This is a genomic window from Streptomyces hokutonensis (assembly GCF_000376565.1).
Classification (GTDB): domain Bacteria; phylum Actinomycetota; class Actinomycetes; order Streptomycetales; family Streptomycetaceae; genus Streptomyces; species Streptomyces hokutonensis.
In genome coordinates this window covers 1-56368 of record NZ_BARG01000006.1, presented here as the reverse complement: position 1 = coordinate 56368, position 56368 = coordinate 1, and the positions used below count along the sequence as shown (strand labels likewise).

At 70.6% G+C, this 56368-nt stretch carries 53 protein-coding genes and 3 tRNA genes (1 of these 56 cut by a window edge); 25 read left to right on the top strand and 31 right to left on the bottom strand.

What is annotated here, in order from left to right; genetic code table 11:
* A protein-coding gene (locus tag SSP08S_RS01820) for an acyltransferase family protein (RefSeq protein WP_019065864.1) crosses the window boundary here: on the top strand, positions 1–612 show its end. Its footprint begins 1497 nt before the window's first position; 612 of the gene's 2109 nt are visible here — the last part of the coding sequence; the start codon falls outside the window, past its left edge; it ends in the stop codon at positions 610–612.
* Positions 613–619: 7 nt separating this feature from the next.
* On the opposite strand, the gene SSP08S_RS01815 is transcribed toward SSP08S_RS01820, so the two are convergent.
* From SSP08S_RS01815 to SSP08S_RS01805, 3 genes are all read right to left on the bottom strand, one after another.
* On the bottom strand, positions 620–1486 hold the full coding sequence (locus tag SSP08S_RS01815; protein WP_019065863.1) for an LLM class F420-dependent oxidoreductase: 867 nt from the start codon (positions 1484–1486) through the stop codon (positions 620–622).
* 69 nt (positions 1487–1555) lie between these two features.
* A complete protein-coding gene (locus SSP08S_RS01810) occupies positions 1556–2086 on the bottom strand; it encodes a heme-degrading domain-containing protein (protein WP_019065862.1) in 531 nt (176 codons plus the stop codon).
* Entirely contained in the window at positions 2083–3168 is a 1086-nt protein-coding gene (locus tag SSP08S_RS01805) for a Gfo/Idh/MocA family oxidoreductase (protein WP_019065861.1), read from the bottom strand. The genes SSP08S_RS01810 and SSP08S_RS01805 overlap by 4 nt, the downstream gene beginning before the upstream one ends.
* A 56-nt stretch (positions 3169–3224) precedes the next feature.
* Between SSP08S_RS01805 and SSP08S_RS01800 the strand changes: the two genes are divergently transcribed.
* The 9 genes from SSP08S_RS01800 (at position 3225) to SSP08S_RS01760 (ending at position 11824) form a co-directional block, all read left to right on the top strand.
* The gene (locus tag SSP08S_RS01800) at positions 3225–4430 is read left to right on the top strand and encodes an ROK family transcriptional regulator (protein WP_043259225.1); all 1206 of its coding nucleotides are present in this window, start codon (positions 3225–3227) and stop codon (positions 4428–4430) included.
* A gap of 154 nt (positions 4431–4584) precedes the next feature.
* Complete coding sequence (locus tag SSP08S_RS01795; protein WP_019065859.1) at positions 4585–5355, top strand: hypothetical protein; 771 nt, start codon at positions 4585–4587, stop codon at positions 5353–5355.
* 32 nt (positions 5356–5387) lie between these two features.
* Positions 5388–6143, top strand: coding sequence for a GntR family transcriptional regulator (locus tag SSP08S_RS01790; protein ID WP_019065858.1), 756 nt, complete (start codon positions 5388–5390; stop codon positions 6141–6143).
* 132 nt (positions 6144–6275) lie between these two features.
* Positions 6276–7400 (top strand): TIGR03364 family FAD-dependent oxidoreductase, encoded by a 1125-nt coding sequence (locus tag SSP08S_RS01785; protein WP_026178097.1) that lies wholly within the window; start codon positions 6276–6278, stop codon positions 7398–7400.
* Between the two features lie 7 nt (positions 7401–7407).
* A complete protein-coding gene (locus SSP08S_RS01780; RefSeq protein WP_019065856.1) occupies positions 7408–8073 on the top strand; it encodes a phosphonatase-like hydrolase in 666 nt (221 codons plus the stop codon).
* On the top strand, positions 8070–9113 hold the full coding sequence (locus SSP08S_RS01775) for an ABC transporter ATP-binding protein (protein WP_019065855.1): 1044 nt from the start codon (positions 8070–8072) through the stop codon (positions 9111–9113). The genes SSP08S_RS01780 and SSP08S_RS01775 overlap by 4 nt, the downstream gene beginning before the upstream one ends.
* Positions 9106–9948, top strand: a complete 843-nt coding sequence (locus SSP08S_RS01770; RefSeq protein ID WP_019065854.1) for a 2-aminoethylphosphonate ABC transporter permease subunit — start codon at positions 9106–9108, stop codon at positions 9946–9948. The genes SSP08S_RS01775 and SSP08S_RS01770 overlap by 8 nt, the downstream gene beginning before the upstream one ends.
* Positions 9935–10732, top strand: a complete 798-nt coding sequence (locus SSP08S_RS01765; RefSeq protein ID WP_019065853.1) for an ABC transporter permease — start codon at positions 9935–9937, stop codon at positions 10730–10732. The genes SSP08S_RS01770 and SSP08S_RS01765 overlap by 14 nt, the downstream gene beginning before the upstream one ends.
* A 39-nt stretch (positions 10733–10771) precedes the next feature.
* The gene (locus SSP08S_RS01760) at positions 10772–11824 is read left to right on the top strand and encodes a 2-aminoethylphosphonate ABC transporter substrate-binding protein (protein WP_019065852.1); all 1053 of its coding nucleotides are present in this window, start codon (positions 10772–10774) and stop codon (positions 11822–11824) included.
* Positions 11825–11827: 3 nt separating this feature from the next.
* On the opposite strand, the gene SSP08S_RS01755 is transcribed toward SSP08S_RS01760, so the two are convergent.
* On the bottom strand, positions 11828–12607 hold the full coding sequence (locus SSP08S_RS01755; RefSeq protein WP_026178095.1) for an HAD-IIA family hydrolase: 780 nt from the start codon (positions 12605–12607) through the stop codon (positions 11828–11830).
* A gap of 114 nt (positions 12608–12721) precedes the next feature.
* Here SSP08S_RS01755 and SSP08S_RS01750 point away from each other — a divergent pair, with 114 nt between their 5' ends.
* Entirely contained in the window at positions 12722–13267 is a 546-nt protein-coding gene (locus SSP08S_RS01750; protein WP_019065850.1) for a hypothetical protein, read from the top strand.
* Positions 13268–13273: 6 nt separating this feature from the next.
* Complete coding sequence (locus SSP08S_RS01745; RefSeq protein WP_019065849.1) at positions 13274–13957, top strand: class F sortase; 684 nt, start codon at positions 13274–13276, stop codon at positions 13955–13957.
* A 264-nt stretch (positions 13958–14221) separates the two neighbouring features.
* On the opposite strand, the gene SSP08S_RS01740 is transcribed toward SSP08S_RS01745, so the two are convergent.
* Positions 14222–14971, bottom strand: a complete 750-nt coding sequence (locus SSP08S_RS01740; RefSeq protein ID WP_019065848.1) for a GAF and ANTAR domain-containing protein — start codon at positions 14969–14971, stop codon at positions 14222–14224.
* 154 nt (positions 14972–15125) lie between these two features.
* Here SSP08S_RS01740 and SSP08S_RS01735 point away from each other — a divergent pair, with 154 nt between their 5' ends.
* Complete coding sequence (locus tag SSP08S_RS01735) at positions 15126–16154, top strand: glycoside hydrolase family 6 protein (protein ID WP_019065847.1); 1029 nt, start codon at positions 15126–15128, stop codon at positions 16152–16154.
* Between the two features lie 81 nt (positions 16155–16235).
* Here SSP08S_RS01735 and glxA read toward each other — a convergent pair whose 3' ends face one another.
* The 10 genes from glxA to SSP08S_RS01680 all read right to left on the bottom strand — a co-directional run bounded on the left by glxA (position 16236) and on the right by SSP08S_RS01680 (position 28448).
* Positions 16236–18170 carry a radical copper oxidase GlxA gene (gene glxA, locus SSP08S_RS01730; RefSeq protein ID WP_019065846.1) on the bottom strand — a complete coding sequence of 645 codons (1935 nt, stop codon included), beginning with the start codon at positions 18168–18170 and terminating at the stop codon, positions 16236–16238.
* The gene (locus SSP08S_RS01725) at positions 18167–20113 is read right to left on the bottom strand and encodes a glycosyltransferase family 2 protein (RefSeq protein WP_019065845.1); all 1947 of its coding nucleotides are present in this window, start codon (positions 20111–20113) and stop codon (positions 18167–18169) included. Before SSP08S_RS01725 ends, glxA begins: the two co-directional genes overlap by 4 nt.
* Positions 20114–20428: 315 nt before the next feature.
* Positions 20429–21142, bottom strand: a complete 714-nt coding sequence (locus SSP08S_RS01720) for a FadR/GntR family transcriptional regulator (protein WP_019065844.1) — start codon at positions 21140–21142, stop codon at positions 20429–20431.
* A gap of 62 nt (positions 21143–21204) precedes the next feature.
* A complete protein-coding gene (locus SSP08S_RS54685; protein ID WP_019065843.1) occupies positions 21205–21825 on the bottom strand; it encodes an LmbU family transcriptional regulator in 621 nt (206 codons plus the stop codon).
* 103 nt (positions 21826–21928) lie between these two features.
* Complete coding sequence (locus SSP08S_RS01710) at positions 21929–23248, bottom strand: ATP-grasp domain-containing protein (RefSeq protein ID WP_019065842.1); 1320 nt, start codon at positions 23246–23248, stop codon at positions 21929–21931.
* Positions 23249–23257: 9 nt separating this feature from the next.
* Positions 23258–24556 (bottom strand): MFS transporter, encoded by a 1299-nt coding sequence (locus SSP08S_RS01705; protein WP_019065841.1) that lies wholly within the window; start codon positions 24554–24556, stop codon positions 23258–23260.
* Positions 24553–25722: a GNAT family N-acetyltransferase gene (locus SSP08S_RS01700; protein WP_019065840.1), complete on the bottom strand. Its 1170-nt coding sequence runs from the start codon at positions 25720–25722 to the stop codon at positions 24553–24555. Before SSP08S_RS01700 ends, SSP08S_RS01705 begins: the two co-directional genes overlap by 4 nt.
* Positions 25723–25825: 103 nt before the next feature.
* Positions 25826–27154: a diaminopimelate decarboxylase gene (locus tag SSP08S_RS01690; protein ID WP_019065838.1), complete on the bottom strand. Its 1329-nt coding sequence runs from the start codon at positions 27152–27154 to the stop codon at positions 25826–25828.
* Positions 27155–27184: 30 nt separating this feature from the next.
* On the bottom strand, positions 27185–28177 hold the full coding sequence (locus SSP08S_RS01685) for a fatty acid desaturase family protein (RefSeq protein WP_019065837.1): 993 nt from the start codon (positions 28175–28177) through the stop codon (positions 27185–27187).
* A 197-nt stretch (positions 28178–28374) separates the two neighbouring features.
* Positions 28375–28448 (bottom strand) — tRNA-Lys (locus SSP08S_RS01680).
* Positions 28449–28625: 177 nt separating this feature from the next.
* Between SSP08S_RS01680 and SSP08S_RS01675 the strand changes: the two genes are divergently transcribed.
* The 6 genes from SSP08S_RS01675 (at position 28626) to SSP08S_RS01650 (ending at position 35212) form a co-directional block, all read left to right on the top strand.
* Positions 28626–29981 (top strand): peptidoglycan-binding protein, encoded by a 1356-nt coding sequence (locus tag SSP08S_RS01675; protein ID WP_026178093.1) that lies wholly within the window; start codon positions 28626–28628, stop codon positions 29979–29981.
* 52 nt (positions 29982–30033) lie between these two features.
* A complete protein-coding gene (locus tag SSP08S_RS01670; protein WP_019065835.1) occupies positions 30034–31173 on the top strand; it encodes an SPFH domain-containing protein in 1140 nt (379 codons plus the stop codon).
* A gap of 133 nt (positions 31174–31306) precedes the next feature.
* Positions 31307–31912, top strand: coding sequence for a lytic polysaccharide monooxygenase auxiliary activity family 9 protein (locus SSP08S_RS01665; RefSeq protein ID WP_019065834.1), 606 nt, complete (start codon positions 31307–31309; stop codon positions 31910–31912).
* Positions 31913–31990: 78 nt separating this feature from the next.
* On the top strand, positions 31991–32455 hold the full coding sequence (locus SSP08S_RS01660) for a DUF3592 domain-containing protein (protein WP_019065833.1): 465 nt from the start codon (positions 31991–31993) through the stop codon (positions 32453–32455).
* Between the two features lie 49 nt (positions 32456–32504).
* On the top strand, positions 32505–34160 hold the full coding sequence (locus SSP08S_RS01655) for a long-chain-fatty-acid--CoA ligase (protein WP_019065832.1): 1656 nt from the start codon (positions 32505–32507) through the stop codon (positions 34158–34160).
* 164 nt (positions 34161–34324) lie between these two features.
* The gene (locus tag SSP08S_RS01650; protein ID WP_158697120.1) at positions 34325–35212 is read left to right on the top strand and encodes a hypothetical protein; all 888 of its coding nucleotides are present in this window, start codon (positions 34325–34327) and stop codon (positions 35210–35212) included.
* Between the two features lie 55 nt (positions 35213–35267).
* Here the strand turns inward: SSP08S_RS01650 and SSP08S_RS01645 are convergent.
* The 6 genes from SSP08S_RS01645 to ehuB form a co-directional block, all read right to left on the bottom strand.
* Positions 35268–35341: transfer RNA gene (locus SSP08S_RS01645), tRNA-Lys, on the bottom strand.
* A 98-nt stretch (positions 35342–35439) separates the two neighbouring features.
* Entirely contained in the window at positions 35440–36198 is a 759-nt protein-coding gene (locus SSP08S_RS01640) for an IclR family transcriptional regulator (protein ID WP_019065830.1), read from the bottom strand.
* 220 nt (positions 36199–36418) lie between these two features.
* The gene (gene ehuA, locus SSP08S_RS01635; RefSeq protein ID WP_019065829.1) at positions 36419–37195 is read right to left on the bottom strand and encodes an ectoine/hydroxyectoine ABC transporter ATP-binding protein EhuA; all 777 of its coding nucleotides are present in this window, start codon (positions 37193–37195) and stop codon (positions 36419–36421) included.
* A 10-nt stretch (positions 37196–37205) separates the two neighbouring features.
* Entirely contained in the window at positions 37206–37856 is a 651-nt protein-coding gene (ehuD, locus tag SSP08S_RS01630; RefSeq protein WP_019065828.1) for an ectoine/hydroxyectoine ABC transporter permease subunit EhuD, read from the bottom strand.
* Complete coding sequence (ehuC, locus tag SSP08S_RS01625; protein WP_019065827.1) at positions 37853–38572, bottom strand: ectoine/hydroxyectoine ABC transporter permease subunit EhuC; 720 nt, start codon at positions 38570–38572, stop codon at positions 37853–37855. The genes ehuD and ehuC overlap by 4 nt, the downstream gene beginning before the upstream one ends.
* Positions 38569–39486: an ectoine/hydroxyectoine ABC transporter substrate-binding protein EhuB gene (ehuB, locus tag SSP08S_RS01620; RefSeq protein WP_026178092.1), complete on the bottom strand. Its 918-nt coding sequence runs from the start codon at positions 39484–39486 to the stop codon at positions 38569–38571. The genes ehuC and ehuB overlap by 4 nt, the downstream gene beginning before the upstream one ends.
* Before the next feature lie 47 nt (positions 39487–39533).
* Here ehuB and SSP08S_RS01615 point away from each other — a divergent pair, with 47 nt between their 5' ends.
* Complete coding sequence (locus tag SSP08S_RS01615; protein ID WP_019065825.1) at positions 39534–40028, top strand: DUF3830 family protein; 495 nt, start codon at positions 39534–39536, stop codon at positions 40026–40028.
* Here the strand turns inward: SSP08S_RS01615 and SSP08S_RS01610 are convergent.
* Entirely contained in the window at positions 40015–41403 is a 1389-nt protein-coding gene (locus SSP08S_RS01610; RefSeq protein WP_019065824.1) for an amidase, read from the bottom strand. The genes SSP08S_RS01615 and SSP08S_RS01610 overlap by 14 nt on opposite strands.
* Positions 41404–41425: 22 nt before the next feature.
* The gene (locus tag SSP08S_RS01605) at positions 41426–42388 is read right to left on the bottom strand and encodes a D-2-hydroxyacid dehydrogenase (RefSeq protein ID WP_019065823.1); all 963 of its coding nucleotides are present in this window, start codon (positions 42386–42388) and stop codon (positions 41426–41428) included.
* A 148-nt stretch (positions 42389–42536) separates the two neighbouring features.
* Between SSP08S_RS01605 and SSP08S_RS01600 the strand changes: the two genes are divergently transcribed.
* The 3 genes from SSP08S_RS01600 to SSP08S_RS01590 all read left to right on the top strand — a co-directional run bounded on the left by SSP08S_RS01600 (position 42537) and on the right by SSP08S_RS01590 (position 45245).
* Complete coding sequence (locus tag SSP08S_RS01600) at positions 42537–43322, top strand: maleate cis-trans isomerase family protein (protein WP_026178091.1); 786 nt, start codon at positions 42537–42539, stop codon at positions 43320–43322.
* Complete coding sequence (locus SSP08S_RS01595; protein WP_019065821.1) at positions 43319–44053, top strand: maleate cis-trans isomerase family protein; 735 nt, start codon at positions 43319–43321, stop codon at positions 44051–44053. Before SSP08S_RS01600 ends, SSP08S_RS01595 begins: the two co-directional genes overlap by 4 nt.
* A 91-nt stretch (positions 44054–44144) precedes the next feature.
* Positions 44145–45245 carry an LLM class flavin-dependent oxidoreductase gene (locus tag SSP08S_RS01590; RefSeq protein ID WP_019065820.1) on the top strand — a complete coding sequence of 367 codons (1101 nt, stop codon included), beginning with the start codon at positions 44145–44147 and terminating at the stop codon, positions 45243–45245.
* Here SSP08S_RS01590 and SSP08S_RS01585 read toward each other — a convergent pair.
* Entirely contained in the window at positions 45233–47062 is a 1830-nt protein-coding gene (locus SSP08S_RS01585; protein ID WP_043259224.1) for a putative bifunctional diguanylate cyclase/phosphodiesterase, read from the bottom strand. The genes SSP08S_RS01590 and SSP08S_RS01585 overlap by 13 nt on opposite strands.
* A gap of 375 nt (positions 47063–47437) precedes the next feature.
* Between SSP08S_RS01585 and SSP08S_RS01580 the strand changes: the two genes are divergently transcribed.
* A complete protein-coding gene (locus tag SSP08S_RS01580) occupies positions 47438–48754 on the top strand; it encodes a M6 family metalloprotease domain-containing protein (protein ID WP_019065818.1) in 1317 nt (438 codons plus the stop codon).
* Between the two features lie 51 nt (positions 48755–48805).
* Here SSP08S_RS01580 and SSP08S_RS01575 read toward each other — a convergent pair.
* The 7 genes from SSP08S_RS01575 to SSP08S_RS01545 form a co-directional block, all read right to left on the bottom strand.
* Positions 48806–48879 (bottom strand) — tRNA-Lys (locus SSP08S_RS01575).
* Complete coding sequence (locus SSP08S_RS58675) at positions 48870–49484, bottom strand: bifunctional DNA primase/polymerase (protein WP_026178089.1); 615 nt, start codon at positions 49482–49484, stop codon at positions 48870–48872. The genes SSP08S_RS01575 and SSP08S_RS58675 overlap by 10 nt, the downstream gene beginning before the upstream one ends.
* A gap of 148 nt (positions 49485–49632) precedes the next feature.
* The gene (locus SSP08S_RS01565) at positions 49633–50004 is read right to left on the bottom strand and encodes a DUF8844 domain-containing protein (protein ID WP_019065817.1); all 372 of its coding nucleotides are present in this window, start codon (positions 50002–50004) and stop codon (positions 49633–49635) included.
* Positions 50005–50350: 346 nt separating this feature from the next.
* Positions 50351–51691 carry an AAA domain-containing protein gene (locus tag SSP08S_RS01560; protein ID WP_019065816.1) on the bottom strand — a complete coding sequence of 447 codons (1341 nt, stop codon included), beginning with the start codon at positions 51689–51691 and terminating at the stop codon, positions 50351–50353.
* Positions 51688–53286 carry a hypothetical protein gene (locus SSP08S_RS01555; protein ID WP_019065815.1) on the bottom strand — a complete coding sequence of 533 codons (1599 nt, stop codon included), beginning with the start codon at positions 53284–53286 and terminating at the stop codon, positions 51688–51690. Before SSP08S_RS01555 ends, SSP08S_RS01560 begins: the two co-directional genes overlap by 4 nt.
* Positions 53277–54620 (bottom strand): hypothetical protein, encoded by a 1344-nt coding sequence (locus SSP08S_RS60630; RefSeq protein ID WP_019065814.1) that lies wholly within the window; start codon positions 54618–54620, stop codon positions 53277–53279. The genes SSP08S_RS01555 and SSP08S_RS60630 overlap by 10 nt, the downstream gene beginning before the upstream one ends.
* Positions 54571–55536: a phosphatase PAP2 family protein gene (locus SSP08S_RS01545; protein WP_019065813.1), complete on the bottom strand. Its 966-nt coding sequence runs from the start codon at positions 55534–55536 to the stop codon at positions 54571–54573. Before SSP08S_RS01545 ends, SSP08S_RS60630 begins: the two co-directional genes overlap by 50 nt.
* Before the next feature lie 209 nt (positions 55537–55745).
* On the opposite strand from SSP08S_RS01545, the gene SSP08S_RS01540 reads away from it, so the two are divergent.
* Positions 55746–56342, top strand: a complete 597-nt coding sequence (locus tag SSP08S_RS01540) for a histidine phosphatase family protein (protein ID WP_019065812.1) — start codon at positions 55746–55748, stop codon at positions 56340–56342.
* Positions 56343–56368: the final 26 nt, after the last annotated feature.

The window sequence follows — 56368 nt, the reverse complement described above, 5'->3', positions numbered from 1 at the left end:
GAGAAGCTGAGCCGCGAATACGGCTGGAAACTCGTGTCGTTGACGAAGTCGTCCTGCAAGACGGCCGACATCACGATCATCAACAACCACGGCCCGTACACCTCCTGCGACACCTGGCGGAAGGACGCGCTGGACCGGATCGCCGACCTGCACCCGATGCTCGTCGTGGCCTCCTCCTCCGAGGTGGCCGCGCCGTACAAGCCGATGCAGGACCCGTCGGCCGAGTGGACGGCGGGCTACGCGCGCGTCTACGACCGCCTGACCCGCGCCGCGGACCACGTGGCCGTCGTGCTCGACACCCCCTGGCCGCAGGGCGACCCCGTCGAATGCGCGTCGACCCACCCCCTGCGGCTGGAGAAGTGCGAGCAGGACCGGCGCGACGCGACCAAGAACCGCACCCTCCGCGAGGCCAACCGTCAGGGCGCCCTCCGGTCCGGCGCCACGGTGATCGACCCGAAGCCCTGGCTGTGCCCCATGTCGGGCCGCTGCCCCGTGGCCGTCGGCGACACCTTCGTCTACCGGGACGAGAGCCACATGGCGGAGACCTACGCCGAGGCGCTGACACCGGTGCTGGGACAGGAGTTGGGGAAGCTGGGGGTCGTCGGAGGGTGACCCCGGTTCAGGCCAGCAGAGAAGCGAGGGTGCGCCATGCCTCGCGGGGGAGGGACTCGCGTGAGGCGCCGTCCACCACCTGTAGTGCCACGTGGTCCGCGCCCGCCGCGAGGAACTCGTCGATCCGGGACCGGATCCGGGTCTCCTCGCCCCACGCGAACACCGCGTCGACCAGGCGGTCGCTGCCGCCGTCCGTGATGTCGTTGTCGGTGAAGCCGTTGCGCAGGAAGTTGCCGGTGTAGTTCGGGAGCGCGAGGTAGGGGGCGAGCGCTTCGCGGGCCAGGGTGCGGGCGCGGGTGGGATCCGTCTCCAGGACGACCTTCAACTCCGGTGCCAGCAGCGGTGTTTCGCCCAGGATCTCGCGGGAGCGCGCCGTGTGCTCCGGGGTGACCAGGTAGGGGATCGAGCCGGCCGCGTGGTCCCGGGCCAGTTCGATCGTCCTCGGGCCCAGCGCGGCGAGGAGACGGCGGTCCGCGGGTACGCCGGCCGTGTCCAGGGCGTCCAGGTATTCGACCAGGGCCGAGTACGGGCGGCGGTACCCGGCCGTGTTCCTGGCGTGGGCCACTCCGAGGCCGAGCAGGAAGCGGCCGGGGTGGGCCCGCTCCAGTTCGGCGAAGCTCGCCGCGCTCTCGGCCGCCGGGTACTGCCAGATGCTCTGGATGCTGGTCCCGAAGACGATCCGTGACGTCGCCTCGATGAGCGGTACGGCGTTGCGGGCGGCGCTGCTGCCGCCCAACCACACCGCGCCGTACCCGAGTTGCTCCAGCTCGGCCGTGGCCTCGGCCAACTCGCCCTGCCGGGACGGATCTTCGGAGCGCAGAGCCACGCTCCAGATGCCGTACCGGCCGACTGTCTCCTTCAGGGCACTGCTCATCGGTCCCGTTCCCTCCGGTGTCGGATGCGCTGAACGTGCTGGACAGTCCCAACCGGAGGGCGCCCGGGGTTAATTCCGGTCCTCGTCCTTCGTGTCGTCGTCCAGGAACTGTTCCAACGCCGCCACCACGAACCGGTGGTCCTCCAGTTGCGGCAGGCCGCTCACCGTCACCGTGCCGATGACGCCGACGCCGTCGACCCTGATCGGGAACGAGCCGCCGTGGGCCGCGTACTCGTCGGGGTCGAGGCGGGAGGAGTCCTCGAAGGTGGTGCCCTTGGCGCGGAAGCGGGTGCCGACCAGGTAGGAGGCGGCGCCGAAGCGCTCGACGACCCTGCGCTTGCGGTCGATCCAGGCGTCGTTGTCGGGGCTTGAGCCCGGCAGCGCGGCGTGGAAGAGCTGCTGGCCGGCGCGGCGGATGTCGACGGCGACCGGGGCCTGGCTCTCACGGGCCAGTTCCACGAGGAGGGAACCCAGCTCCCACGCGTCGTCGAAGGTGAAGTGCTGGAACACCAACCGGCGTTCCTGTGCTTCGAGTTCCTCCACCGTCGGGGTGATCTCGGGGGCGATCCGCTGGGTGATCGCGGGCTTGTGCTGGGTCACAGGGTCACCGTCACTCCGTCTCGGGCGCTGCGGCGCGCGGCTTCCAGAACGTCGAGGGCGGCGGCCGCCTCCAGGGCGGTCACCGGGTTGGGGGCGCCGTCGCGGAGGGCGGCGGCGACGGCCGCGTAGTACGCGGGGTAGTCACCGGGGAGGGTGGGTTCGGGGCGGCCACCGCCGGTGAGGGGAGACTCGCCGGAGCCGACCCGGCCGTAGAGCGACTCGGGCTCCTCGCCCCAGCTGGGCGTCGTGCCCGGGCGCTTGCCGTCCCGCAGGTCCGCCTCCTGGGGGTCGAGGCCGTACTTGACGTAGCCCGCCTTGGAGCCCAGCACCCGGAAACGCGGGCCGAGTTGGGCGGTGGTCGCGGAGACGTACAGGTGTGAGCGGACGCCGTTCGCGTGGGTCAGCGCGATGAACGTGTCGTCGTCCGTCTCCGCGCCCGGGCGGCGGATGTCCGACTCGGCGTACACGGAGGTCACCGGCCCGAAGAGGGTCAGCGCCTGGTCGACGACATGGCTGCCGAGGTCGTAGAGGAGACCTCCGATCTCTGCCGGGTCGCCGGACTCGCGCCAGCCGCCCTTGGGCTGCGGGCGCCAGCGCTCGAAACGGGACTCGAAGCGCCATACGTCACCCAGCTCGCCCTCGGCCAGCAGCTTGCGCAGGGTCAGGAAGTCGTTGTCCCAGCGGCGGTTCTGGAAGACGGAGAGGAGGAGCGAGTGCTGCTCGGCGAGGGCCGCCAGCTCGCGGGCCTCGGCCGCCGTGCCGGCGATCGGCTTGTCCACGACGACCGGCAGACCGGCCTTCAGGGCGCTCGTCGCGAGCGCGACATGCGTCTTGTTCGGCGACGCGATGACGATCAGGTCCAACTCGGCGGCGCGGTCCAGGAGTTCGTCCGGGGACGCGGCGATGCGGACGTCCGGGAACTCGGCGCGGGCCTGGTCCTGGCGCTCCGGGTTCGAGGTGACGACCGTGTCGAGGGCGAGGCCCTCGGTGGCGGCGATCAGCGGGGCGTGGAAGACGGAGCCCGCGAGGCCGTAGCCGACGAGGCCGACGCGGAGGGGTGTGCGAGTGGTGCGTCCAGTCATGCCCTCCACTTTCGCAACGCTGTTGCCAAAGTGCAAGTGGTGGGGAGAATGGGGGAGTGAACAGTGCGCGGAGCGGGAGTGGAGCCGGATCGACGGCGGGTGCGGGGGCCGGTGCGGTGGGGGCGAATCTGCTCGCCGTGCGCAGTCACAACACCGCGCTGGTGCTCGATCTGCTGCGGACCGCTGGTCCCGACGGGATCAGCCGGCTCGAACTCGCCGACCGCACCGGGCTCACCCCTCAGGCCGTCAGCAAGATCACGGCCCGGCTGCGGGAACCCGGCCTCGTCACGGAGGCGGGCCGCCGCGCCTCCACCGGCGGCAAACCGCGCACGGTACTGCGCCTGGTCCCGGAGGCCGGTCACGCGGTCGGCGTGCATCTGGACCGGGACGAGCTGCGGGTCGTCCTTGTCGATCTCACCGGGACGGTGGTCGGGGAGCGGAGCGCCCCGCTGGATCTGGGGGCGGGCGCCGCGGTGGTCGTGGAGGGAGTGGCCCGGGAGGTCGAGGCGCTGGTGGGGGAGGCGGGGGACGGCGACCCCGCGCGTCCCACGTCCGCCCCGCTCGCACGCCTCGCGCCCGCCCCGCTCGCCGCCCGCGGTCACCTGCTCGGCGTCGGAGTCGCCCTGCCCGGGCCCCTCGACCACATCCACGGTGTGCTGCATCGCGTCACCGGATTCCCCGAGTGGGACGGGTTTCCACTGCGGGACGCGCTCTCGCGGCGGCTCGGGGTGCCGGTGGTCGTCGACAAGGACACGAACGCCGCCGCGCTCGGGCTGGCCGTCGGCGGGGAGGGCGGGGCCTTCGCCTATCTGCATCTCGGTACGGGACTCGGCGCCGGGCTGGTGATCGGCGGGGGCGTGCACCGGGGCGCGCGGACCGGGGCCGGGGAGTTCGGGCACCAGGTCATCCAGCTGGACGGGCCGCCCTGCGGCTGCGGAAACCGGGGCTGTATCGAGGCCCTGTGCCTGGCCGCCGTAGCGCGCGGGGAGCTGGACGAGGCGGCGCGGGTGCTCGGTGCGGGCGCCGCGAACCTCGTGGGCCTGCTCGACATCGACCTCGTGCTGCTGGGCGGCCGTACCGTCGCAGCCGACCCGGAGCCCTTCGTCCGCGGAGTCGCCGCCGTCCTCGGCGAACGCGCCCGGCGCGAGGGCGCGGGCGAGGCCGCCGTACCGGTGCGGGTCGCCTCCGGCGGGGGGCGGGGCGTGGCGGAGGGGGCGGCGCAGCTGCTGCTCGGACCGCTGTTCGGGCGGGCGGACGGGTAGGCCGTCCGGCGGGGGGAAAGCGGCAGGAAGGGTGCCGCGCCCGTTCGAGGCACAGATCCGCGCCCGTTCGAGGCACAAATCCGCGCCCGTTCGAGGCACACCTACGGCCGCGTCACCCTCCAGCGGCCCCCGTCTCCGGCACGCTCATGTGCTTATGCGACTGCCCCTGAGACCGCGCACCCCACTGCGCACAGCCCTGTCCCTCTGCCTCGCCGCAGCCGCCCCCCTCCTCGTCACCGCCCCACCGGCCCACGCCGCCGACACCACCCCCGGCTGCGCCGCCCCCGGCGCCCGCACCTTCCCGCTCACCACCCGCATCCACGACGGCCCCGACACCTACGAGGCCGGCGGCGACTACGGCATCTGGTACCTCGACCTCACCAACACCACCGCCCGCCGCTGCACCGCGATCCACCCGGTCGTCGTCCTCGTCGACCAGCAGCGCGCCCTGAAGCCCGCCCAGCCCAGACTCGACTTCTACGACGGCACCGGCGCGCGCCCGCACCCCGTCCGCTTCGCCACGACCGACGAGGCCGAACTCGTCGGCGCCTTCGACGACGGCTTCCCGGGCTTCACCGTCGACCCCGGCAAGACCCTCACGGTCAAGGTGCGCCTCGCCCTCGCCCCCGACACCGGACCGAACGAGATCACCGCCAACGCGGCCGTCGTACAACGCCACGCCGACGACGGCGACTGGGTCGGCCAGTCGAACGACTACCGCTTCGACGTCGAGGCGGCGGCCCCGGAAGCCGGCACACCCACCGCCCCCACCACGACCCCCGCCGCGACCGCGCCCGCCGAGGACCTCTCCTTCACCGACGAACTCGCCCGCACCGGAATCGGCACCGCCCACCTCGTCCTCGCCGCCACCTCCGTCCTTCTCGTCACCACCGGCGCCCTGCTGCTGGCCCGGAGGCGCCGATAAACGCGGGACGTCGTTTCTGCGACCATCTCCGCGTGGACTACCCGAACGACCAGGCCCCCGGCGCCCCCGTCCGCTCCGGCATCCCGGAGCACGGCCGCATCCCCAAGTACTACGCGGTGAAGGCCCAAATCGCCGCGCTCGTCGACGAGTTGGGGGAGGGCGCGCTGATCCCCACCGAGCGCGACCTCACCGAGCGGTACGAGGTGGCCCGCGAGACCGTCCGCCAGGCGCTGCGCGAACTCGTCCTGGAGGGCAGGCTGCGCCGGCAGGGCCGGGGCACGGTCGTCGCGGGACCCAAGATGGAGCAGCCGCTGTCCCTGGCCAGCTACACCGAGGGCGTACGACGACAGGGGCGCACCCCGGGCCGCAGCCTCGTCACCCTCGACCGCTTCCCCTGCCCCGCCGCGCTCGCCGCCGAGACCGGACTGACCCGCGGCGAACCCGTCTGGCACCTGGAGCGCGTCCTGCTCGCCGACGAGGAGCGGGTCGGCCTCGAAAGCATCTACGTCTCCGTCGCCCGACTCCCGCACCTGGACACCGACTTCGACCCCGACTCCTCCTTCTACGGCTACCTGGGCGCCCGTGGCATCCGCTTCGGCGACGCCGACGAACGCATCGAGACCGTGCTCGCCACCCCGCGCGAGGCCCTGCTCATCGGCACCCCGCCCGCCCTCCCGATGCTGCTGATCCACCGCGTGTCGAGGGACACGGACGGCCAGCCGCTGGAACGGGTGCGTGGCCTCTACCGGGGCGACCGCTTCTCCTTCACCACCCACCACACGGGCTGAACAACACGCACGCCACCCACTCCACATCGATCACGAATAGATAACGGGTCTAGCCCAAATGTGATGGCTCGTTCACGCTCTCGTTGGGAGCCGGACCTTTCCGGTTCCCGGATCCCGAGGAGCGTGGCCGTCGTGAGAGTGACAGTCGTCGGAGGCGGTGTGGTCGGCACCATGCACGCCTGGCAAGCGGTGGAACGCGGCCATGAGGTCGTCCAGATCGAGCGCGAGACGGAGGCTCGCGGCGCGTCCCTGCGCAACTTCGGGCAGATCTGGGTCAGCGGCCGCGCGGGCGGCGAGGAACTCGAAACCGCCCTGCGGGCACGGGAGTTGTGGGAGGAGATCGGCGCCCGCGTCCCCGGGCTCGGCTTCCGCGCCAACGGCTCGCTGATCCCGGTCCGCGGCGAGCGCGAACTCGCCGTCGCCGAGGCCGCCGTGGCCCGCGAGGACTCGGCCGCCCGCGGCTACAAGCTCCTCACCCCGGCCGAGGCCCGCGCCCTCAACCCCGCCCTGCGCGGCGACTTCACCGCCGCCCTGTACTGCGAACGGGACGCGGCCGTCGAACCCCGCACCGCCCAACTCGCCCTGCGCGCAGAGCTGTCGAAGTCCCGGAACTACACCTTCCTGCCCGGGCGTGAGGTCCGCGAGGTCGTCGGCGAACACGTCGTACGCGACGACCACGGGGACGTGCACCCCGCCGACGCCGTGATCCTGTGCACGGGCGCCTGGCTCGGCGGACTCGTCCGCGAACTCGCCGGACCCCAACTCCCCGTCCGCCGGGTCCGCCTGCAGATGATGCAGACCGACCCACTCGGCGAACCACTCCCCACCTCGGTCGCCGACGCGGACAGCTTGCGCTACTACCCCGCCTACCGGGGCCCCGCTCTCGACCAACTCGCCGCGCATCAGCCGCAGTTGCCGACCGCGGCCGCGCACGCCATGCAACTCCTCATGGTGCAGCGCGCCGACGGCGGCCTGACCATCGGCGACACCCACGAGTACGAGCACCCCTTCGCCTTCGACACCGTCGAGGACCCCTACGACCACCTCACCGAGGTCGTCGAGTCACTGCTCGGCCGCCCCCTCCCGAAGATCCGCCGCCGCTGGGCCGGCGTGTACGCGCAGTGCACCGACCCCGCCCGGGTCGTCCACCGCCAACAGGTGCGCGACGGCGTGTGGTTGGTCACCGGCCCCGGCGGACGCGGCATGACCTGCTCCCCGGCGATCGCCGAAACCACCGCGAACGAACTGGACTGGTGAGCCACCCATGAATCCGGATATCCGTCTCGTCGTCCTCGACATGGCCGGCACCACCGTCGCCGACGGCGGCCTCGTCGAGGAGGCGTTCGCCGCCGCGGCCCGGCACCTGGGCGCGGAACCCGCCGACATGCTCGACTACGTCCGCGCCACCATGGGCGAGTCCAAGATCTCCGTCTTCCGCCATCTGTTCGGGACGGAAGCGCAGGCCCAGGAAGCCAACAAGGCCTTCGAGGCGGCGTACGCGGACCTCGTCGACGCCGGCCGGGTCACGGCCCTGCCCGACGCCCGCGAGACCATCGAGACCCTCAAGTCACAAGGCCGCACAGTGGTGTTGACGACCGGCTTCGCCCGCCCCACCCAGGACGCGATCCTGGCCGCCCTCGGCTGGCAGGACCTCGCGGACCTCACCCTCTGCCCCGCCGACGCCGGGGGCCGGGGGCGCCCGTACCCGGACATGGTCCTCACCGCGTTCCTGCGGACGGGCGCCGCCGACGCCGTAGAACAGATGGCCGTCGTCGGCGACACCTCGTACGATATGCTCAGCGGGGTCCGCGCCGGAGCGGGCGTGGTCGCCGGTGTCCTCACCGGAGCGCACGACACCCACGCGCTGCGGACCGCCGGAGCGACCCAAGTGCTGGACGGCGTAGGCCAGTTGCCGGGAGTCCTCGGATGACCGGCGGCATCCGCTTCGACTCGGTCACCGTCGCCTACGACGGCACCGTCGTCCTCGACGCCCTCGACCTCGCCGTCGAACCCGGCGAGGTCATGGCGCTGCTCGGACCGTCCGGCTCCGGCAAGACCACCGCGCTGCGGGCGGTCGCCGGCTTCGTACGGCCGGTGTCCGGGCGGGTGTTCCTCGGCGGACGCGACGTGACGGACCTGCCGCCGTACCGGCGCGGCGTCGGGATGGTGGTGCAGCAGTACGCCCTCTTCCCGCACCTGCGGGTCGAGGACAACGTGGCCTTCGGACTCAAGGCCCAGAAGGTCGCCAGGGGCGAGATCCGGCCCCGGGTCGCCGAGGCCCTGGAGCTGACCGGGATGGCGGAGTACGGGCGCCGCTATCCCCGCGAGTTGTCCGGCGGCCAGCAGCAACGCGTCGCGATCGCCCGCGCGTTGGCGATCCGGCCCGGCGTCCTCCTCCTCGACGAACCCCTCTCCGCGCTCGACGCGCGGCTCCGCTCCGGCATGCTCGCCGAACTCGCCCGGCTGCACCGGGAGTTGCCCGAGGTCTCGATCCTCTACGTCACCCACGACCAGGTCGAGGCCCTCACCCTGGCCGACCGCATCGCCGTCATGGACCGGGCCCGCCTCCAGGAGTGCGGGACGCCGCGCGAGCTGTACCGGGCGCCGAAGAGCGAGTTCACGGCGGGCTTTGTCGGGAGCGCGAACCTGTTGCCGGTGACGGTGGGGGAGCGGGGGGTGTTCTTCGGGGAGCAGCGGATCGAGGTGCGCGGGGTCGTGCCGGGAGCGGCGACCTTGTGCGTACGGCCGCATCTGGTCGGCCTGGGGGCCGGGCCCAATCAGCTGTCCGGGACGGTGAGCGAAGTGCAGTGGCGGGGGGCTACGCATCGGCTGTACGTCGGGGTGAATGGGCATCGGGTTGTGGCTGACGTACCGGAGTTGAAGAAGCCGCCTGTCCATGGGGATGCGGTGACGTTGCATTTCGCGCCGGAGGATGCGGTGTTGCTGGCCGTTGGAGTTGGCGATGAGTGAAGTGGTTCGTCGGGTGCGGGCCGGTGGGGGCTGGTCGCGCCCACGCGGCGGTAGCCGCAAATCGAATACGGCCCCGCGCCCCTGGGGGGTTGCCCTGGCGCCGGTTCTCATCCTGACCCTCTTCTTCCTTTACCCCCTCGCCCTCATTGTTCGGCAGTCCTTTCAGCCGGTCTCCGCCTACGCCGACGTCTTCTCCTCGGAGTTGTTCCGCACCGCCCTCTGGACCACCGTCTGGATCGCCGTCGCCTCCACCGTCGGGTGTCTGGTCCTCGGGTTCGTGCTCGCGCTGGTCATCGCCTTCGTGCCGTTCCCCGGCGCGAGGACCGTCTCGCGGTTCATCGACGTCTACCTCTCCTTCCCCTCCTTCCTGATCACGCTCGCGCTGCTCTTCATCTACGGCACGACCGGCATCGTCGGCTCGTTCCAGTTCCTCGCCACGCCCTGGGGGGTGCTGCTCGCGGAGGTCACGTACTTCACGCCGTTCGTGATGCGGCCGCTGCTCGCGGCGTTCTCGCAACTGGACACCGCGCAGTTGGAGGCGGCATCGAGTCTCGGGGCGCGGGCGCCGAGGATCGTGCGGCAGGTGATCCTGCCGGAGGCGCTGCCCGCGCTCGCCGCCGGCGGGAGTCTCGTACTCGTCCTGTGTCTCAACGAGTTCGGGATCGTGCTGTTCACCGGCGCGAAAGGCGTCACGACTCTCCCGATGCTCGTCTACAGCAAGGCGATCCTGGAGTCGGACTATTCGGGCGCGTGTGTGGTCGCCGTCGTCAACGTCCTTATATCCGTGGGGCTTTACGGCCTCTACCGGGTGGTGAGCCGTCGTGCTGGTGCATAGCCGCAAGGCGAAGTGGGCCGTGTGGCTGGTCTTCCTCGTTCTCTTCCTGCCGCTGTTCGCGCTGCCGCTGCTCGTCGTGCTCGGTGCCTCCTTCGCCACCAACTGGTCGGGCGTGCTGCCCTCCGGCTTCACCACCGCCCACTACACCGCAGCCACCCGCGGCGAGTCCCTCCAGGCGCTCACCACCAGCCTGGTCACCGCCCTCACCGCGAGCCTGCTCGCGCTCGCGCTCGGCACCTGGGCGGCGCTCGCCGCCGCCGGGCTCAAGAAACGTCAACGCAGGCTGCTGGACGCCCTGTTCGTGCTGCCGGTCGCCGTGCCGTCCGTCGTGGTCGGACTCGCGATCCTGGTCGCGTTCTCCAAGCCGCCGCTGCTGCTCAACGGCACCCGGTGGATCGTGATCGTCGCCCACACCGTGCTCGTGACCGCCTTCGCCTACCAGTCCGTGTCCGCGGCGCTCGTCCGCCTCGACCCGGCCTACGAACAGGCCGCCGCCTCCCTCGGCGCCCGGCCCGTGTACGTCCTGTGGCGCATCCGGCTGCCGCTGCTGCTGCCCTCGCTCACCGCCGCCGCGGGCCTCTGCTTCGCCCTGTCCATGGGCGAGTTGAGCGCCACGATGATGCTCTATCCGCCCGACTGGACCACGCTTCCGGTCCTGATCTACTCGGCCACCGACCGCGGCGCCCTCTTCGCCGGGTCCGCGCTCGCCGTGGTCCTGATGACGGCGACCCTGCTCGTCCTGCTCGTCGTCTCCCGCGTCCGTACCAGAGCCTCGTACCGCTGACCCTCAAACACCTCTGAAACGCCAGGAGTTGGCCTCGCCATGCCCAGAAACAGCCTCACCGCCGCCATAGCCCTCTGTCTGCTGGCCGCACCCCTCACCGCCTGCGGCGGAACCTCCGCCGCCGCCGACGCCAAGGTCGTCACCGTCTACAGCGCCGACGGCCTCAAGGGCGAGAACGGCGACGGCTGGTACGACGAGATCTTCAAGGACTTCCAGAAGCAGACCGGCATCAAGGTCGAGTACGTCGAGGGCGGCTCCGGCGAGATGGTGCAGCGCGCCGTCCGCGAGAAGACCAACCCGCAGGCCGACGTCCTGGTCACCCTCCCGCCGTTCATCCAACAGGCCGACAGCAAGGGGCTGTTGCAGAAGTACGCCCCGGCGGGCGCCGACCAGGTGAGCACCGCCGACAAGGCCGGTGACGGCACCTGGACCTCCGTCGTCAACAACTACTTCGGGTTCGTCTACAACAAGAAGCAGCTCACCCAGGCGCCCACCACCTGGGAGGAACTGCTCGACGGCAAGTACAAGAACAAGCTCCAGTACTCCACACCCGGAGTCGCCGGCGACGGAACCGCCGTACTGATCAAGGCGATCCACGACTTCGGCGGCAAGGACCGGGCCCTCGCCTATCTGAAGAAGCTCCAGTCCAACAACGTCGGCCCCTCCGCCTCCACCGGCAAGCTCGCGCCCAAGGTCGACAAGGGCGAACTGCTCGTCGCCAACGGCGATGTGCAGATGAACTACGCCCAGTCCAAGACCATGCCGAACCTCGCCATCTGGTTCCCGGCGAAGCAGGGCGGAAAGCCCACCACCTTCGCCCTCCCGTACGCGGCCGGTCTCGTCACCAAGGCACCGCACAGCGCCAACGGAAAGAAGCTCCTCGACTACATGCTGAGCCGCACCGCCCAGCAGCAGGTCAGCTCGATCGGCGGCGGCTTCAGCGCCCGCCGGGACGTCAAGGTCACCGACGCCAACGCGACGGCCCTGACCAAGCTGATGGACGGCGTCGAGATCTTCCGGCCGGACTGGACCGAGATCGACAAGAACCTGACCTCGTACGTCGAGTCGTGGCAGGAGGCCACCGGAAGCTGACCGTCAGACGAGGTCGACGATGTCCGCGATGGACTCCACGACCTTCGTCGGGCGGTAAGGGTAACGGTCGAGGTCGGCCCTGGTCGTCAGACCGGTCAGCACCAGGAAGGTCGTCATACCGGCCTCGAGACCGGCCAGCACATCGGTGTCCATCCGGTCGCCGATCATGGCGCTGGTCTCCGAGTGCGCACCGATGGTGTTCAGCGCGCTGCGCATCATCAGGGGGTTCGGCTTGCCGACGAAGTACGGCTCCTTGCCGGTGGCCTTGGTGATCAGCGCGGCGACCGAGCCGGTCGCGGGGAGCGCGCCCTCGGGGGAGGGACCGGTGTTGTCGGGGTTGGTGGCGATGAACCGGGCCCCGTCGTTGATCAGCCGGATCGCCTTGGTCAGCGCCTCGAAGGAGTACGTCCGGGTCTCGCCGAGGATCACGAAGTCGGGATCCGAGTCGGTCAGCACGTACCCGGCATCGTGCAGCGCCGTCGTCAACCCGGCCTCGCCGATGACGTAGGCGGTGCCGCCGGGGTGCTGGTTGTCCAGGAAGGCGGCGGTGGCCAGGGCCGAGGTCCAGATGTTCTCCACCGGCACCTCGAGGCCGATCCGGTTCAGCCGGGCGTGCAGATCGCGCGCCGTGTAGATCGAGTTGTTGGTGAGGACCAGGAACGGACGCCCGGTCTCCCGCAGCTTCTTGATGAACGCGTCCGCGCCGGGCACCGGGATGCCCTCGTGCATCAGCACCCCGTCCATGTCGGTGAGCCACGATTCGATGGGCTTGCGCTCTGTCATGGCGACCATGCTATGCACTCCGGATGTCACCTCCCCCATACGGAGCAATCGGGCCCCGCCAGGGATGCGCGACCAGGTGACCAGGAGGAGTCTCCAGATATCTGGAGGTTCACGATGGGCTCACTGAAAGTCACTCTCTGTGCAGGTGTCGCGGTCCTGGCGGCGCTCACCCCGACGGCGTACGCGGCGGACGGAGGCACTGTCTCGGTGACCCCCGCGTCCCCCGCCCCCGGCGCCGACGTGGCGCTCAGGATCAGCGGCTGCTCCGGTACGACGGGCTCGGCGGCGTCGGACGCGTTCGTCGCCGACGCGAAACTCGTCGGCACGGCCGGCACCCTCGCCGGCGAGACCCGGGTCCGCTCCTCGCTGGAACCGGGCAGCTACGACGTGAAGATCACCTGCGGGAGCGTGACGGTGAAGGGCGCGATCAAGGTCGTGGCGAACGAATCCGGATCGCCCTCCGCGCAGCCGCCCGCCTCGCCCGTCGCCCCCGTCCACGCGGGCGGTGGCGGCACCGCGCACCTCGCCGCCGTGGACGCCCGCGCGGCCGGTCCCGGTACCGCGCACGCGGTGGTCGGGCTGCTGCTGGCCGGTGTCGCCGCGACGGCCGTGGCGCTGCGCAGCGTCCGCCGGAGCCGTAGGCCCAGCCGGACGGACTGACCGGCCATGTTCGATCACGACCGGCCCGCCGAGCACGAGCGCTCCACCGGCACCGGACGGCTGCTGACCGGCGTGGCCTGGGCCGTGCTGCTGCTCGGCCTGTGGCTGTGGGGCCAGGACCTGACCGACATACGGCAGGGCATATCCGCGCCGACCACCGGCGACGTGGCCGCCGTCGGCCGTCCCGCCGAGGCCGAACTCCCGCCCGCGGCAAAGCCGTTGGGCGACGCCCTGCCGCAGCGCGTCGACATCCCCGACCTCGCCGTGCAGGCGCCGGTCGTGAACCGCGGCCTCGACGCGCAGGGCGCGATCGACCCACCGCCGTTCGACCAGGCCGGAGTCGTCGGCTGGTACGGCGGCGGGGTGCGGCCGGGGGCAGCCGGCACCGCGCTGATGGTCGGGCACGTCGACACCGAGACCCGGCCCGCCGTCTTCTACAAGCTCAGCACGCTGCGCCCGGGCCGCGTCATCCGTGTCGTCCGCGACGACGGCAAGGTCGCCGACTTCACCGTCGACGACGTACGCGTACTGACCCGCGCCCACTTCGACGCCCAACAGGCCTACGGCACAAGGCAGTCGGGCCGCGCCGAACTGCGCCTCATCACCTGCGGCGGCACCTTCGACCGCGCCGACCGCAGCTACACGGCGAACGTGATCGTGTCCGCCTACCTCACCGGAACCGGTTCCTGAACCGCACCTGGCCCGGCCGACGACCCGCTCCCCCCGAAGCCGCCGACCGGGCTGGTCCTCGACCGCGCGCGCCCGGGCTGCGGGAGTAACCCGGCGAACTGCGCGGGAGGCATGGGAAAACACCGTGGTGGAGGGTACGAACCGGCCGGGGGCTGGGGCCGTTCGAGTCGACTGTAGAACGAATGAGCGCCCGGGCCTAGAGGGCGAATGACGCCATGTCCCTACGTGGTAGCTCCCTGTCATATGCACAGGTGATTCAGGGTTCTACGGACCCCTCAACTCGGCATCGTCCACGCTCCGTTCGATCACCGACCGGGCCACCCGGTCCAGCGGCAGCCGACGTCGCCGCGCGTACTGGCGCAGCTCCATGAACGCCTCGTCGGTACCGACCTGCCAGCGCTCCGCGAGCATCCCCTTGGCCTGCTCGATCCGTACCCGGCTCGACAGCGCGTCCTGCAACTGCCCGGCCAGGGACCGGTATTGGGCGTACGTGCGATGGTTCTGCAGCCCCAGTCCCGCCGCGTCGGCCAGTGCCTGCGCCACCGCCAACTCCCAACGACCGCCGTCCGGGCCGCCGTTGGGCAGCGTCGGCACGAACACATTGAGCGCGCCGAGCAGCGTGTCCCGCCGCCGCACCGGCACCGCGAAGGTAGCCACGATCCCGTGCCGCAGCGCCCGCTCGGTGAACTCCGGCCAGCGGGCGGCCGCATGGGCCACCCCGATCGACACCGGCGCCACGGCCCGCCCGGAGCCGTAGCTCTCCAGACAGGGTCCGCCAGCGTGCTGGGCCGCCAGCAGATCGAGCGCCACCGCCTCCCGGTGACTGCTCCCGGCCAGCGACACGGCCTGACCGCCGTCGATCAGCATCACCCCGGCCGTCCACGCCGACAGCAGTTCCACGCAGTGGTCGGACAGCCGGCGCAGATAGTCCCCGGTGTCGAAGGTCTCGGTCAGCGTGTCGGCCGCCTCCACCAGCGCCGCGGCCAGCCGCCCCTCCCCGTTCGTACGGTGCATGACGGCCACCTTCCCCCTGCGCCCTAGGGCCGGGCGCCTACCCAACGCGGCCGTGCTGTAACAACCGGCCGACAACATCCCGGGCGTTCTCGTGGGCGGCACGCCACGTATGTCACGATTGAGCCTTGGATCGGTACAGCCAAGGGGGAGTTGGATGTACGGCAGCCAGGGGACCCCGGTCCCCTTCGGCACACGGGCGTCGGCACTGGTCCTGGGGGCGGCACTGCTCCTCGCGGGATGCTCGTCGGGGGGCGGGGACAAGAAGCCCGACGCGGGGGCGAAGATCAGCCAACAGCCCGGCGGCACCGACCCGATCTGGGTCAACCCGGACACCAACGCGGCCCGGCAGGTCGCCGCCTACGCCAAGGCCGGCAAGACCGCCGACGCCGAACAGATCAGGAAGATCGCCGAACAGCCCACCGGCGAGTGGATCGGCCCGGAGAACCCCAAGGCGGAGGCGCAGGGCTTCACCGAGGCCGCCGACAAGGCCGGCCGCACCGCCCTCCTCGTCCTCTACAACATCCCGCACCGCGACTGCGGTCAGTACTCCCAGGGCGGCGCGGGCGACGGCGACTCCTACCGCGCCTGGATCGACGCCGTGGCCCAGGGCATCGCCGACCGCTCCGCCACGCTGATCCTCGAACCGGACGCCCTGCTCCACCTGGTCGACGGCTGCACCCCCGCCCAGTTCCAGGACGAGCGCTACGACCTCCTGAACTACGCCATCACCAAGCTCAAGTCCCTCCAGCACACGAAGGTCTACCTCGACGCCGGAAACGCCGGCTGGGGCCACCCCGACGAGATCTACCAGCCCCTCCAACGAGCAGGCATCGCCAAGGCCGACGGCTTCGCCGTGAACGTCTCCAACTTCTACTCCACGCAAGACTCCATCGCGTACGGCAAACAACTCTCGGCCAAGACCGACAACAAACACTTCGTCATCGACACCAGCCGAAACGGCAACGGACCGTATACGGCAGGAGACGAGGACGAGAACTGGTGCAACCCGCCGGGCCGTTCCCTGGGCGAAACCCCGACGACAAAGACGGCAGACCCGTTGGTGGACGCCTACTTGTGGATCAAACGCCCGGGAGAGTCGGACGGCGAGTGCAAGGGCGGCCCGAAGGCGGGCGAGTGGTGGGCAAGTTATGCCTTGAAGCTGGCGCAAGCATCAAGGTCTTAGGGGCGCGGGGCTGTATCGATTTGCGGCTCCGCCGCGCGGGCGCGACCAGCCCCCACGCACCCGCACCCAACCGACAACCTTCTACGGCACCTTGACCCACACAGCCTTGCTCGGCGTCCCCTGATCATCATCCACGAACAGCATGTACCACCCCGACTGCACCAAGTTCTTGTCCTTGGGCACGGTCACCGTGATCTTGTTCCCGGCCGTCTTGAAGTCCAACGCGATAGACCGCTGATCCACATCCGTGACATGCGTGGACGCACTGGGCCGGATCAGCCGCACCTTCTTGATCGACGACGCGTGCTGCGAGGTGAACGTCCCGGACGAGCCGCGCGCAATGCTCTCCGGCCCCCCGGAAATATCCGGCCGAGAATCCCGGTACAGATACGGCGGCGTATAGATCTCGATCCGCTGCTCGAAAACCCCCGGCTTCGTGTTCGCCTTGTCCGCGTACAAGGAGTTGGACCCGAAGAACATCACCCGCCCGTCCGGCAGCAGGATCGACCCGGAGTGGTAGTTCCGCCCCACCAGCGGATCGGCGACCTTCTCGAAGGTGTTCGTGTCCGGGTGGTACAGCCGCGCCTGAAGGATGTCGGAGTCGCTCCGCCCCCGATAGTCCTCCGACCCGCCCGACACCAGCACGGTGTCGTCCGGCAGGATCGACGTCTGCGCGTACCGCGTGCCCTTCTCCAGCGTGGGCCCGTCCACGAACTTGGGGTTGGCGTCCTTGAGATCGACGAGCCGCGTCTTGTTCGTCGACAGCTTCGACTCACCGACACCCCCGCCCCCGATCACCATGTACTTCTCGTCCTGCGCCGGAGCGAGCAGCACGGTCGCCGAGGTCTCCATCATGTTCGGATCACTCAGCCCGGGAATCTTCGTGAACTGATTGGTGTCGACGTCCCAAATGCCGGGATCGCGGCCCACGTTGTCGGGTCCGTACCCCGCGTTCGACCCCGAGTAGAACAGCTTTCCGTTCTCCATCAGGAACAGCGCGGGATACGTCGGGAACTGCCGCTTGGTCTTCGTGTACGTCCACTTCTTCGTCGCCGGATCGAAGATCTCGTTCTTCCCCGGCACCAACTGCCCGATGTCGTCGAGCCCGGAGACGCTGAGCACCTTCCCGTCCGACAGCGTCGTCAGCGTCGGATACCAGCGCGCCTCGTTCATCGGATCGACCTTGATGTACTTCTCGGCGACCGGATCGAACTCGTAGGCGTTCTTGATCCCCTCGAAGTCCCGCTTGTCGAGCCCGAACTTGTTCCCGATGCCGTACGTGTTGCGCTCGTCGGCGCCGGTCAGCCCCTGGATCCGGTAGTTGTCCTGGGTGCCGGTCTCGTACTGGGTGCCCTCCTTGGGCGCCTCGACGACGACCCGGGCGTAACCGGGGTTGTTCCGCAGGAACCTGCCGGTCTTCTTGTCGAACACCTTGGTCGCGCGCGGAATCAGCGCCGAGTCCGTGGACACGAAGGTCTTGCCGTTCGCCTTGCCGGTGAACTTCGTGCCCTGGGGCAGTGTCATCGGCTTGTCGGGGTTCTCGTTGTAAAGGATCATGACGCCGCCGGCCTTCTTGACGTCACCCTTCAGCTTCTCGTACTTCTTTGTGCCGCCCGCGATGAGGATGTTGCCGTTGGCGAGCTGGGTGTGCCCGGTGCAGAACAGGTCGGCCGGGGTGGGCACCTTCTTGATGGTGCCCTTGACCGGGTCCCAGATCCGGGTGTCGAACCTCTTCGCGTTGAAGTTGTCCTGGTTGTTGCCCGACCCGGCGATGAGCAGCACCTTGCCGGTGCGCAGCAGCGCCGCGTGGATGGTGTCCTGCCGGTACTTCTTCGGGAACTGGATGATGTCCCAGTGCCCGTTGTCGGCCTTGTACTCGGGTTTGTTGATGACGTACTGGTGGTATCTCTCGGTGCCGAATCTGTACAGCCAGGGCCCGTTCATCCCGGCCAGGGCGATGACGACCACCGTGCTGATCGCGAGTCGACGGGCACGGCGCCGGCCGGCTTCCTTCATTCCTTACGTCCCCCCGGTCCGCCGAGCGCGATCTGCATGGTCTGCTCGCTGTTGGTGGCCGAGGCCGCCCAACTGGGCTTCTGCTGCGGCACATGCGCGGCCGGCACCGGCTGCGGCGGGACGGCGTCCCGGGGTTCGGCCGGGAGGGCGGGCGGCTGCTTCTTCTCCTGGCGCAGCATGTACCGCCAGGCCAGGATCGGCGACGCGGTGATCAGCAGGGCGAACGTGGCCCACGTGATCATCGCGGGGTGGGAGTGCCCGTTCTCGAACCCGGCCATCAGCGAGCCGCCGAAGATCAGGATGAAGAACCAGTGCACCCGGAACGTCCCGAACAGCGTGTCGGGGCTGGCCGAGTCACCCTTGGGCGTCACGACGAACTTGCTCTTCCTGCGCAGTACGGCGTCGAAGAGCGAGCGCGCGTAGATCGGCGCCGACAGCGCGGACATCACCATGCCGGCGACCCCGCCCGACCCCTCCGGCTCGTGCGGGGAGACGTTGTGGCGGCGGTTCCAGATGTAGAGGCCGATCTGCAGCGCGGACGCGTTGCCGTAGAGCATCAGCCACATCGTCGGGTCGATGTTCACACCCGAGGCGCCCAGCCCCAGGAACAGGGCGCAACTCAGCGCCGCCAGTATCCAGTTGAGGGCCGACATCGGATAGAAGATGATCATCATCGTGTAGTTGAAGAGCTTGCCCGGAGGCATCGAGAAGAAGCCCTTCCAGTACTGCTTGAGGATCGTCTCGTACGTCCCGCGCGACCACCGGAGCTGCTGGGTGAAGAAGTCCGTCCAGGCGCTGGGCCCTTCGCCGACCGCGAGGACGTCCGGTGTGTAGACCGACTTCCACTTCTTGCCGGTGGCCGGGTTCTTGGCCCGGTGCATCTCGAAGCCGGTGGCCATGTCCTCGGTGATCGAGTCGTACAGCCCGCCGATCTGCTGAAGTGCCTTGATCCGTACGGCGTTCGACGTGCCGACGAACATCGGCGAGCCGTAGCGGTTGCCGGCCCGCTGGATCAGGGCGTGGAAGAGGAACTGCTGCGACTCGGCGGCCTTGGTGACCGGGGTGTCGTAATTGCCGTACACCTGGGGGCCGATGACGAAGCCGACGTCCGGGTCGCGGAAGAAACCGAGCATCCGCTCCAGGTAGTTGGGCAGCGGCACGTGGTCGGTGTCGACGGAGGCGAAGTAGTCGTACTCGTCGCCGTGCGCCTCCAGCCAGGCGTTGTAGTTGCCGTGCTTGGTCTTCGCGCGGTTGGGTCCCTTGGGCCGGTTCCACTTCTCGACTCCCTTGCGGGAGAAGTGGTGTACGCCGAGCCGCCCGCAGACGGCCTTGACCTCGGGATCGTCGCCCTCGTCGAGGAGCCACACGTGCAGAAGCCCCCGGTGGCGCAGCCGTACGGCCGCCTCCAAGGTCTTGGTGACCATCTCCAGGGGCTCCTTGCCGGGCACGAACGTCGTGATGAACGCGACTCTCGTGCCGGTCTCGGGCACCACCGGGATCGGGTCGCGGGCGACCAGCGTGGCGTGCGCGTTGGACAGCACGTTCATGCAGCGGAAGAACTCGATCAGCCCGATCGCGACCAGCATCACGATGTCCAGCGCGGGCAGGAAGTCGTAGGCGGGATAGTCGCGTTGGGTCCAGTGCTTGGGCTGCAGCAGCCAGCCCAGCAGGATCAGGGACAGCAGCGGCGCCGCACCCAGCATGAGCGCGGCGCGGACGCGGTGCGTCTCCTGCGACAGCAGCGACCGGTACTGGACCTTGTACGGCCGGTCCGGGGCGGGCTGGGTGAGGGGTCCCGCAAGGCGGCTGTAGTGCTCGTAGTCGTATCTCGGAAGTGTCTTCTTGATCCGGCGGAAGCTGCCGGTCCGGTGTCCCGGGACTCTGAGTTCGGTGGTTTGTGACGGGTCGAAGCCCTGTCGGGCGCCCGTCGGCGTCGACGTCATGAGTCATCCCCCCACACGCAAAAACGCGCGTGTTTGTTTGTCGCGGCCGCCCGTCAGGGTCCCCCTCGACCCTCGACGGGCGTGTCAGTGGTGGCCACAGTCACCACACAGTCCACTCACAAAGACATGCGACTGCGACCGTCCGGTTGCGCGATGCCCCCTCAGACATCTGTTCCCGGGCGGGGCCCCTCCTCCCCGCGAAACCGCGCAACCGGTTCCGTACCCCCTCAACTGCCGTGTACCGACAGCATCTTCAAAACCAGGGTTCTACGGTGTTCATCTTGATCGCAAGACACGAAACGCGCTGTTTACCGGTCATACGCGTTCATTGGGGCGCGTGTGAGGATCAGGTGGAGTCGTTGTGGACAACCTTGTGCGCACGTTGTCGAAGTGTTCCCTTATGGCCTTCTCGGCGCGTTTCGCATCCCCGGACCGGACCGCGTCGAGGATCTCCCGGTGCTGACGACAGGTGACTTCGGGGTCCTGCGGGCCGGTGGCGAGATCGGCGCGGACGCGGTGGAAGGCGTCCCAGAAGGCTTCCAGGACCTCGCTCAGCAGCGCGTTGTCCAGCCCCCGGTAGAGAGTGGCGTGAAAGGCGCGGTCGGTGGCCGCGAGCCCGACTCCCTCGGCGGCCTCCCGCTCCATCTGCCGTACCAGCGCGTCGAGTTCGACGAGATCCCGGTCCGGCAGCCGCCCCGCGAGCCTCGCGACGAGCCCCGACTCCACCGCCTCCCGCAGTTCGAGCAGCTGCAGCAGACTGTCCTCGCCCCGGTAGTGCCCGACGACGGTGCGGAACGCGAGGCCCTCGACCATCGGCGCGAGCGACATCGGCCCGACGTACGTCCCGAACCCGTGCCGGATCTCGACGATCCCCATCGCCTGCAGGGCCTTGAGCGCCTCGCGCACCGAGTTCCGGCTCGCGCCGAGGAACACCATCAGCTCGGGCTCGGTCGGCAGCGGCGCCCCCGAGGGCAGCCGACGGTCGAGGATGAGCTTCTTGATCCGCTCCTGGAGGTCACGGGCTGCCATGGCGAGAGGGTAACCGGCCAAACAAGGAACAGGCCCCTCGTCGGTACGAGGAGCCTGGTCGATCAATGGCCCTGAAGGCCGGGCGCGGTCTCACGGGCGGCGGCCCGGTCGAGGCAGATGATGACCCACTCGGCCAGGTTGCGGCCGTGGCGCTCGGCGGCCTGCACCCACTTTCGCTCCTGCTCGCTGCTGACGCTCACCTGGAGGCGTACCTCCTGCGCCCGTTTGTCGTCCGGAACGGTCAGGGTCTGGCGCACCTGCTGGCGCAGCGTGTTCCGCGACCAGCCCTCCCGCGCGGCGCGCTCCAGCCACCGCCCGCGCTCGGCGGGCTGCAGCGAGGCCACTTCCGCATGGTGCTGGAAACTGAGCCTCGCATGCCGTTCCAGGACGGAGAACCTCTTCGATATCCAGGCGTAGTTCCGCAATGTTTTGTAGTTGAGTCCTGTTTCGCCGATTGCCTGGCGATAGCGGCCCGGGTATTTGTTCTCGCCGTATACGAGCCAGTCGCCGAGCCACCAGCAGGAGGAGTCCGACATCAGGAAGAGATGCCTGCCGAACCGTTTCCAGCCCGCCAGTGAGAAGTCGGGCGGAAGGAGGAGCGCGGTGCGGCGAGTGAGTTCCGGATCAATGGGAGAAAGAGCAGGGATCTTGCGTATGTCGGCCGTGTCGGCGTAGTTCCCCATGCGGTCACTTCCCTCGACAGAGGACTGGCAGACGGTCTGCTGAGGAAAGTGTGGAGAATCTGTAACGGGTTTGTCCCGCGCTGTGCCGTTGAGCGGACCGGCGTCAGCGGGAGGCCGTGCGGTAGCCGACGCGCACGGCCGACACCCACTCCCGGCCCAGGGCGTCCAGGTCGGCGCTCAGCGGCGCGTCGCCGACGACGGAGACCGAGCGGGCACCGGAGTCCACCTGGGCACCGAGGAAGTCACCGGACTCGCGGGCCACCAGTACCGCGGTGCACCGGGGCGGTGCGTCGGCGTCCGCCACCTCGGTGGCGGGCCACAGACCGTCGCGTTTGATCCACGAGACCCCGGTGCCCTCCAGCGTGCTGTGGACCTCGCCCAACACACCGCTCTCGTGGTCCGCATACCGCTGTGCGGCCCGCCGGGTCGGCTGCGGGTACCGGGTCTTGACCCCCAGCGCCAGGTCGATGATCGCCGGTTCCATGGGGGCCCCGGTCGCCAGGTGCCACAGCGCGGTGATCGCGTCGCCGGGCAGCCGCGCGGCCACCTCCATCAGTACGGCGGTGCCCCGCGACAGCCGGAACTCGGCGTGCGTGATCCCGTCGCGCAGGCCGATCTTCGTCAGCACCCCGGCGTTCGCCGAGGTCAGCGCGGCCTCCTCGGCCGCCGTGAGACCGGGCGCCGGGCAGATGTGCCCCATCTCGGTGAAGAAACGCCCGCCGTCCTCGTTGGTGCGCTTGGCGGTGATGCCCGACCACAGCACGTCGCCGTCGTGGACCAGCGCCTCGACGGAGAACTCGGGGCCCTCCACCAGCTCTTCGAGCAGTACGGACTCCTCGGGGCCGAACTGGCCGAGGGCCGCCCGCAGTTGCCCGGCGTCGTCGACCCTGCACACGCCCGAGCTGTACATGCGGCCGGCGGGTTTGACGACCGCCGGGTAGCAGGGCGGTTCGGCCCGGGAACGCTCGGCCGGGGCGACGGCACGCCAGCGCGGACCGAACGCGTTCAGCGCCGTACGCTGCATGACCTTGTCCCGGCAGACGCGGGACGCCCAGCCGCCGGGGCCGGGCAGCCGCAGCAGCTCGCCGAGTGCGCCGGCCGGGTCCACGAAGACCTCGCCGCAGCAGACGGACCCCTTCACCTCGTACTCCCGCACCCAGTCCTGTACCGCGCAGAGCACGGTGTCCACCGCGGCGTCCGGTACCCGGATCACCTCGGTCAGGAGCGACAGCGGATGCGCGGGGTCGGCCATGTGGACGCGCAGCCGGTCCATGGGCGTGTCCGGTCCGACCAGGACCAGCGGGACCAGGTTCCGGGAGACGATCTCCTCGATCAGCCGGGTCTGCCGTGCCAGGACGACCAGGTCGCTCATCACGACGACCGCGGGCCTGCGGGACACCGGGGGCGGTTCGGTGGCGGGCATGGAATCACCTCACAGAGGATGGGCGGGAGAGACCGGGGCTCCGCCCGGCTCGGTGACGGGTGGAGCGGGTATCGCCACCGCGACCGCGGCGCGCATGCGCAGCACGAACACGGTGAAGACGGCGAACGCCAGGGCGAGCAGCGCGACGAAGAGGGTGATGGACACCCGCAGGCCCAGGACACCCCCGGCCCAGCCGCCGAGCAGGGCACCCAGCCCGATCGGCCCGAAGGCGAGCAGGCGGTAGGCGGCCGAGACACTGCCCAACCGCTGCGGCGGGGTGAGGAGTTGGCGCAGTGAGACGGCGTGCACGTTGTACAGCGTCATGCCGTATCCGTAGACCAGGAAGGCGATGCTCGCCGTCGTCATCAGTACGGGGCGGGAACCCCGGGCGAAGACCAGCAGCACGGGCGTGAGCGAGGCCAGCCCCATGCCGACCACCAGGGCCCGCACGGTGGACATCCGGCCGCCCCGGCCGCCGGCCGCCACCGCTCCTACGACGGTGCCGACGCCGCCCACCGTGATCGTCAGGCCGACGGCGCCGGGGGACAGCCCCCAGACCCGGACGGCGAGCAGCAGATAGATCGTCAGGACCGCCTGCTCCAGGCCGTTGAAGACGGCGGCCTGGACGGTCGTCACCCGCAGGACGGGGTGGCGCAGCAGAAAACCCACGCCGGACAGCGTCGCGGCGCGGACCCGGGGCTGCCGCCCGGAGTCCGGGACCGGGCGGCGGGGAATCCGCAGCCCCAGGCTCAGCAGGCCGGCGGCGAGACAGAGCGCGCTGATCACCAGAGGTCCGGGGCCCGCGCCGAACCGGTCGTAGAGCAGACCGGCGGCGCCTGGGGCACCCACCTGGCACAGGCAGTACACGAACTCCAGCCGGCCGTTCGCCGCGACGAGCCGGTTCGGCGGCACCAGGTCCGGTGGCACGGTCTGCGCGCACAAGTCGGCGAAGGCCACCAGACAGCCCATGACGGTACAGACGCCCACCAGCACCAGCACGCGATGCCGGCCGTCGCCGTAGAGCGGAACCAGCAGCAGCGTGACGCTGTTGCCCAGAAAGGCGGCGGCGAAGCAGGTGCGACGGTCCCAGCGGTCGAAGGCGCCGCCGAACAGCAGCGCCACCACCACGACCGGGAAGTACTGGAGCGCGCCGAGGAAGCCCAGCACGGCGGGGCTGACGCCGTAGCCGCTGATCGCGAGCAGGGGCAGGAAGAGCAGTGCCACCTTGGCGCCGACCTGTGCGCAGACCTGGATCAGCCAGAACCGGAGGAAGGGGCCGGTCAGGACCCGTCCGGCGGCGCCGCTCACAGCAGTTCCGCCAGGGCCGCGCCCTCGATGGCCTCGGCGACGGTCCTGGAACTGCCGACGAGTGCCCGCAGAGTGCCGGAGTTGGCCGCGGCCACCTGCTCGTCGAGTCCCTCCAGGACACTGCGCTCACCGAGGTCCAGCATCCACAGCCCGTGCAGCCGCCCGCCCCGCAGGGCCTTGGCCTCGGCCGCCTCGATGCCCGCGTGGATACGGCGCACACCGCGCCCGGAGGCCTCCTCCAGCGGAAGGTAGTAGACGAGGTTGAAGTACTCCCCGGCTCCGGCCACGGCCTCGTAGTCGAATCCGGCGGCCCGCAGGAAGAGGGCGTCGCCGAACACGTAGTACAGACAGAAGCCGATCGGTCTGCCGTCGGACGCGCGGGCGAGGAAGACCTCGCCGCGTCCCGACATCGCGCGGGCCTGCGCCTCGAAGGACTCGGCGAGTTCCTTGGCGTCGGCCGGATGTCCGTAGCGGCGCTGGGTGCAGGCCAGCAGATGTCCGGCCTCCTCGCAGCACTCCGCCAGGGGCAGGTGCTCCACCCGGTATCCGGCCTCCTGGAACCGGCGGCGCTCCCGGCGCACCCGGACGGAGCGCTTGTACCCGAGGTGCTCCAGATAGCCCGCCCAGCCGCCGTCGGGGACGGGGATCCAGGCCTCCAGCTGGAGCAGGACCGGCGGCGCGGTCACCCCGGCCCGCCGGAAGGCCCCGACGGTACGGTCGTCCAGGTACATCGCGAGGCACGGCACCGGGTCCCGCGGCGGGGTTCCGGTGAGTTCCCGGGTCCCGGTGTCGGCGGCCAACCGGCGCAGTTCGGGGAGCAGTTCGGCGGCGGCCCGGTCGTGGGACAGGTCCGGGGAGTGCAGCAGCTGCGTGTGGTAGCCGCGGTGCTGACCCGCCATCAGGCCCGTCGGGCCGGGGCTCGGCAGACCGAGCCCGGTCAGTTTCTCGTGCCACTGGTAGAAGGAGTTGTCCATGCTCCGTACGGCCGTGACCGGGACCGCCGACCGGGGCCGGTCCACGCCTCCGGTGAACACGGCGCCGACACGGCCCGGATCGTCCCCGTGGCAGAACGCGAGCCAGCCGGACGACGCGTACAGATGGGGACCGGCCAGGCGGTCCCAGCCACCGGGAGCGATGCCCCCGGTGGCCGTGGCGAAGGCGTTCATCCCTGCCTCGCGCGGTGGTCGGTCCCCTGGGCCCTGCGGTGGTGGAGGGCCCCGCCGGCGCGGGCGCCCCGGCGCCGGCCGGCGAGCCGCTCGGCCGTGGCCGTCACACCGGCTCCTTCCGCAGGTCGTCGGGGACGATCTCGTTCGCCGTCAGCTGGTCGACGGTCTGCCGGGCCCGGATGAGCGCGAAGGAACCGTCCGGGCGGCGCAGCACCTCGGGCGCCTCCGGGTAGGAGTTGAAGTTCTTCATCGCCATGCCGGCGCAGTAGCCGCCGGACCGTTCCACGACGAGGTAGTCGCCGGGCTCCACGGCACCGAGCCGGACCGGGCTGAGCTCCTCGACGGAGCCGGGGCGGGTGGTCAGCACGTCACCGGCGATGCAGCAGTGGCCGGCCACATCGCTGAGCGGGCCCTCCGGAGGCAGTTCGCCCTGCCGGTCCACGGCCACCAGGGGGTGCGGCGAGCCGTAGTAGGAGGGGCGCAGGATCTCGGTGAGCCCGGCGTTGATCTTCACGAACCTCCGGCCCTCGTCGCCGGTGGTCACCACGTCGATGACCTTGGCCACGATCGACCCGGCGTTCGCGACGAGGAAGGTGCCGGGCTCCATCTCCATGTGCAGCGCGCGGCCCGTCGCCTCGGCGAACAGGCGCAGGTCGGAGGCGAGTTCCCCGGCCCACTCGGAGTGGTCGTACTCGGGATCGTCCGCCATCACGCTGATGCGGTAGCCGCCCCCGAGGTCCACGGCACGGACGTCGGCGAAGTCCTGGGCGATCTCCAGCAGCCGGCGCGCGGCCGGCAGGAGGACGTCGGCGTGGTGGCCGGAGCCGATATGCACATGGAGCCGGGTCACCGTGAGGGAGTGGCGCTCGGCGACGGCCTTCACCTCGGCCACCTGCTCGTGCCAGATGCCGAAGCTGGAGTCCGGGCCGCCCGAGGTCAGCCGGCGGACCAGGCCCGAGCCGAAGCCGGGGTTGATGCGCACGGACACCGTGGTGCCGGGGAAGGACTCGCCGTACTCGGTGAGCTGCTGGAGCGACCCGGCGTCGAACTGCAGCCCCCGGCGTATCAGTGCGGGCAGCTCGGCCGAGCCGAAGTCCGCCTCCTGGGCGGTCAGCAGGATCTTCTCCGGTGCCACGCCGGCCCGGACGGCCCGGACGACCTCCCATACGGAGCTGGCGTCGAAGTGGACGCCCAGGTCGTCGAAGACACGGATCACCGCGGCGCTGGGCGATGCCTTGAGGGAGTAGCGGACGGTGTGCCCGAAGGCGCTGGGGAGCTGCTGGAGCAGGGCGACCCCGTCGCGGACGCGCTGTTCGTCGTAGACGAATACGGGGGTGCCGAACGTCTCGGCGACCTGGCGTACTTCGCTCGGCGAGAGGAATTTGAGCCGTTCCAACGGGCGGTTGTCCGGGGAGTCGGTCGATGCGGGCATCAGGGATTCTCCGTTCGTGTGGGCCTGTCGTCAGCGGGTCATGCAGTTCTCGGAGTTGTCCTGGTAGGTGATCCGGCCGGTGAAGACGTCCCGGTAGAAGGACCAGTAGGACGGCGCCACGGTCTCCACGCGGTCCTCGATCACCCGGTGCAGGGCACGCACGTTGACCATCGGGACGCCCTGGTGGAAGTGGTGCGCGGTGTGCACGTCGTTGCCGTTGGTGAACCACTTCGCGAAGCGGCCGGCCTCGATGGTGCGGGTGTTGGACAGGACGTCGGGGTCCGTCTGGGTGTTGAGGCCGTAGTGCTCCGGCATCTCGATGAGGAAGTGGGTCGGCTCCGCCACCAGCAGGGTGGGCAGCACCCAGACCCAGACCAGATAGAGGTCCCGGGCCGCCACCGAGTAGACGACCGCGGCGGCGAACAGGACGGCGAAGAGCTGGTACTCCGTGCGGATCTTCTTCGCCGCCAGCGTCTTGGTGATCCCCGGGTCGGTACGGCCCAGCAGGGACCGGCCGGTGTCCCTGGCGACGTCGTTGTACCGGCCCAGGTGGTACGCCCCGCGCAGGAAGCCGGGTAACGATCCCAGGCCCTGGAAGCGGTAGTTGAAGAACTCCTGGTTCTGCGGGGTGCCGAGATACGCGTGGTGGCGCAGGTGGTCGTGCTTGTAGTGCCAGTACGAGGTCAGCATCGGCACACCGGCGAGGAATCCCATGAGGCGGTTCAGCGAACGCCGGTTGTACGCGTGCTCGTGCAGGCACTCGTGCTGGAGCTCCACCAGGTGCGCGTACATGAGCCCGTTGACGACCACGGTGACCGCGATCACCCACCACACCGGCTCGAGGGCCACGGCGGTCCAGGCGGCGGCGACCGCCACCACGGCGACGACGAATTTCGCGGTGAAGACGGACGGTCGTTTGACGAACATTGACTTCGGGAGTTTGCGGCGCTCGTCCGTGCCGCGGACCGGGGCGAGTAGGACGTTGGTGGTTCCGTCGAGATCAGGTTCGACTGTCTGGCTCAATTTGCTTTCCTCCTTGTCAAAGATGCCGGGAATCCTTGCGTGGCGACTTGAAATACGGCAAGGAACGGCTGAGGAGGTGCCTGGAACTCCGCTTCGCTATTCAGCGGTCGCATGTCCCGCCGGCGAGACGCGGGGAAGGCGCGCAAACGACCGAAGGGCACCCTCCGCTGAGGAGGATGCCCTTCGGTCGCTGTCTGTGCGCCGCCAGGGACTCGAACCCCGGACCCGCTGATTAAGAGTCAGCTGCTCTAACCAACTGAGCTAGCGGCGCCTGCTGACCCGGACAACTCTACCGGACGCGGAGGGGTGCTCCTGACCACCCCCGCGGGCTCCCGCCGGGCCCTTGTACATCATTCGGACCGTCAACATGCGAGTCCGGAAGACAGTTGAGAAACTGGCGGACGTGCACGAGCGCGGAATTTTCCACCTGGAGTGTGAGGGGCATCGCATGGAGACTCCGGTATTCGAGGAATTCGATCCCGCGAGCGATTGTGATTGCCCAGGATGTGTTCACCGGCGGCGCGCCCTGCCGCATTCCCCGACCGGTCACCCCGTCGCCGGGCGGGTTCTCGTGGTGGCCGCCGCCGCGTCCGCGACCCTCGCCGCCGGGCACGCCGTACCGGCCCTCGCCGCCCCCCACACCTCGCCCCGCCCCGGCGTCCCCGCAGGTGACACGGGTGACGAACCCGCCACCCCGCAGGGCACCAAGGCCCCGCTGCACGGCCCGAGCGGGAAACCGGCGAAGCCGGCCGGTGTCCTCAAGGCGCCCGCGACCACCCGCGCGGAGATCATCAACCGGGCCAAGACCTGGATCGCGGCGCAGGTGCCGTACAGCATGAACGACTACTGGTCCGACGGTTACCGGCAGGACTGCTCGGGGTTCGTCTCGATGGCCTGGGGGCTGCCGGGGAACGAATGGACCGGCAGCCTCGACCAGTACGGGACGCGTATTTCCAAGGAGGAACTGGAGCCCGGCGACATTCTGCTGTTCCACAATCCGGAGAATCCAGAGAAGGGCTCCCACGTCGTCATCTTCGGCGGCTGGACCGACTACACGCACACCTACTACATCGCCCTGGAGGAGACCCCCTCGCACGCCCGGCGCCAGTCCACGCCGTACGCGTACTGGAGCCACTCCGCCAACTACGTCCCCTACCGCTACAAGGGCCTGACGATGAGCGCGGCGGAGGTGAACCCGAAGCCCGCGGTGCCTTCGAAGCCCGCCGTGCCCCCGGTGACACCGGCCGGCGCGGTCACGCCGAAGACGGCGTACCCGGGAGCGGCGTATTTCGGCCCCGGAGCCAACAACAAGTACGTCACCCAGCTCGGCACGATGCTCGTCGCCCGCGGTGCCGGCGCCTACTACACCGCGGGCCCCGGCCCGGTCTGGTCGGACGCGGACCGGCTGGCCACCCGGGCCTTCCAGCAGGCCCAGGGCTGGACCGGCGCGGACGCGGACGGCCTGCCGGGACCGCTGACCTGGGAACTGCTGATCACGGGCAAGGGCAGGAACATCGGCGGCGGCGCGGTCGTCGGAGCGGCGGGCCCGCCCGCCTCGCACGCTGTCCCCGGCTATCCCGGCCGGGGCATGTTCCGCCCGGGCGCGACCAACAAGTACGTCACCGAGCTCGGAAAGCAGCTGGTCAAGAAGGGCTTCGGCAAGTACTACACGACCGGCCCGGGACCGCGCTGGGGCGAGCCGGACCGGCGCAACGTCGAGGCCTTCCAGCGCGCCCAGGGCTGGCGGGGCGGCGCGGCGGACGGCTACCCGGGGCCGGAGACCTGGCGCCGGCTCTTCTCCTGACAAGGCTCATCCACCCGTTGTGACGCATCTGGCGCGGAGGCTGGAGGCAACCATGAGTACGACGACCACTTCACAGACGCCCGAGAACGAGGAACCCGCGGGACCGCCCGAGGCGGCGCAGGCCCGGCCCGCGCGCCTCATCCAGAACGAGGCGACCACCGAGATCCCCGTCCACCTGCTCTTCCGCGACGACCCCGACCCGGTGTCGCTGCCGCTCAGACCCGCCGTCGTAGGACGCCGACAGGGCACCGGCGAACAGCCCCGCTTCCGCCGCCCCCTCCCGGCCAAGCCGCGCCCGGCACCGGAGGTCGACCCCGAGCTGGTGGAGCGGCCGGCCCGGGTGCTGCCCGGCACGGCGGGTGTGCTCGCCGGTTCCTGCGGACTCGCCGGCTGTCTCGCCACCTCGTGGTGGGCGGGCGTCCTGCCCCCGCTCGCCGCCGACGCGCTGCGGCTGCCGGTCTACGCCGGTGCCGGGCTCGGTCCCGCGCAGTGGGCGGCGTACGCCGGTGCGGGCGCGCTCGGTCTCTTCGGCTTCGGCGGTCTGGCCCGGGGCCGTACCGGACGGGCCTGGGTGCTCGGCCTGTTCGGGCGGTACCGGGGGACCGTCCGGCGCACCGGGCTGATGTGGGTCAACCCGTTGCTGCTGCGCCGCCGGGTCGACGTACGGCTGCGGCACTGGCGCAGCGAGCCGATGCCGGCCGCCGACGCGAACGGGGTCGCGCTGCGGGTCGCCGTGCTCGTGGTGTGGCGGGTGCGGGACACCGCGCGGGCCACGCTCGGGGTCGAGGACCACGAGACGTATCTGCGCGAGTGCGTGGAGGCGGCGCTGACCCGGGTGCCGGTGGAGCCGCCGGGCGGCGGCGCGAAGGGCGCGGCCGAACTGGCCGTCGACGCGCTGACCCGGCTGGTCGCGGCGGACGCGGGGCCGGTCGGCATCGAGGTGTTCTCGGTGCAGCCGCTGCGCGTCGAGTACGCCCCGGAGGTGGCCGCGGCGATGACCCGCCGCCGTATCGCCACGCTGGACGCGCAGCAGCGGGCGACGATGCTCACGTCGGTGGTCGACTCGGTGGAGGACACCGTCACCCGGCTGACCATGCGCGGCCTGGTGGAGCTGGACGACTACGAACGCAAGGCGCTGGTCAAGGACTTGACGGTGGCGTTCTGCTCGGGGCGGGGGGAGGCCGCGCCGTGACGGGCCCGGAGACGTCCCCGCAGACGGACACGGCTTTTGGTATGGACACAGTCAAGTAGGGGCAATAATCTGGGACTTGGTCTAGACCTGCACGGCTCACGGAACTCCCCACACGTTCTCCAGGAGCGGCAGCATGCGCAAAAAGACCAAGTGGTACGCGGGCGTGCTCGGGCTCACCACGGCCGGGGCCATCGTGCTCTCGTCCGGGGCCGCGAGCAGCCACGGCTACACCGACCTCCCCATCAGCAGGCAGAAGCTCTGTGCCAACGGCACGGTGACGAACTGCGGTGACATCCAGTACGAGCCGCAGAGCGTCGAGGCCCCCAAGGGCTTCCCGGCCGCCGGTCCCGCCGACGGCCAGATCTGCAACGGCGGCATCAGCCGCTTCGCCCAGCTCAGCGCGCCGAAGACCCCGTCGGGCGCCGCGTGGCCGACGACAAAGGTGACGGGTGGTCAGTCGTACACCTTCCGCTGGCAGTTCACGGCCATGCACGCCACCACGGACTTCAAGTACTACGTCACCAAGGCGGGTTGGAACCAGAACCACAACCTGGCCCGCTCGGACCTCAACACCACGCCGTTCCTCACCGTCCCCTACAACGGCCAGCGCCCGCCGGCCACCCTCTCGCACAGCGGCACGCTTCCGTCCGGCCTGACCGGCCACCACGTGATCGTGGCGGTGTGGACGATCGCGGACACGGCCAACGCGTTCTACGCCTGCTCGGACGTCACTTTCTGAGCTTCGCTTGAGACAGTCCGGCGTTCCCCGGGGGTAGGTTCCCTCCACCAAGCGGTATCCGACCTCGGGGGACGCACCATGGACCTGATCTTCTACCTCATCCCAAGCCTCGTCATGGCCTTCGCCCTCTTCATGGGGTATCGCGTGACACGCCGCTGGCTCCAGGTGCGCGGTGCCTGGAACAGCGGCCTGACGGCCGAGGGGCGTTGCCTGCGCTCGTACACGACGGTGAGCGGCGGGCACGGTGACACCTCGGTGCGCACGACGCTCCACCACGTGTACGAGTTCACCGCCCGCGACGGCCGCTCCGTGCGGTTCGAGGAGGAGGGCGGCCGGGGGACCGTCATCGAGGGCGACTACGTCACCGTGTACTACACCGACGGCCGCGAGGTGGTCGCCACCGCGCACGAGCCCAGCCGGGGCAAGCAGGCGGCGGCCACCTTCGGCATCCTGGCCTTCCTCGGCGTGATCGTCGTGTTCTGCATCGGTTTCATCGCCTCCTACGCCACCACCTTCGCGGGCTCGGGCCCCGACGGGTTCTGACCGGCACACCCCTCCACATCTGACGGTATGTCAACTACCGTGCGCCCCCATGGAGTCCAGGAGGCGTACCGTCGCGGAACTCGTACAGGCACGGTGGGAGGACCACCGCCCCGGGCTGTGGTGCGAGGGGCGCACGCTCACCCACCACGAGGTGGCGGCCGGCGCCGCGGCCAGAGCGGCGCTCCTCACCGACCTCCTGCCGCCCGGCGCCGCACCCCACGTCGGCGTCCTGCTCGACAACACCCCTGAATATCCCCTGTGGTTGAGCGCGGCGGCCCTCGCGGGCGCGGCCGTCGCCGGCGTCAACCCCACCCGCCGGGGCCCGGAGCTGGCCCGCGACATCCTGCACACCGAATGCCGGCTCCTGATCACCGAGCGCGCACACCTTCCGCTGCTGGAGAACCTCCGACTTCCGGGTGTGCGCGTCCTGGTGACGGACACTCAGGCCTACGACGACCTCCTCGCGCCGTACGCGAACACCAAACCGGACGCCTTCTCCCGGGCCACGCCCGACGACCGCATCCTGCTCTACTTCACCTCGGGTTCCACGGGTGCCCCGAAGGCCGCGATCTGCACCCAGGGCCGCCTCGCCGCCGCCGGAGCCTCGCTGGTCGACAGCTTCGGGGTCCTCCCGGACGACGTGCACTACATCTGCATGCCGATGTTCCACGGCAACGCGGTGATCGCCGACTGGGCACCGGCGCTGGCGGCCGGGGCGGGGGTGGCGCTGCGCCGCAGGTTCTCGGCGTCCCGCTTCCTGGACGACGTACGGGCTTACCGGGCCACGTACTTCACCTACGTCGGGCGTGCCGTGCAGTACGTCCTGGCCACGGAGGAACGCCCCGACGACCGGGACAACCCGCTGCGGATGGGCTTCGGCACGGAGGCGGGGGCGGTGGACGCGGCGGCGTTCGAGCGGCGGTTCGGGGTGCGGCTGGTGGAGGGGTACGGGTCCTCGGAGGGCGGGGCGGCGGTGCAGTGGTCGCCGGGGACACCGACCGGGGCGGTCGGACGGGCGGCGCCCGGGCTCGCCGTACTCGATCCGGAGACCTGGGAGGAGTGCCCGCCGGCGGTCTTCGACTCGGCCGGCCGGCTGCTCAACGGGGATACGGCGATAGGGGAGTTGGTGAACCGCGGGCCCAACCCCTTCGAGGGCTACTGGCGCAACCCGGAGGCGGACGCGGAGCGTCGGCGGTGGGGGTCCCCCCGCTCGAGCGAAGCCGAGAGTGGGGGAGGGTGGTACTGGACCGGTGACCTCTTCTACCGGGACGCCGACGGCTACCTCTACTTCGCCGGCCGCACCGACGACCGCCTCCGCGTCGACAGCGAGAACCTCGCCGCCGCGATGATCGAGAACATCCTCGCCCGCTACGAGGGCGCCGACGCCGTGGCGGTCTACGCGGTACCGGACCCGGTCACCGGCGACCAGGTCATGGCCACCATCGCCGGCCACTTCGACCCACTCGCCTTCGCCGAATTCCTCCTGTCCCAGCCGGACTTGGGGACGAAGATGGCGCCCCGCTTCGTACGGGTGGTGCGACGGATGCCGGTCACGGCAACGAACAAGATCCATCGGGCGGGGCTGCGGCGGGAGGGGGTGCGGTGCGCGGATCCGGTGTGGTGGCGGCCGGCGGGGGAGGGGGCTTATCGGTTGCTGAGTGCGGAGGACGCCGAATCTGAGACTCCCTTGAACCTCCGAACCTGATCCTCCAAAGCCCGTCGCCCGGCGTGTGCCTCGCCTGCGGCGCGCAGGAGTTTTGCACGCCCCGGAATGCTCCCTCTGCTACCGCTTTCCCTTCGCGCACAAGAACCCTCTCCGTGAGCGACGCGTCCCCTCCAACGTAAGCAGTAACGGCGGGAGGGTGGGACATGAATCGTCCCGGGCTGGCACGGACGGTTTTCGCGCTGGCGGGCGCATGCTGTCTTTTGATCGCCCCGCGCACCGCGGGTGGCTCCTTGGCCAATCAGATGCTGATCAACGTGGGAATCATCTTTCTCAGCACGGCGCTGCTCACCCTTCTCTGGGACATGATGGGCGGCGAGCCGCTCACCCCGGGAACGAGTGACATCGCGCGTGACGTGGCCCTGATTCAGCAACGTGCCACGGAGTTGAGCCAGTTGCTTTCCACCGCGGAGACCCTGCGCGCGGCCGGTCTGGTCCGCGCAAGCGAACGCAACGCCGGCCACGGCACACCCCGTGAGTGGCAGAATCTCCTCGCGGGCGCCGGCCAAGAGGTCGTCCTGTCCGGCGTCGCGCAGCACAACTGGGTGCTGGATCGGGATTCCTTCTTGAACAGCGTGTCCGCCGGTGCCGCTCAAGGCTGTCGCTATCGCATCATGCTGTATGCGCCGATTACGCAGGACAGTGAATCGATGCTGGAAGTCGTGGAGAGTGAGCCGAACAAAGGGGGCTCCACTTCCGCCCACAACAGGGAATCACTCTGGTTCTTCCACAACGTGGCGAAAAAAATTAGCGAGGAGCACGGTGACGCATTCCAAGTGCGGGTCCTCGAAGGAGTGATCCAGTACGTCATGGTGTCCCGCTTCGACCAGACACTGATCGCGACACCCTATCTTTACCATGCGCCTGCGGAGTCCTGTCCCGCTCTGGAGATCAAGGGCGCCAACCGCTCTCTCTTCAGGGTGTACATGAGTGAATTCAACACCCTGTGGAACGAAGCTCGGCCCCTGACGGATGCCGAGATCGCGTTCCTCGCCCCTCCACCACGCCATCCGTCACGCAATGGCGCGCGTTAGCTGGAAGACGACCAAGGGCACCCTCCCGAAGAAGGATGCCCTTGATCACACACTGTGCGCCGCCAGGGACTCGAACCCCGGACCCGCTGATTAAGAGTCAGCTGCTCTAACCAACTGAGCTAGCGGCGCATGACTCACGCCTTCCGCTGGATCGGTGTCTCGCGGAGGGCGACGAGAAAATACTACCTGGTCCGGAGGGGTGCTCTGGACCAGGGTCGGAGCAGCCGCTAGATGGCCAGGGAGAGCAGGACCGGGCCCGCCTCGCGGTTCAGGGTGTCCGCCGCCTGGCGGAGGCGGTGGGCGTGTTCGATCGGGAGGGAGAGGGCCAGGCAGCCCACCGAGGAGCCGGCCGTGATGGGGACGGCGGCGCAGACCGTGCCCACCGCGTACTCCTGGAGGTCGAGATGGGGGACGGTCGGCGGCTGGGTCTCCAGGCGGGAGAGGAGCAGCTTGTCGCTGGTGATGGTGCGCGAGGTGAGGCGGGCCATCTTGTGGCGGGAGAGATGGTCGCGGCGGCCGTTGTGGTCGAGCTGGCCCAGCAGACTCTTGCCGAGCGCGGTGGCGTGCGCGGAGAAGCGGAAGTCGACCCACTCGTTGACCGCAGGGGTGGTGGGCCCGGCCGCGTACTGCGTGATCGTGACCTCCCCGTCGACGTACCTGCTGACGTAGACCGCCGCGCCCAGGGAGTCGCGCAGCCGGTCCAGGGTGCGCTGGATCTGCTCGCGCACCGCCTGGTCGCGGCCGGCCGCGGAGCCGAGCCGGCCCAGGGCCTCGCCGGTGACGTAGGCGCCGTCGGTGAGCTGCTCGACGTAGCCCTCGCGGCGCAGGGTCCGCAGCAGTATGGTCAGGCGCTCGACGCCGAGGCCGGTGCGGCGGGCCAGTTCGGTGTCCGTGACACCGGTGGTGTGTCCCGCGACGGTCTCCAGGATGCGCAGTGCTTCCTGTACCGAGTGGTAGGGAGCGGTCGGCTCGTGCATCAGCGCCACGGTGTTTCTCCCTGCGCTCGCTTTTTGGGCCGTGATACCGGACAGCGAATCCTCTCCACGATAGCTGTCAAACGGCCGATGTGGAGCGGCTGTTGGCGAGATTGTGTTCCTGCTCATGCCCTCCCAACTGGGACGCGGGACCATTGGCATATGCCTAAGGCATGCCACGTGGCGTAGACCTTGGGTGTTCGGTTGTTCACTTGGCGTAGTTGAACAAACGTCAAAGAATCGCGCCGAGAAATTCGCGGGTCCGCTGCTGTTCCGGATCGCCGAAGATCCGCTCCGGCGGGCCGGATTCGATGACCTTGCCCGCGTCGAACATCAGGACCTGGTCGGAAATGTCCCGGGCGAAATTCATCTCGTGGGTCACACAGAGCATGGTGATGTCGGTGGTGCGGGCGATGTCCCGGAGCACGTCGAGCACGCCCGCGACCAGCTCCGGGTCCAGCGCGGAGGTCACCTCGTCGAGCAGCAGCACCTGCGGGCGCATCGCCAGCGCCCGCGCGATCGCCACGCGTTGCTGCTGGCCGCCGGAGAGCCGGGTCGGGCGGGCGTCGGCCTTGTCGGCGAGGCCGACCAGGTCCAGCAGCTCCAGTGCGCGCGCTTCCGCTTCGTCCTTGGGCATGCCCAGCACGGTGACCGGTGCCTCGGTGATGTTGCGCAGGACGGTCATGTTCGGGAACAGGTTGAACTGCTGGAAGACCATCCCGATCTTCTTGCGGATCTCGCGGACCCGCTTCTCGGGCGCGGGGAAGAGCTGTTCCCCGTCGACGGTGATCGTCCCCTCGTCCGGCTTCGTCAGGGTCATCAGCAACCGCAGGATCGTCGTCTTGCCCGACCCGGAGGGCCCGATGAGCGTGACGTGCTTGCCGGACTCTACGGAGAAGTCGAGGTCGTCGAGGACGGTGTTGGACCCGAAGCGCTTGGTGACGTGGTCGAGGCGGATCAGCTCGCTGCCGTCGACCGGCGGGTTGGCGTGGGCGTCGGGATCGTTCACGAGGGGCGTGTCAGCGGACAAGGCGTCGCTCCAGGGCTCGGATCAGCAGGGAGGCGGGATAGGAGATGAGAACGAAGGCCACCCCGATCACGGTGATGGGCTCGGTGAACTGGAAGTGCTGCTGGGAGAAGAGCCGGGCCTGCCCCAGCAGTTCCAGCACGGTGATCACCATCAGGATCGGGGTGTCCTTGAGCATCGCGATCACGTAGTTGCCCAGCGCCGGGACCACCCGGCGGATCGCCTGCGGCAGGATCACGGCCGTCCAGGTCCGGCGCACCGGCAGATTCAGCGCGGTCGCGGCCTCCCACTGGCCGACGGGCACCGCCTCGATGCCGGCGCGGTAGACCTGCATCGTGTACGTCGAGTAGTGCAGCCCGATCGCGAGGACACCGGTGGTCAGCGCGGAGAAGGTCAGCCCCCACTCCGGCAGTACGTAGAAGAGGAAGAACAGCTGCACCAGCAGCGGAGTGTCCCGGACGAACTCGGTGACGGTCCCAACGGGCCAGCGCACCCAGCGAGTCGGCGCCCGCATCAGCAGCGCCCACACCAGCCCGAGCCCGAACGAGATCAGCGACCCGAGGAGCAGCGCCTGGAGGCTGACGGCCAGACCGTCCCAGAAGTACGGCATGAAGTCGCGTACGGCGTTCCAGTCCCAGTTCATGCGACCCGGCCTCCGACCCCTGTGGTCTGGGCGCGCTTCAGTTCACGCGCGGTCTTCTCGTTGCCGGGCGCCTTGCCGATCCCGGCCTTCAGCCGCTTCTCCAGGCCGCGCATCAGCCGGGTGAGGGTGAAGGCGATCACGAAGTAGATCAGCAGGATGTACGTGTAGATCTCCGCGCTCTGCTGCAGTGCGAGCCGCACCAGGTTGGCGCTGAAGGTGAGATCACCCATGCCCATGACGGACACCAGGGCGGTGCCCTTGAGCAGTTCGATCAGCAGGTTGCAGAAGGGCGGGATCATCTCCGGCACCGCCTGCGGCAGCAGGATCAGCCGCATCCGCTGCCAGGGCGTGAAGCTCAGCGCGACCCCGCCCTCCTGCTGCGCCGGGTCGACCGCTCCGAGCGCACCGCGCACGATCTCCGAGCCGTACGCGCCGTAGGTCAGCCCGAGTGCGAGGGTGCCCGCCCACAGCGGGACGAGCTGCCAGCCGAAGGCGACCGGCAGGACGAAGAACACCCAGAAGATCATGACGAGGGCGGAGGTGCCGCGGAACACCTCGGTGTAGAAGCCGGCGAGGAAGCGAACGATCCACAGCCGGTGGGTGCGGGCGACGCCGACGACGAACGACACGGCGGTCGCCAACAGCGCGCTGAGGACGAGGAGTTGGACCGTGGTCCAGATCCCCTTGAGGACGAGTTCCCAGAGTCCCGAGGTCATGCGCCGCAGAGCTCCTTCGCGGTGAGGTCCGTCATCTCGGCCCTGGTGAACCCGAAGGGCCGCAGGATGCGGAACAGCTCCCCGCTCTTCTTGAGCTGGTGCAGCTCGACGTTGAAGGCGTCGCGCAGCTTCGTCTCGGTCGGCCGGAACGCGAAGGCGCCCCCGTCGATCCGCGGTTTCCCGTCGACGAGCGGCGCGAACGGCCGGGTCGACTCCGCCTTCGCCGACTTCTGCACGACCGCGCGGGTGGTGAGCGCCGTACCGGCGAAGACGTCGACCCGCCCTGCTTCCACGGCGTTCAGCCCGGCGACCTGGTCCGGGACGATCAGGATGTCGCCCTGCTTGTACCCGGCGTCGACGGCGTGCTGGATCTGCGCGTACCCCGTGCCGGTGGCGAACTTCGCCTTCTTCGCGACGACGTCCTTGTAGTCGTACAGCCCCTTCGGATTGCCTTTGCGGACGACGAAGGAGTCGAGCACCTGGTAGTCGGGGTCGGCGAAGATGACCTGCTCACAGCGTTCCGGGGTCACGTACATCCCGGCGGCCACGACGTCGAACTGCTGCGAGTTCAGGCCGGGTATGAGCGAGCCGAACTCGGTGGGCACGGGCTGCACCCTGCCGACGCCGAGCCGCTTGAAGATCGCTTCCGCCAACTTCGGTGCCTCACCGGTCAGTCGGCCGTCCTTGTCGATGTAGCCGAACGGGATCTCACCCGCTATGCCCAGCCGTACGACGCCCTGCGCCTTCAGCCGGTCGAGCAGATCGCCGCCGTTGCTGGTAGACGCGGTGGCCACGCGGCTGCAGCCGGCCGCGCCCAGCGCACCGGCCGCCGCCACCCCGGCGAGCAGTGCCCGGCGGGTGTGACCCGGCGTGTGACCGGATGTGTGTCTGTCGTTCCCATGTGGTGGAGCCATGGGCGCGCAGCTACCCGACCGCATCGGGGTTATGCACCCTGGAAGGCATGACGGATCAGTTCATCGAGGTTTCACTCGCAAAGCGGAACGTCCACTGCCGGGCAAAACTGCTGGTGGAACGCGCGCCGCTGACCTGTGCGGCGATCTGGAACGCACTTCCGCTCGCCGGCGAGGTCTACCACGCCAAGTACGCCCGCAACGAGATCTACGCCCTTTTCCCGCCATTCGCGGAAACGGAACCCCCGCTGGAAAACCCCACGGTCACCCCCATACCGGGTGATCTCTGCTATTTCGCCTTCGCCGGCACGGAACTCGGCACGAAGGCCTACGGCTACGACCGCGAGGTCCGCGCCGGCACGACGGTGGTCGACCTCGCCCTCTTCTACGAACGCAACAACCTCCTCCTCAACGGCGATGTGGGCTGGGTGCCGGGCATCGTCTGGGGCGAGGTCGTCGAGGGGCTGACGGAGATGGCGGAGGCCTGCAACGACCTGTGGCGGACGGGAGCGGCGGGGGAGACGCTGAGCTTCAGGCGGGCGTGACCCCGGCCGTGAGGCAGGCGTGCGCCGCCCGCAGCACCAGGTCGTCCCGGTGCCGCGCCCCCATGATCTGCATCCCGATCGGCAGCCCGTCGCCGTCGTTTCCCACGGGGACGGTGGCGGCGGGCTGCTGGGTCAGGTTGAAGGGGTAGGTGAACGGGGTCCAGCCCGTCCAGCGGCGGTGCCCGGAACCCTTCGGGACCTCGACTCCCGCCTCGAACGCGGTGATCGGGAGGGTGGGGGTGACGAGCAGGTCGTAGCGCTCGTGGAACAGGCCCATCCTGCGGCCGAGTTCCATCCGGACGTCCACCGCCGCGAGGTAGTCCAGTGCCGAGAGGCGGGCCCCGGCGGCGCGGATCTCCCGCAGTTCCGGGTCGAGCAACTCCCGTTGCTGCGGGGCGAGTTTCTGCGTCACCCGGGCCGCCCCGCCGAACCACAGGGCGTGGAAGGCGTCCACCGGGTCCGTGAGGTCGGGGTCGGTCTCCTCGACGTACGCGCCGAGCGCGGCCAGCCGCTCCACGCCCCTCCGTACCGCCGCCGCGACCGCCGGACGCACCGCGACCTGGCCGCCGAGGGACGGGGAGTACGCGATCCGCAGGCCCTGGATGCCGTGCGCGAGCTCCTCCGTGAAGGAGCCCGGCCGGCGGTCCAGGCACGACCAGTCGCGGGCGTCCGGGACGCCGATCACGTCCAGCAGCAGCGCCGCGTCCGCCGCGTCCCTGGTCATCGGGCCGACGTGCGACAGTGTGCCGAACGCGCTCGCCGGGTACAGCGGCACCCTGCCGTACGTCGGCTTCAGGCCGAAGATCCCGCAGAAGGACGCGGGGATACGGACGCTGCCGCCGCCGTCCGTGCCCAGGGACAGCGGGCCCGCGCCGAGGGCAACGGCCGCCGCGCTGCCGCCACTTGAACCGCCGGCCGTGCGCGAGGGGTCGTGCGGGTTGCGGGTGATGCCGGAGAGCGGGGAGTCCGTGACGCCCTTCCAGCCGAACTCCGGGGTCGTCGTCTTCCCGATGAACACCGCGCCGTGTTCGCGGAGTCGGGCCACCGAGGGCGCGTCCTCGTCCCAACTGCCCTGCTCCGCAATGGTCCTGGAGCCGCGCAGGGTCGGGGCGCCGCGCTGCAGCAGGATGTCCTTCACGGTGACCGGCACGCCGTCCACCAGCCCGGCCGGCTCGCCGCGCCGCCAGCGCTCCGCAGACTCGGCCGCCCGCGCCAACGCGCCCTCCGCGTCGAGCCGTACGAACGCGTTCACGACGGGCTGGATCTCCTCGGCCCGTTCCAGGGTCGCGCGGGTCGCCTCCACGGGGCTGAACTCCCCTCTGCGGTAGCCGTCCAGGAGTTCCACGGCGGTCAGCTCGGTGAGTTCGGTCGTCATCCGGCCCTCCAGAGTGGGGAGTTCAGTGCCCCGGTACGTACCCGCGCTTCTTGTCGACCACGTTCCGCAGCGGCTTGCCCGCCGCCCAGCGCTCGTACAACTCCACGAACTGCGCGCCGAGTTCGTCCCGCCAGCCGACCGTGTCGCCGCTCATGTGCGGGGAGACGATCAGCCCCTGGACCTGCCACAACGGGCTGTCGGGGGTGAGGGGCTCGGCCTCGAAGACGTCCAGGGCGGCGCCCGCGATCCAGTGCTTGGTGAGTGCCTCCGCGAGCGCGTCCTCCACGACGAGCTGTCCGCGTCCCACGTTGATGAAACGGGCCGAGGGCTGCATACAGCCGAACCGGCGGGCGTCGAACATGCCCCGCGTCTCGTCGGTCAGCGGTGCCGCCGAGATCACCCAGTCGGCGCGGGCCATCAGCCGGTCGAGTTCGCCGGGGCCGTGGATACCGGTGCGCGGGGTACGGCCCACGAGCGCGGTCGTCACGCCAAGTGCCTTGAGAATACGGACGATCGCCCGTCCGATCGGCCCGGAGCCGACCACGCAGGCCCGGGTCCCGGCCACCCGCTGCGCCTCGCGGTGCCGCCAGGTCCGCTCACGCTGGAGGTCCAGTGTCCGCGGCAGGTCCTTGGCCATCGCGAGGACGAGGGCGGCGACGTACTCGGCGATCGGATCGTCGAAGACCCCGCGCGCGTTCGTCACCACCGTGTCGGAGTCGGCGAGTTCGGGGCACATCAGATGGTCCACGCCCGCGCTCGCGGTGTGCACCCAGCGCGGTCTCGGACCCCCACCCGGCCAGGCGGAGCGCACCGCGTGCGAGGCGAAGTCCCACACCAACAGGACGTCGGCGGACGGCAGTTCTTCCGCGAGTGTCGACGCGTCGGCGTGCCGCACGCGCACACGGCCGGTGAGCTTTCCGAGGCGGGGGAGCGGGTCGGCGTCCAGGACGAGAAGGGTGGGCGGGGCAGCGGGAGTTGCGGTCATGCGGAGCCGTTTCTCGCGGGAAACAACCGGGGTGCGGCGGTCTGACATGCGCGGATTGACCACGCTCGCACTCGAACCTACCTTCGTCAACACGGACGCCCGCACGGACCGTTGTCACCCCGTTTCTCTCGGTGAGGCCGGTGTTGCCATGCACGTTTCCTTCCTGGGCGGACCCCGCCCGCAGCGCGGTGTCGGTGTCGTCGCCCCCTTCGACTTCGCGCTGGACCGCGAGTTGTGGCGCTGGGTGCCCGACGACATCTCGCTGCACCTCACGCGGACGCCGTTCGTGCCCGTCGAGGTCAGCCTCGATCTGGCCCGCCTGGTCAGCGAGCACGAGACCCTGCACGACGCGGTCCGCACACTCAACGCCATCGCCCCCGAGGTCGTCGCCTACGCCTGCACCTCCGGCAGCTTCGTCGGCGGACTCGCCGGGGAGCGCGCGATGTGCGAGGCGATGACCCGGGCCGGCGAGGTGCCGTCCCTGACCACCTCGGGCGCCCTGCTCGCCGCCCTGACCGAACTGGGCGCCCGCCGTATCGCCCTGGTCACGCCGTACACCGTGTCCGTCACCCAGTCTCTGGAGGAGTACCTCGCCGAGGCCGGCGTGGAGGTCACAGGCCGCGCCTTCATGGGCCTGACCCGGCACATCTGGAAGGTGCCGTACCGGGACGTCGTCGACATGGCCCGTCAGGCCGTCAAGGGCGCCGCCGACGCGCTCTTCATCAGCTGCACCAACCTTCCGACGTACGACGTGATCCCCCAGCTGGAGGCGGAACTCCGCATACCGGTGATATCCGCCAACCAGGTCACGATGTGGGCAGCCCTCCGCAGGCTGGGTACGCGTGCCGTGGGCCCCTATCAGGCGCTGCTGGACGAGTCGGCGCGCCACCGGGGGCCGGTACTGCCGGAAGAACACCAGGAAGGCTGGTCATGACCGCACTCGGATTCCTCTACCCGGGCCACTCCGCCGAGGACGACTACCCGCGCATCGAACAGCTCCTCGGCAGCGACGTCCGCCTCGACGTGGTCCACACGGACATCGGGGAGGACGCGCACCGCGTGGACGCGCTCCTGGAGATGGGCTCCCCCGAGCGCCTCACGGCGGGCGTCGAGGCGCTGCGCATGTCCGGCGCCGAGGCGGTGGTCTGGGCCTGCACCAGCGGCAGTTTCGTCTACGGCTGGGAGGGCGCCCACGAGCAGGTGCGCGCCCTGGCCCGGGCGGCCGGGCTGCCGGCGTCGTCGACGTCCTTCGCCTTCGTGTACGCGGCGAGGGAGCTGGGAGTGCGACGGGTGGCCGTAGGGGCGACCTATCCGGACGATGTGGCGGCGCTCTTCGCGGACTTCCTGCGGGCCGGGGGAGTGGAGCCGGCCGTGGTGCGCGCCTCCGGGATCATCACCGCGGCCGAGGTCGGCACCTGGGGCCGGGACGAGGTGCTGGCGCTGGCCCGGTCCGTGGACGGCCCGGACATCGAGGCGGTCCTCCTGCCGGACACCGCCCTGCACACGGCCGGCCACCTCACCGACCTGGAGAAGGAGCTGGGCAAGCCGGTCCTCACGGCGAACCAGGTCACGGTCTGGGAGGCGCTGCGGTTGGCGGACCGCAGGGTCAACGCGCCGGAGCTGGGCGCGCTGTTCACCAGGGAACCCCTCGTACAGGCCGACTGAGCGGCCCGGCCGAGCGCCGGGAATAAAGCGGAGACAGCCTCCTGTTAGCCCCGGAAGGACACCGCACAGCTCACACCAGGAGGCACCCACCGTGGCGACAGACGACGAGATCCGGGGTACGGCGCAGGGCACCGCCCCCGTCCCCCTCTCCGTACTGGACCTGGTGACCGTGGGCGCCGGCCGCACCGCCACCGACGCGCTCCGGACCAGCGTGCGGATCGCGAAGCTCGCCGAGGCCCGCGGCTTCCACCGCTACTGGGTCGCCGAGCACCACTCGATGCCGGGCGTCGCCTCCTCCTCGCCCGCCGTGATCCTGGCCCACCTCGCCGCCCACACGGACCGCATCCGCCTCGGCTCGGGCGGCGTCATGCTCCCGAACCACGCCCCGCTCGTCATCGCCGAACAGTTCGGCACCCTGGAGGCGCTCGCCCCGAACCGCGTCGACCTCGGCCTCGGCCGCGCCCCCGGCACCGACGGCGCCACCGCCGCCGCCCTGCGCCGGACCGAGCGCCTCAACGAAGGCGCCGACGACTTCCCCGAGCAACTCGCCGAGCTGACCCGCTTCCTGGACGACGACTTCCCGAGCGGCCACCCCTACGCCCGTATCCACGCGGTCCCCGGCCCGATCCAGTCCACCTCGCCGGGCGGCGTCCAGTCCCCGCACCGCCCGCCGATCTGGCTGCTCGGCTCCTCCGGCTTCAGCGCCCGGCTGGCCGGCATGCTCGGCCTGCCCTTCGCCTTCGCCCACCACTTCTCCGCGCAGAACACGATCCCGGCCCTCGACCTCTACCGCGAGTCGTTCCGGCCCAGCGCGGTGCTCGACGCGCCGTACGCCCTGATCGGTGTCTCCGCCCTCGCCACCGACGACGAGAAGGAGGCCCGCCGCCAGGTGCTGGCCGCCGCCCTCAACATGGTCCGGCTGCGCACCGGCCGCCCGGGACTCGTGCCCACCCCGGAAGAGGCGGAGGCGTACGAATTCAGCCCCATGGAGCGGGAGTTCATCACCTCCTGGAACGCCAACGTCATCCACGGGACCGCCGACCAGGTCCGCGACGGCCTCGACGACCTCCAGAAGCGCACGGGCGCCGACGAGTTGATGCTCACGTCCCACGCCCACAACGCCGACCTGCGGCTGCGCTCGTACGAACTGATCGCCGACGCCTATGAGTTGACGGCCGCTCAGGACGCCTGATTGCAGGCCTTCGTACCCAGCAGCTCGGAGATACGATCCGGCGCCACCGGGCGGGAGTAGAGCCACCCCTGCCCGGTGTCGCAGCCGATCCTGCGCAGCCGGGACGCCTGTGACGAGGTCTCCACGCACTCGGCGGTCACCGACAGGCCCAGCCGGTGGGCGAGTTGGATCATCGCCTCGACGATGACCTCGTCGGCCGGGTTCGGCGGGACGCCCTCGCCCTCGTACTGGAAGCCCCGGACGAAGGAGCCGTCCAGCTTCAGGACGGAGACCGGGAGGCGGCTCAGGTACGCCAGGTTCGAGTAACCCGTGCCGAAGTCGTCGATGGCGATGTGGACACCCATGTCGCTCAGGGCCTGGAGCGCCTGCAACGGGCGGCCCGCCGAACCCATCACCGCGGACTCGGTCAGCTCCAACTGGAGGAGATGCGGGGCGAGTCCGGTCTCTGCCAGAACATCTGCCACGTCCGCGACCAGGTCGGAGTCCCACACCTGGCGTACGGCCACATTGACGCTCACGAAGATCGGCGGCTCGTCCGGGTGGTCGAGCTGCCAGCGGCGGGCCTGACGGCAGGCGGTGACCAGGACCCAGCGGCCGAGCTGCACGATCGAGCCGTCCTCCTCGGCCAGTCCGATGAACCGATTCGGCGTCAGCATGCCGAACTGCGGGTGGTTCCAGCGCACCAACGCCTCGACCCCGCGCAGCCGTCCGTTCTCCATGCCCACCAACGGCTGGTACTCCAGGGTGAATTCACCCCGCTCGATGGCCGGGCGGAGGGTGGAGGCCAGTGCCTGGCGGGTCATGCGGTGCGCGTTGCGCTCCGGATCGAACAGCGTCCAGCGGGACTTGCCGTCGGCCTTCGCCCAGTACAGCGTGGTGTCGGCGGCCTGCATCAGACACGTGGCCGTCGTACCGGCCGCCTGCCGCTCGACCACCCCGATCGACGCCGACAGCGACAGCCGCTGCCCGGACAGGTTGAACGGCGCCTGCAGCGCCTTGAGCACCGACTCGGCGAGATCGGCCAGTTGGTCGGTGCCGGTCGAGTCCTCGACGAGCAGCGCGAACTCGTCACCGCCCAGCCGCGCCACCAGCGGGGCGGTGGCCCGGGCGAGGCCCGCCTCGTCCGCGCACCGTGTCAGCCGCTCCGCCACGGCGGCCAGCAGCCGGTCGCCGACCCGGTGGCCGAGGGTGTCGTTGACCGCCTTGAAGCCGTCCAGGTCCAGATAGCACAGGCCGATCCGCCCGGTGCCGCCCTGCTCGTACGACTCCGCCTCCAGCGCGGCCGAGAGCCGCTCGAAGAACAGGGTGCGGTTGGGCAGCCGGGTCACCGGGTCGTGCATCTCCAAGTGCCGTAGCCGCGCCTGGAGTTCACGGCGGTCGCTGATGTCGGTGAGTGACAGCAGCACACCGTGCTCGGCGGCCGGCAGCGGTGCCGCGGTCACCTGCACCCACAGGGAGTGCCCGTCGGGGTGCTTGACCCGGCGGGTGCGGCTCAGCTTGGCCTGCCGGCCGCGCAGCACCTCGCGGTAGGCGTGCCAGGTGCGGGCGTCCGACCTCAGGTCCACCAGATCGGCCGCGACCAGCCCGGCGAGGGCCGCACCGCCCTTGCCGAGCAGTGCGCCGAACGTGTCGTTGGCGCTCACCACCAGCCCGTCGCGGTCCACGACGGCCATGGCGAGGGGGGACGCGGAGAAGGCGGACCCGAGCCGGCCGTCCGCGGGAAGACTGACACCGGGCGACGCGTCGCCACTACTCTCTGTTACGGCCGGCCGGATGAGGTCTGCCGCGGGCGCCGGCCCTTCGGACGTTCCGCTCACCGCTCGCTCCCGCAGTGCACTCGATCTTCGGATGGGTCTCGTCGGGATGGCCGACCGGGTAGGAGGCCGCCGTGCCGTGTCCGTGCAGGAAAGTGTGCCGATCATAGAGGTTGGCCCCCGGCCCTTCCAGCCACTCTCCAGTGTCCCGGAACAACGGCCCGTTCCGGCAGATCGATTCCGCCCGCACCTGGGCAGGTTCGCCAAATGGCCGACCACATGTGACGTTCCGTGAGTGTTTCCGGATGTCGGCCCGGGCGTGTCTCAGCCGTCCCAGGCGTCCCCCTCACTCGTCTGGTGCAGATAAACGAGGCATACCCCAACAAACCATCACAGGCTGGGTGTCGGTGTCCCGCGAACCGCTCCCGGAGGTCCAACGTGCCGTGTCAGCTCCCCCTCAAGGGGCTCTCCCGTACGGCGCTCAAGGAGCTCTCCCAGTGGCGGACGCGCCCCCGGCTGCGCAGCACCGCTGCCGTGTTCACCACGATGTCCGCGCTCGCCGCGACCTCCATCATGTCCAGCCAGTCGGTCGCCGAGCCCTACTCGTCCACCCCCTGTGCCCTCAGGCGCACCGAGGTCCACCACTCCGAGGGCCTGGACACCTGGAACGCCGCCTACCCACGCCCCACCCGCCCGCTCGACGCGGTGATGATCTTCCTCTCCTTCCCCGACGCGACCCCGCGCGCCACCCCCGCCGAACTGGCCGCCGACCACTTCCCGGCCACCACCCGCTTCTACGAACGCGCCTCCTACGGCAGGTTCACGCTCCGCCCGCACCCGCTGCGGAACTGGATCCGCATGCCGAAGCCGTCCACGTCGTACGCCATACAGCGTGACTGGAACCCGGCGGACCGTGCCGCGTATCTCCGGGACGCGCTCGCCGCCGCCGATCCGCAGGTCGACTTCGCGCGCTACGACGTCGTCTACTTCGTGGCCGATCCGGACGCGCCCGGGGTGGACTCGGACGCGACGAAGGTCGTCAACCTGGACACCCCGCTGCGGGCCGACGGCACGGACATCCGGCGGGTCGTCACGGTCTTCGAGAAGCACCCGCCGGACCGACTGGTCCTCGCCCACGAGACGGGCCATGTCTTCGACCTTCCCGACCTCTATCACCGGCCGGTGGACGGCAAGGGCGACTGGGACACCTATGTCGGCGACTGGGATCTGATGGGCAGTCAATTCGGCCTGGCCCCCGACCTGTTCGCCTGGCACAAGTGGAAGCTGGGCTGGCTGGATCCGCGCCAGGTGGTGTGCGTACGAGGGGCCGGGCCGACCCGGCTGACCCTGGAACCGCTGGCCGCCGAGCCGCCGACGGCCGGCAACGCCGGATCGCCCGCGTTCGGACTCGGTCTCGGCGTCAAACTGGCCGTGGTGCGGACCGGCACCGACAGCGCGCTCGCCTTCGAGGCCCGCAGCCCCGTCGGCAACGACAGCACCGCCTGCAAACAGGGCGTCCTCGTCTACCGGGTACGCGGCGGAGCGGCCTCCGGCAGCGGCCCGATCGAGGTCGTCGACGCCCACCCGCGCACCGAGGCCTGCTGGGAGACCTCGGTCTACCCACCCCTCGCCGACGCCCCGGTCGCCCTCGGCGAGACCTTCACCGTGCCCGGCGACAACGTACGGGTGGCGGTGGAGGGACGGACGGATTCGGGGGCGTGGAAGGCGACCATCACGCCCGGGGACAGCCCCTGAACACCGGGTACGTCAAAGGGCCCCTCGCTCTCGCGAAGGGCCCTTCACAGGTGCGCCGCCAGGGACTCGAACCCCGGACCCGCTGATTAAGAGTCAGCTGCTCTAACCAACTGAGCTAGCGGCGCCTGCTGACGTCGTAGACCTTAGCATCCTGATCGGCGGGAGGAAAAATCGATATGCGCACGGTCGCGCGAGCGGCGCGCACGGCCGCCCAGAGCAGGATTTCCGCGCCGGGGAGCCAGGGTCGGCGCGTGTCCGGGGCGACCAGCCAGCGGGAGTCGGACGGCGCCCGGTCGGCCGCGCCGACCAGCGCCGGGACGGTCACCGCGTCGCCCTTGCCGTGGCACAGCAGCGGTGGCACGTACTCCGTACGACCGTGCTCCGCGGCAGCCGCGCCCCACTCCTCCCAGCCCAGCAGCGAGGGCAGCCGCTGAGCCGTCCCGGGGGTGGCGAACAGGAGCATCCGGCCCCGGTACGTCGCGACCGGCCCGGAGCCGGGACCCTCGTCCCACAACCGGTCGACCATACGGCGGCCGAAGACCGCCGGGGCGTTCACGATGTCGAAGGCGGAGCCGCAGGGCAGGACGACCGGGGCGTCCGGCCGTTCCCGCCACAGGGCGAGCGTGCTCCGCGGATACGTTCCTGCCGAGGCGAGCCAGGCGGCACCGTCCGGTGTCACGCCCGAGATGTCGAAGCGGTCGGCGAAGGGGTCGTCCTGAGTGCGGCTCATGGCGAACAGATCTACCGGCCGTGAGCGCGCGCTCTCCGAGGGTTGCCCGAAATCGGGACAGGAGGGGGCGGGAGGGAGTATCTTGCCCGCCGGGCATATGCCAAACGCGATGCCGAAAGCTATGCCGAGAACCCCCTCGCCCCTCGGGTCACACCGGGTCGGCGCCCCCGCTGTCCCGCCCCTCGGTGCCGCGCAGCAGATCCCGCCCGAACTCGACCATCTTCTTCGCGTAGTCCTCGGTCCACCCGGCCCGCTCGGCGATGTCCGCCGGCGTCAGCCGGTCGAAGCGGCGCGGGTCGGCGAGCTGGGCCGCCGCGATCGCCTGGAACTCCACCGCGCGGTCCGTCGCGGCGCGGAACGCGTGCGTCAGCTCCGTCGCCCGCGCCAGCAGCGCGCGCGGGTCGTCCATCGACTCCAGGTCGAAGAAGTGCTCCGGGTCCTCGGCCGCCTGCGCGGGCTCGAAGATCAGGGGCGCGGGGCGTAGCCGCGATTGGTTGCGACGCGGCGTGTGCTCCGCCATGTCTTCTCCTCCTCGTACGTCACCGATGACCCGCCTCACGAGCCGGACCACCGTCCATTGTCCCCCGGCCGCGCAAGAGGCCCCGGGCATACCACCGGGGCACGGTCCCGGAACCCTCAAGCCTCCCGGACCACGCGGCGTTCCCCGAGGTGCGCCGGCACCGCGTGATTGGCTGCCCAGCCGTCAGGGTCTCCACACCACCCGGTGCTCGGCCAGGTGCGCGAGTACCGCGTGATTCGCCTCCCACCCGTCCGGGCTGCATCCATTGGCCGCCTCCGGCGGCGAGCCGGACTCCGTCCGGCGGGAAGCGGCCAGGCGCCCGCCTGCCCAGCGCCGGAACGCCGGTTCACGGTCTCCACACCACCCGGTGCTCGGCCAGGTGCGCCAGCACCGCGTGATTGGCCTCCCACCCATCGGGAAACTTCACCGTCACCCCCAGCTGCACCGGCTCCGTCGACGGGTGGTCGTCCAGGAGTTCGCTCACGCCGGCCCGGCAGACGACGATGCAGGCGTGCCGGTGGCGGGAGGTGAGGACGCAGAGGCGGCCTGTCTCCAGGTGGAAGGCGGTGGCGTCGGGGCGGCCGGAGAGGGGGTGGAGGACGACCGTGACGTCGAACTCCCGGCCCTGGAGCCGGTTCGCCGTGTCCACCGTCACGTCCGTGACGCCCAGCTCCGCCAGCGCCGCGCGGACCGCCGCCGCCTGGTCCCGGTGCGCGGTGCCGACCGCGATCCGGTCGGCGGTCAGCGGAGTGGGGTCGGACGAGCGCTCCGACGTGGCCGCGCCGCCCCGGTCCAGCAGCCGCCGTACGACCGTCGCCACCGCCCGTACCGCCTCCGGGTCCGTGCGGGGTGTGTGGCGGGCGGGGAGTTCCAGCAGGCCCCAGCCCGACTCCGCCGCCTCGTCGAGCACCCGGTCCGGGCCCGAACCGTCCGACGGGACACCGAAGGCGAGCCGCCGGTCGCCGTGATCCGTGCCGCTGCGGAAACGCGTGTACGGGTAGAACGCGTTCGACACCAGGGGAGCGGCCGAGGCCGGGAGGCGCCAGGACACCGGCAGGCGGTGCTGCGGCAGTTCGGGGTTGTGCGCGAGGAGGGTCGTCACCGCCGAGGCCGAGGGGTCGTACGACAGACCCGCCCACTGCTCCGAGCCGACGATCGCGAACGGGTCCAACTGCCCCGGGTCGCCCACGAACAGCGCCCGCTCGAACAGCCCGGCCACGGCCAGCAGGGAGTCCGAGCGCATCTGGTACGCCTCGTCGACGATCGCGTGCCGCCACGGCTCGTCAACTTTGACGTGTGCCCACTTGGCCGCCGTGGAGATGACGACCGGAAGCCCGGCCAGCTCACCCGCCTTCGCCGACTTCCGTACGTTGGGCAGGTCGTCCAGCGCCTTGTCGTACGGGTCCGCGTCACTGCTGTGGAGGCGGCCCACGGGCAGCTCGCCGTTCTTCTCGGCGAGCCGTACGACGAGGTCGTCGACCTGGGCGTTGGTCTGCGCGACCACCATCAACGGGCGCCCCGCGTCGGCCAGTTCGAGCGCCGCGCGGACGACGAGCGTGGACTTGCCGGCGCCGGGCGGGGAGTCGACGACGACTCCGCGCGCGGTGCCGTGCAGGGTGTCGCGCAGGATCGCGTCGGTGGCCCGGCCGGCCTCGGCACCGGGGTCGAAAGCCGTGTCCGGCGTCACAGGACGTCCTCCTCGGTCACCGGATCCGCCGACTCCTGGACGGTGCTCTCCTCGCCCGGCGGCCCGCCGTGCGTCCACGGTGTCTCCTCCGGGTCGGGCAGTTTCGCGCCGCCCCGCTGCTCGTGCTCGAAGAGCGTGAAGCAGATCCGGTCGCCCTTCTCCGGCACCGAACCGGTCTCCGGCTCCTTGCCCCGGCCCATCTTGTCGACGACCCGGAGGACGACGAGGGCGCCTTCCTCCTCGTGGTCCACGAACTCCGCCGACTGCGGCTTGCCGCCCAGTGACCGGAACACCTTCGCCCGCTCCCCGAGATGCGGCCGGTCGTCCGTGCGTACGGTCACCAGCGGGCGCGGGCGGGGGCTCTTGCCCTCGCTGTACGCCATGACGACATCCGTGACCTCGCCCGCGAAGGCCTCCCCGGCGAGCCGCCGCCCGGCCATCACCAGCGGGTCGTCCAGGGCCTCCTGGGCGTCCAGGCGGGCCTGTTCGCGCTCGCGCGTGGCGAGCTTGTTGGCCGCGGTCACCGCGTCGTCGCGGCGCGGCTGCGGGGGTTCACCGGCGGTGATCCGGTCGCGGTGACCGGTGAACGACCAGCGGTCGCGCGTCCACCGGTCGACGGCGTGCGCGCCCTCCGGCAGCCCTCGCAGCAGGTCGAGCCCGTGCCACACCGCGTCCCAGGTCGGGCGGGTGACGCTCTCGACGAGGGCCCTGATCTCCCGCTCGGCGGCGGTGAGTTCACCGAGCCGGTCGTCGGCCTCCATGCCGTCCTCGGCGGCGGCGAGGGCGGTACGCGCACGGTCGTAGCGCTCGATGGCGGGGGCGAGCAGCTTGTTGTCGAACGCCGGGTCCGTGGCCGGGCCGGCCGGCGGGCACACCAACTGGCCCTGCGCGTCCCGCCGCAGCTCCGCGTCGAGCGCGGCCTCCGCACCGGAGACACCGTCCGGCGGGTCGATCCAGGCGAGCAGCGCGCCCAGGTGCTGGTCCTCCAGGCTGGACTGACCGGTCGCCCAGTGCCGGCCGAGCACCTCGGTGAGCGCGAGCAGCAGCGCCGAACCGGGCACCCGGGCCCGCTCCCCGAAGTGGGTCAGCCAGCGCCCGAGCAACGGCACGTGCGGCGGCGCGGGATGCGGGGTCTCCGGGTCCTGCTCGGCCGTACGGCGAAACCGCATCGAGCGGCCGAGCAGCCGGACCAGCTCGACGCCCGCGCGGCTCGGCACGATCAACTGCGGGGCGTCCGCGCACAGTTCGACCTCGACCTTGATCCGCTTCCCGGTCTCCGGATCGGTCTCGTTGCGCTCGGCGGCCTCCACGTCCTCGGTGAACGTGTCGATGTACGGCAGGACCACGTCCGCGAGTTCGGCCAGGAACGCGAACCTGAGGTCGCGGTCGCGCGGCTGCGGTACGACGAGCAGCCGCGGCGCGTCCCGGTCCGTACCGACGAGCGCACCCAGGGGCGCGCCGGCCTCACCGGCGGTGGTGAGCGGCACCAGGACGAGCGGGCGCTCGGACAGATGCCGGTGCCGCACGGTGGCGGCGGGCTGGGCGCGGCCGGTGCGAACGGCCTCCAGGCGGGCGAGAGTTGAGATCAGCGACATGGGGCGCCCTCCGGCCGGGCGTCGCCCAGGACTGCCTGTCGGCTGTGCGGATCCTCGGGGTGGGCGCCCAGGATTCCCTGGTCGCCGTGCGGCCCCTCCGGGTGGTACGCCAGCGCCTCGGCCCGCAACTCCGCCGCCCTGCGCAGGGCAGCCACCGCCGGGTCGTCCGGGTCGCCGGCCTCGCCGTGGGCCGCCGCCAGGACCTCGTCGATCGTGGTCAGGTCGCCCAGCTCGGCGCGCAGGGAACGGCCGAGAGCGGTGACCGCGCCGGATGCGCGGGAGCGGTCGCGGCAGTGGAAGGCCAGCTCGCAGGCGGCCAGGCACTCGGGGGCGTAGGCCGCCGGGACCGACTCGACGGCGGCCGTCAGCTCGGCGACCGGGCGGTCGGGGGCGAAGCAGGTGCCCTCGGGGAGGGTGTCGGCGATGTCCTCGATGCGGGTGAGCCGGGCCAGTTGACGACTGGTGACCGCCCGCTGCTTGCGGACGTCGACGGCGGACGCGGTGGGCAGGTTCGAGAAGTCCTTCGGGCAGACGAGCAGCACGCGCGTGCGCACCTGGGGGACGGGAACGCTGTCCTGGGCGCTCCGCCTCCGGGGCGCCTCAGCCGGTGTTGAGGGGGCGACCGTGCTCGACCCTTCGGGCCTCCGCGCGCTCACCCCCTCAACACCGGCGCGCCCCTCCGGCTCCGCGCCGAGGCGGGCGGCGACCTCCTCCAGCGCCAGCACGTACACCGCCGACTGGCGGGCCGCCGCGCCGACCTTCGCCGGGTCCGCCGAACCGTCCAGCATCGGGAAGGACTTGATCTCCACGACCGTCCAACTGCCGTCCGGGTGCACGACCACCGCGTCCGGCTCCAGGAAGGCCGGGGAGCCCGCCACGTCCAGGGCGAGCATCGGGTGGTCCAGCAGCGTCCAGGCGGCGGCCTCGGTCGCCTCGCGCAGCGCCAGCGCCGTACGCGCCGCGCGTCCCTCGGGGCCGACCGCGGTCAGCTCGGGCACCCGGGCGCGGGTCGGCGGCTCGGCGCCCGGGTCCAGCTTCTCGTGCACCAGCCGCAGCAGCTCCGCGCCGCCGTCCGCCTTCACCCGGGCCTCGAACGCGTTGCCCCGCATGAAGGCGAACTGGGACTGCCCGAAGGCGGACGGCGAGCCGAGCGCGTCGGCCAGCACCGCCTTGTTCACCCCCGCGCCGTCCAGGATCGCCCGGCGCTCGCAGCCCGGGTTCGCGGCCAGGGCCGCGAGGGCGCGCGCGTCCAGTGCCTTGGCCGGGACGTCAGGGCCGCGCAGCTCAGCGAGCCGGTGCCGGAGCGCCGTCCCCCGCGTCCGTGGGGGAGGCACCCGGCTCGGCTCCGGTACCGAGCTGTGACTCGCGCTGCCGTGGAATTCGCTCACCCGGGGAAGTCTGGCATCCGCCACTGACAATTGAGGTTTCTGAGCCGAGAGAGGCGCCGCGGGACCGGGCCGCGACGAGCGAGCCGCGCCCCTCGAACCGCGTCCTGATCCGGTCCGCGGCCTTCATGACCTGCGGCGCGAGCAGGAACCCGAGCCCCATCACGACCACGCCCGCGACCGCGTCGAGGAGATAGTGGTTCGCGGTGCCCATGACCACGATCGCCGTCAGCAGCGGATAGGCGACACCGAGGACCTTCGTGAGCCGCGTACCGCCGTAGCGCCACAGCATCACTCCGCACCACAGCGCCCAGCCGCAGTGCAGGCTCGGCATCGCCGCGTACTGGTTGGTCATCCCGCCCAGGCCGCGCGGCGCGCTCGCGTCGCCGCCCCACCAGCCGTACGAGCTGTACTTGGCCATCGTGTCGACGAAGCCGTAGTCCGGAGAGAGGAGCCGGGGCGGGCAGGTCGGGAGCAGGGTGAAGCCGATCAGGCCGATGAACGTGGACGTCATCAGCCAGGTGCGGGCCGCGCGGTAGACCTGTGCACGTGAACGGAACAGCCAGATCAGGATCGCGGGCGTGACCAGGTAGTGCAGCGACGCGTACCAGAAGTCGGCCGGGATACCGAGCCAGGCCTCGCGTGTGAAGAGCCGGTTGAGCGGGTGCTCCGCGTTGATGTGCAGGACCTTCTCGATGCGCAGGATCGCCAGCCCGTGGTCCACGGCGCTCGCGGTGTCGCCCCTGGCCAGCAGGCGGCCCGCCGAGTACGAGGCGTACACCATGAGGATCAGCGGCAGCTCGGTCCACCAGCGCAGCCGGCTTCGCCGGTCCGCCTCGATGCCTGGTGTCTCGGTCTGCGGCATCCGATCGCCCTCCCCCTTCTGTCCTGGTGCGGTGCCCGGTGCTCCGGCTTCCCGGTTGCTCGGTCGGGACACTTTACGGCGTATGTGCGCGCCCCGTTTCGGGCGCCCCCGGACCTCAAAGACGCAGAGATCGCCCCCCGGGTTGCCCTTCTCCAGGGTGCGCGATGATGGAATGACCCGCCTCTGGACATCTCCCGGAAAGGTTCCCCATGGCACCGCGCATCCTGCTGGCCCGGCACGGACAGACAGCGTGGTCGCTGTCCGGGAAGCACACCGGCAGGACCGACGTCCCGCTCCTCGAAGAGGGCCGGCGCGGCGCCAAGGTGCTCGGCGAGCGACTGCACCGGCCCCCACTGGACGGCCTTCCCGGGGTCGAAGTCCGCACCAGTCCACTGGCACGCGCGCGTGAGACCTGCGAACTCGCCGGCTTCGGCGACCGCGCCACCGACTGGGACACCCTCATGGAGTGGGACTACGGCGCCTACGAGGGCATGACCCCGGAGGAGATCCAGGACGTACGCCCTGGCTGGCTGATCTGGCGCGACGGCGTCCCCGAAGGGGAGACCCTCGCGGAGGTCACCGCCCGCGCGGACGAGGTCGTCGCCTGGGCACGCGCCGAGGACCGCGATGTCCTCGTATTCGCCCATGGCCACATCCTCCGCTCGATCGGCGCGCGTTGGCTGGACCTGCCGATCGACTTCGCGGCGCGGATACGCCTCAACCCCACGTCGCTGTCGGTACTGGGCTGGGCCTACGGCGAGCCGGCGATAGAGAGCTGGAACGACCTGGGGCATCTAGCCGCGTAAGAGCAGGCTTTTAGGGGCGCGGGGCT

What these genes read in the sequence shown, in the direction of transcription:
- SSP08S_RS01815 (WP_019065863.1), bottom strand. Translation starts at nt 1,486, where the DNA reads ATGAGCAGTGCCCTGAAGGAGACAGTCGGCCGGTACGGCATCTGGAGC.
- SSP08S_RS01805 (WP_019065861.1), bottom strand. Translation starts at nt 3,168, where the DNA reads ATGACTGGACGCACCACTCGCACACCCCTCCGCGTCGGCCTCGTCGGC.
- SSP08S_RS01795 (WP_019065859.1), top strand. Translation starts at nt 4,585, where the DNA reads ATGCGACTGCCCCTGAGACCGCGCACCCCACTGCGCACAGCCCTGTCC.
- SSP08S_RS01780 (WP_019065856.1), top strand. Translation starts at nt 7,408, where the DNA reads ATGAATCCGGATATCCGTCTCGTCGTCCTCGACATGGCCGGCACCACC.
- SSP08S_RS01775 (WP_019065855.1), top strand. Translation starts at nt 8,070, where the DNA reads ATGACCGGCGGCATCCGCTTCGACTCGGTCACCGTCGCCTACGACGGC.
- SSP08S_RS01770 (WP_019065854.1), top strand. Translation starts at nt 9,106, where the DNA reads ATGAGTGAAGTGGTTCGTCGGGTGCGGGCCGGTGGGGGCTGGTCGCGC.
- SSP08S_RS01760 (WP_019065852.1), top strand. Translation starts at nt 10,772, where the DNA reads ATGCCCAGAAACAGCCTCACCGCCGCCATAGCCCTCTGTCTGCTGGCC.
- SSP08S_RS01755 (WP_026178095.1), bottom strand. Translation starts at nt 12,607, where the DNA reads ATGACAGAGCGCAAGCCCATCGAATCGTGGCTCACCGACATGGACGGG.
- SSP08S_RS01750 (WP_019065850.1), top strand. Translation starts at nt 12,722, where the DNA reads ATGGGCTCACTGAAAGTCACTCTCTGTGCAGGTGTCGCGGTCCTGGCG.
- SSP08S_RS01745 (WP_019065849.1), top strand. Translation starts at nt 13,274, where the DNA reads ATGTTCGATCACGACCGGCCCGCCGAGCACGAGCGCTCCACCGGCACC.
- SSP08S_RS01740 (WP_019065848.1), bottom strand. Translation starts at nt 14,971, where the DNA reads ATGCACCGTACGAACGGGGAGGGGCGGCTGGCCGCGGCGCTGGTGGAG.
- SSP08S_RS01735 (WP_019065847.1), top strand. Translation starts at nt 15,126, where the DNA reads ATGTACGGCAGCCAGGGGACCCCGGTCCCCTTCGGCACACGGGCGTCG.
- glxA (WP_019065846.1), bottom strand. Translation starts at nt 18,170, where the DNA reads ATGAAGGAAGCCGGCCGGCGCCGTGCCCGTCGACTCGCGATCAGCACG.
- SSP08S_RS01725 (WP_019065845.1), bottom strand. Translation starts at nt 20,113, where the DNA reads ATGACGTCGACGCCGACGGGCGCCCGACAGGGCTTCGACCCGTCACAA.
- SSP08S_RS01720 (WP_019065844.1), bottom strand. Translation starts at nt 21,142, where the DNA reads ATGGCAGCCCGTGACCTCCAGGAGCGGATCAAGAAGCTCATCCTCGAC.
- SSP08S_RS54685 (WP_019065843.1), bottom strand. Translation starts at nt 21,825, where the DNA reads ATGGGGAACTACGCCGACACGGCCGACATACGCAAGATCCCTGCTCTT.
- SSP08S_RS01710 (WP_019065842.1), bottom strand. Translation starts at nt 23,248, where the DNA reads ATGCCCGCCACCGAACCGCCCCCGGTGTCCCGCAGGCCCGCGGTCGTC.
- SSP08S_RS01700 (WP_019065840.1), bottom strand. Translation starts at nt 25,722, where the DNA reads ATGAACGCCTTCGCCACGGCCACCGGGGGCATCGCTCCCGGTGGCTGG.
- SSP08S_RS01690 (WP_019065838.1), bottom strand. Translation starts at nt 27,154, where the DNA reads ATGCCCGCATCGACCGACTCCCCGGACAACCGCCCGTTGGAACGGCTC.
- SSP08S_RS01675 (WP_026178093.1), top strand. Translation starts at nt 28,626, where the DNA reads ATGGAGACTCCGGTATTCGAGGAATTCGATCCCGCGAGCGATTGTGAT.
- SSP08S_RS01670 (WP_019065835.1), top strand. Translation starts at nt 30,034, where the DNA reads ATGAGTACGACGACCACTTCACAGACGCCCGAGAACGAGGAACCCGCG.
- SSP08S_RS01665 (WP_019065834.1), top strand. Translation starts at nt 31,307, where the DNA reads ATGCGCAAAAAGACCAAGTGGTACGCGGGCGTGCTCGGGCTCACCACG.
- SSP08S_RS01660 (WP_019065833.1), top strand. Translation starts at nt 31,991, where the DNA reads ATGGACCTGATCTTCTACCTCATCCCAAGCCTCGTCATGGCCTTCGCC.
- SSP08S_RS01655 (WP_019065832.1), top strand. Translation starts at nt 32,505, where the DNA reads ATGGAGTCCAGGAGGCGTACCGTCGCGGAACTCGTACAGGCACGGTGG.
- SSP08S_RS01650 (WP_158697120.1), top strand. Translation starts at nt 34,325, where the DNA reads ATGAATCGTCCCGGGCTGGCACGGACGGTTTTCGCGCTGGCGGGCGCA.
- ehuD (WP_019065828.1), bottom strand. Translation starts at nt 37,856, where the DNA reads ATGAACTGGGACTGGAACGCCGTACGCGACTTCATGCCGTACTTCTGG.
- ehuC (WP_019065827.1), bottom strand. Translation starts at nt 38,572, where the DNA reads ATGACCTCGGGACTCTGGGAACTCGTCCTCAAGGGGATCTGGACCACG.
- ehuB (WP_026178092.1), bottom strand. Translation starts at nt 39,486, where the DNA reads ATGGCTCCACCACATGGGAACGACAGACACACATCCGGTCACACGCCG.
- SSP08S_RS01615 (WP_019065825.1), top strand. Translation starts at nt 39,534, where the DNA reads ATGACGGATCAGTTCATCGAGGTTTCACTCGCAAAGCGGAACGTCCAC.
- SSP08S_RS01610 (WP_019065824.1), bottom strand. Translation starts at nt 41,403, where the DNA reads ATGACGACCGAACTCACCGAGCTGACCGCCGTGGAACTCCTGGACGGC.
- SSP08S_RS01605 (WP_019065823.1), bottom strand. Translation starts at nt 42,388, where the DNA reads ATGACCGCAACTCCCGCTGCCCCGCCCACCCTTCTCGTCCTGGACGCC.
- SSP08S_RS01600 (WP_026178091.1), top strand. Translation starts at nt 42,537, where the DNA reads ATGCACGTTTCCTTCCTGGGCGGACCCCGCCCGCAGCGCGGTGTCGGT.
- SSP08S_RS01595 (WP_019065821.1), top strand. Translation starts at nt 43,319, where the DNA reads ATGACCGCACTCGGATTCCTCTACCCGGGCCACTCCGCCGAGGACGAC.
- SSP08S_RS58675 (WP_026178089.1), bottom strand. Translation starts at nt 49,484, where the DNA reads ATGAGCCGCACTCAGGACGACCCCTTCGCCGACCGCTTCGACATCTCG.
- SSP08S_RS01565 (WP_019065817.1), bottom strand. Translation starts at nt 50,004, where the DNA reads ATGGCGGAGCACACGCCGCGTCGCAACCAATCGCGGCTACGCCCCGCG.
- SSP08S_RS01555 (WP_019065815.1), bottom strand. Translation starts at nt 53,286, where the DNA reads ATGTCGCTGATCTCAACTCTCGCCCGCCTGGAGGCCGTTCGCACCGGC.
- SSP08S_RS01545 (WP_019065813.1), bottom strand. Translation starts at nt 55,536, where the DNA reads ATGCCGCAGACCGAGACACCAGGCATCGAGGCGGACCGGCGAAGCCGG.
- SSP08S_RS01540 (WP_019065812.1), top strand. Translation starts at nt 55,746, where the DNA reads ATGGCACCGCGCATCCTGCTGGCCCGGCACGGACAGACAGCGTGGTCG.